Source organism: Lentzea rhizosphaerae (assembly GCF_042649515.1).
Taxonomy (GTDB): domain Bacteria; phylum Actinomycetota; class Actinomycetes; order Mycobacteriales; family Pseudonocardiaceae; genus Lentzea; species Lentzea aerocolonigenes.
On the sequence record NZ_JBHRZI010000010.1, the window covers coordinates 115,344 to 173,014 of the forward strand.

General features: G+C 70.5%; 27 protein-coding genes (2 of these 27 cut by a window edge). 9 read left to right on the plus strand and 18 right to left on the minus strand.

Features of this window, described 5'->3' with window-relative positions:
• The 4 genes in view from ACFOWZ_RS06875 to ACFOWZ_RS06890 are tightly spaced (at most 40 nt apart) and all read right to left on the minus strand, a layout consistent with a single transcriptional unit that may run on beyond the window.
• Positions 1–418, minus strand: the start of a protein-coding gene (locus ACFOWZ_RS06875; RefSeq protein WP_382370294.1) for a glutamate synthase-related protein. 848 nt of this gene lie to the left of the window's left edge; 418 of the gene's 1,266 nt are visible here — the first part of the coding sequence; it begins with the start codon at positions 416–418; its stop codon lies beyond the left edge, outside the window.
• On the minus strand, positions 415–1,431 hold the full coding sequence (locus ACFOWZ_RS06880) for an asparagine synthetase A (RefSeq protein WP_382370296.1): 1,017 nt from the start codon (positions 1,429–1,431) through the stop codon (positions 415–417). The genes ACFOWZ_RS06875 and ACFOWZ_RS06880 overlap by 4 nt, the downstream gene beginning before the upstream one ends.
• A 40-nt stretch (positions 1,432–1,471) precedes the next feature.
• Positions 1,472–2,545, minus strand: coding sequence for a branched-chain amino acid aminotransferase (locus ACFOWZ_RS06885; RefSeq protein ID WP_382370298.1), 1,074 nt, complete (start codon positions 2,543–2,545; stop codon positions 1,472–1,474).
• A complete protein-coding gene (locus ACFOWZ_RS06890) occupies positions 2,545–3,801 on the minus strand; it encodes an MFS transporter (protein ID WP_382370300.1) in 1,257 nt (418 codons plus the stop codon). Before ACFOWZ_RS06890 ends, ACFOWZ_RS06885 begins: the two co-directional genes overlap by 1 nt.
• A gap of 357 nt (positions 3,802–4,158) precedes the next feature.
• Here ACFOWZ_RS06890 and ACFOWZ_RS06895 point away from each other — a divergent pair, with 357 nt between their 5' ends.
• Positions 4,159–4,407 carry a hypothetical protein gene (locus tag ACFOWZ_RS06895; protein WP_382370302.1) on the plus strand — a complete coding sequence of 83 codons (249 nt, stop codon included), beginning with the start codon at positions 4,159–4,161 and terminating at the stop codon, positions 4,405–4,407.
• A 122-nt stretch (positions 4,408–4,529) separates the two neighbouring features.
• On the opposite strand, the gene ACFOWZ_RS06900 is transcribed toward ACFOWZ_RS06895, so the two are convergent.
• The gene (locus ACFOWZ_RS06900; RefSeq protein WP_382370304.1) at positions 4,530–7,490 is read right to left on the minus strand and encodes an AfsR/SARP family transcriptional regulator; all 2,961 of its coding nucleotides are present in this window, start codon (positions 7,488–7,490) and stop codon (positions 4,530–4,532) included.
• 213 nt (positions 7,491–7,703) lie between these two features.
• Between ACFOWZ_RS06900 and ACFOWZ_RS06905 the strand changes: the two genes are divergently transcribed.
• Positions 7,704–8,111 (plus strand): nuclear transport factor 2 family protein, encoded by a 408-nt coding sequence (locus ACFOWZ_RS06905; protein WP_382370306.1) that lies wholly within the window; start codon positions 7,704–7,706, stop codon positions 8,109–8,111.
• A 305-nt stretch (positions 8,112–8,416) separates the two neighbouring features.
• Here ACFOWZ_RS06905 and sbnA read toward each other — a convergent pair whose 3' ends face one another.
• Positions 8,417–9,355, minus strand: a complete 939-nt coding sequence (gene sbnA, locus ACFOWZ_RS06910; RefSeq protein WP_382370308.1) for a 2,3-diaminopropionate biosynthesis protein SbnA — start codon at positions 9,353–9,355, stop codon at positions 8,417–8,419.
• 168 nt (positions 9,356–9,523) lie between these two features.
• On the opposite strand from sbnA, the gene ACFOWZ_RS06915 reads away from it, so the two are divergent.
• The 7 genes from ACFOWZ_RS06915 to ACFOWZ_RS06945 are packed head-to-tail and all read left to right on the plus strand — an operon-like array spanning position 9,524 to position 24,665.
• The gene (locus ACFOWZ_RS06915; RefSeq protein WP_382370310.1) at positions 9,524–10,456 is read left to right on the plus strand and encodes a TauD/TfdA family dioxygenase; all 933 of its coding nucleotides are present in this window, start codon (positions 9,524–9,526) and stop codon (positions 10,454–10,456) included.
• Between the two features lie 10 nt (positions 10,457–10,466).
• Positions 10,467–10,958: a flavin reductase family protein gene (locus ACFOWZ_RS06920; protein WP_382370312.1), complete on the plus strand. Its 492-nt coding sequence runs from the start codon at positions 10,467–10,469 to the stop codon at positions 10,956–10,958.
• Positions 10,959–10,973: 15 nt separating this feature from the next.
• Positions 10,974–12,311, plus strand: a complete 1,338-nt coding sequence (locus tag ACFOWZ_RS06925; RefSeq protein ID WP_382370314.1) for a cation:proton antiporter — start codon at positions 10,974–10,976, stop codon at positions 12,309–12,311.
• Positions 12,312–12,326: 15 nt separating this feature from the next.
• Entirely contained in the window at positions 12,327–13,337 is a 1,011-nt protein-coding gene (sbnB, locus tag ACFOWZ_RS06930; RefSeq protein WP_382370468.1) for a 2,3-diaminopropionate biosynthesis protein SbnB, read from the plus strand.
• Positions 13,338–13,347: 10 nt separating this feature from the next.
• Entirely contained in the window at positions 13,348–18,696 is a 5,349-nt protein-coding gene (locus tag ACFOWZ_RS06935) for an amino acid adenylation domain-containing protein (RefSeq protein WP_382370315.1), read from the plus strand.
• Positions 18,697–18,705: 9 nt separating this feature from the next.
• The gene (locus ACFOWZ_RS06940) at positions 18,706–19,752 is read left to right on the plus strand and encodes a ketoacyl-ACP synthase III family protein (RefSeq protein WP_382370317.1); all 1,047 of its coding nucleotides are present in this window, start codon (positions 18,706–18,708) and stop codon (positions 19,750–19,752) included.
• A gap of 8 nt (positions 19,753–19,760) precedes the next feature.
• Positions 19,761–24,665: a type I polyketide synthase gene (locus ACFOWZ_RS06945; RefSeq protein ID WP_382370319.1), complete on the plus strand. Its 4,905-nt coding sequence runs from the start codon at positions 19,761–19,763 to the stop codon at positions 24,663–24,665.
• 113 nt (positions 24,666–24,778) lie between these two features.
• On the opposite strand, the gene ACFOWZ_RS06950 is transcribed toward ACFOWZ_RS06945, so the two are convergent.
• From ACFOWZ_RS06950 to ACFOWZ_RS07005, 12 genes are all read right to left on the minus strand, one after another.
• Positions 24,779–26,122 carry an NAD(P)/FAD-dependent oxidoreductase gene (locus ACFOWZ_RS06950; protein ID WP_382370321.1) on the minus strand — a complete coding sequence of 448 codons (1,344 nt, stop codon included), beginning with the start codon at positions 26,120–26,122 and terminating at the stop codon, positions 24,779–24,781.
• Positions 26,119–26,391: a phosphopantetheine-binding protein gene (locus tag ACFOWZ_RS06955; RefSeq protein ID WP_382370323.1), complete on the minus strand. Its 273-nt coding sequence runs from the start codon at positions 26,389–26,391 to the stop codon at positions 26,119–26,121. Before ACFOWZ_RS06955 ends, ACFOWZ_RS06950 begins: the two co-directional genes overlap by 4 nt.
• Entirely contained in the window at positions 26,388–31,154 is a 4,767-nt protein-coding gene (locus ACFOWZ_RS06960) for an amino acid adenylation domain-containing protein (RefSeq protein ID WP_382370325.1), read from the minus strand. Before ACFOWZ_RS06960 ends, ACFOWZ_RS06955 begins: the two co-directional genes overlap by 4 nt.
• Positions 31,155–31,386: 232 nt before the next feature.
• On the minus strand, positions 31,387–32,139 hold the full coding sequence (locus ACFOWZ_RS06965) for a thioesterase II family protein (protein ID WP_382370327.1): 753 nt from the start codon (positions 32,137–32,139) through the stop codon (positions 31,387–31,389).
• Entirely contained in the window at positions 32,136–33,338 is a 1,203-nt protein-coding gene (locus ACFOWZ_RS06970; RefSeq protein ID WP_382370329.1) for a cytochrome P450, read from the minus strand. The genes ACFOWZ_RS06965 and ACFOWZ_RS06970 overlap by 4 nt, the downstream gene beginning before the upstream one ends.
• Positions 33,335–34,564, minus strand: coding sequence for an MFS transporter (locus ACFOWZ_RS06975; RefSeq protein WP_382370331.1), 1,230 nt, complete (start codon positions 34,562–34,564; stop codon positions 33,335–33,337). The genes ACFOWZ_RS06970 and ACFOWZ_RS06975 overlap by 4 nt, the downstream gene beginning before the upstream one ends.
• Positions 34,561–54,186 (minus strand): amino acid adenylation domain-containing protein, encoded by a 19,626-nt coding sequence (locus ACFOWZ_RS06980; RefSeq protein WP_382370333.1) that lies wholly within the window; start codon positions 54,184–54,186, stop codon positions 34,561–34,563. The genes ACFOWZ_RS06975 and ACFOWZ_RS06980 overlap by 4 nt, the downstream gene beginning before the upstream one ends.
• A gap of 104 nt (positions 54,187–54,290) precedes the next feature.
• The gene (locus ACFOWZ_RS06985) at positions 54,291–54,509 is read right to left on the minus strand and encodes an MbtH family protein (protein ID WP_030469185.1); all 219 of its coding nucleotides are present in this window, start codon (positions 54,507–54,509) and stop codon (positions 54,291–54,293) included.
• 60 nt (positions 54,510–54,569) lie between these two features.
• Complete coding sequence (locus ACFOWZ_RS06990) at positions 54,570–56,717, minus strand: MMPL family transporter (RefSeq protein WP_382370335.1); 2,148 nt, start codon at positions 56,715–56,717, stop codon at positions 54,570–54,572.
• 106 nt (positions 56,718–56,823) lie between these two features.
• Positions 56,824–57,093: a hypothetical protein gene (locus tag ACFOWZ_RS06995; RefSeq protein WP_030469183.1), complete on the minus strand. Its 270-nt coding sequence runs from the start codon at positions 57,091–57,093 to the stop codon at positions 56,824–56,826.
• Positions 57,090–57,419, minus strand: a complete 330-nt coding sequence (locus tag ACFOWZ_RS07000) for an ArsR/SmtB family transcription factor (protein ID WP_382370337.1) — start codon at positions 57,417–57,419, stop codon at positions 57,090–57,092. The genes ACFOWZ_RS06995 and ACFOWZ_RS07000 overlap by 4 nt, the downstream gene beginning before the upstream one ends.
• A 38-nt stretch (positions 57,420–57,457) precedes the next feature.
• Positions 57,458–57,671: the 3' portion of an MAB_1171c family putative transporter gene (locus ACFOWZ_RS07005; RefSeq protein ID WP_382370339.1), read on the minus strand. The gene runs 980 nt beyond the window's last position; the window shows 214 of its 1,194 coding nt (coding positions 981–1,194); its start codon lies beyond the right edge, outside the window — the gene reads right to left on this strand; its stop codon occupies positions 57,458–57,460.

Below are 57,671 nucleotides of genomic sequence, written 5' to 3' on the forward strand. Positions count from 1 at the left end.
ACGGGTCGCGCCGGTACCCGGTGACGGGTACGACGTTCTCGCCGATCACCATCGGGATGCCCAGCGCACCCGCCTGCCTGCTCGCCGCGACCGACACCTCGGAGCTGCCGATCCGGGTGGACCCGAACGCGGACAGGAACACCGGCAGCGCCGAGGAGAACCCGCCGATCGTGGTCCTCAGGTCCACATCGGACTGCAGCGGCTCGCGGCCGAGGTCGATGAGCTTCTCCAGCCGCAGCGGCATGAACACCGGCGGCACCAGCCTGGCCGCGTCGAGCTCGTCTCCCCGCGGGTCCGGGCCGGAGGTGTCCTGGCCGAACACCTCGTGGCCGTAGGTCTCCACGGGCGGGAACGCCTCCGCGGCACCACCCAGTGCCCTCGCGCGCACCTGCTTCTCGGGGAAACCGCCCGCTCTCACGGCGCCACCTCGCCGGGCACCTTCGGGTAGGCGTTGACCTGCCACACCGCGTCCAGGCCGGTGAGGAAGCGGGTGAGCCGCTCGAGGCCCATGCCGAACCCGGCGCTGCGCGGCACGCCCTGGCGCATGACGTCGAGGTACCAGCGGTACTTCGCGGGGTTCTCCCCCGTCTCGCGCATCCGCGTCACGATCGTGGCGTAGTCGGACTCGCGCTCGCTGCCGCTCACCAGTTCGCCGTAGCCCTCGGGCGCGAGCAGGTCGAAGTTGCGCAGCCGGCCCGGTTCGGTGGTGCTCTCCCTGTCGTAGAACCCGCGAGAGCCCTTCGGGTAGTCGGTGACGAAGAACGGGCGATCCTTCTTGGAGGACAGCAGTTCCTCGCCCGTCCACTCGATCTCCGCGTCCGGGCTCTGCGCGTAGTCGAGCCCGTGCAGCGCGTCGACCGCCTCGCGGTGGGTCAGCACGTCGAACGGGCCGGACAGCAGCCAGGCGAACGCCAGCGGGTCCCGGGCGAGGAGCTCGAACTGCTCGGGCACCGCCGTCAGCGCGTGCCGCACGACGTGGGTCAGCAGCCGTTCCGCCACCCCCATCGCGTCGGCGCGGGTGCCGTGCGCGATCTCCACGTCGATCTGGTGGAACTCCGCGAGGTGGCGGCGGGTGTTGCAGGTCTCGACCGGTTCGGCGCGCACGTTCGGCGCGATGTAGAAGATCTTGTCGAACGCCAGCAGCGACGCCTGCTTGTACAGGATGCCGCTCGTCATGACCTTGTACTTGTGGCCGTAGTAGTCGACGTCGAGCTGCTTGGACCCCCGTGCGCCGGGGTCGGTCACCGGGCCGATCACGGGCGGCAGCAGTTCGACGAAACCCTCGCCGCGCAGGAAGGTCCGCGCGGCGCCGAGCACCTCCTGCTGGATGCGCATCGCGGCCCTGGTGGTGTCCGAGCTCAGGTGCTCGGACAGCGGGGGCGGCGTCCTGCGGGCGGCCTGCTCGATCACGACGCTCGTTGCGTGTTCCATGTTCTCTTTCCCACCCTTGGTCTTCGGTCGGTCGGGTCGGTCAGCGGCCGGACGCGGGGACGATCACGCGTCGCCAGCCGCCGGGGTCGGGCAGGACGCCGCGCTGGGTGTCGACCAGCGCCTGGCGCAGCTCGCGGGTGACCGGTCCGGCGGTGCCGTCGCCGATCACCCAGTCGCCGTCGCGGTCCTTCACGGTGCCGACGGGCGTGACCACGGCCGCCGTGCCGCAGGCGAAGACCTCGGTGATGAGCCCCGCCGCGCACTCCTCGCGCCACTGGTCGACGGAGATCCGCTCCTCGCGGGCCGTGTGACCGAGGCGGTCCGCCAGCACGAGCAGCGACTCGCGGGTGACGCCGGGCAGCAGCGTCCCGGTCAGTCCCGGCGTGACGACCTCGGTGCCGGAAGCCGTGCGGCGCACGAAGAACAGGTTCATGCCGCCCATCTCCTCGACCCAGCGGTGCTCGGCGGCGTCGAGCCACACGACCTGCTGACACCCGGCCTGGCGGGCGAGGTTCTGCGCGACGAACGACGGCCCGTAGTTCGCGGCGCACTTGACGTCGCCGGTGCCGCCGAGCACCGCGCGGCTGTGCTCGCGGCTGACCAGCACCGACACCGGCGCCAGTGCCTGGTCGCCGAAGAAGCCGCCGGCCACGAACGCCATCAGCAGGAACCGGTACTCGTCGGACGGGCGCAACATCAGGTTCGGGTCCGTCGCGAACATCAACGGCCGCAGGTAGAGGCTGATCGACGGGTCGTCCGGCAGCCCGGTGCCGTCGAGCAGCACCAGGTCGTCGATCGCGGACAGGAAGTCCTCGACCGGCAGCTCCGGCATCGCGAGCCTGCGGGCGGAGCTCTGGAACCGCAGGGCGTTGCGGTCGGGGCGGAACACCGACACCGAGCCGTCGGGGCCGCGGTGGGCCTTGAGGCCCTCGAAGATCACCTGGGCGTAGTGCAGGCCGATCGTCGCGGGGTGCAGCGGCAACGGCTCCAGCGGGCCGACGCGGCGGTCGTGCCAGCCGTCGACGGGGTTCCAGGAGAGGCTGACCATGTGGTCGGTGAAAGCGTCGCCGTGGCCGGGGTTGCCGGTGACGGGCGAGCTCAGCTGCGTGGTCATCAGGAGTTCCTTTCGTCCGGGATCCGCAGGTCCCGCACGTGTGGGCGGGAGATGGCGTAGAGCAGCAGGGCGAGGAAGCCGCCGGCGAAGAGCAGGGCGGCGGTGCCGAGGCCGAGAACCTGGGCCAGGAAGCCGAAACCGACCATCGTCACCGGTGTCAGCGCGTCGTCGGTGAGCGTGAGCACGGAGCCGACCCGGCCGATGTACTCCTCGTCGACCACGGCCTGGAACGCGCCGGAGAGCATCGGCGACGCCAGGCCCGCGACGATGCCGACCGCGGTCATCCCGCCGAGCGTCGCCGCGTAACCCGCGTTCCCGACGAGACCGAGCGACGCGGCCTGGACGAACAGCAGCAGCACGGCGGCGCGCAGCGGCCGTCCGGGGCGCCACTTCAACGCGATGAGGGTGCCTATCGCGGCACCACCGCCCATCGCAGCGGTCAGCCAGCCGAGCCCAACCCCGCCCCAGCCCCGTTGCACGGCGTGCAGGGCGAGCCCGACCGCGACCACCGGGCCGACGAAGACGTTGAGACCCGACAACGTGATCACGAGGTCCCGCACCTTCGGCGTGTGCCTCAGGTACGCCAGCCCGTCGCCGATGTCGGCGCGCACCGTGCCGCCGGTCGAGCGCGCCAGCGCCCACCGCGGCCGGACCGCGACCAGCACCACGAGCACGACCGCGAACGACACGAGGTCGAGCAGCATCGCGCCGCCCAGGCCCCACCCCACCAGCACGAGGCCGCCCAGCGGCGCGCCGAGCACCCCCGCGAGCCGGTCGAGCAGCTGCCGCAACGCCGACAGCCGCACCAGTTCGGTCCTGCGCACCAGCTGCCGGGGAAACGCCCCGGCCGCCGGCCCGTAGAACGCGTCCGCCACCCCGAACAGCAGACCCACGACCATCAGCAGGCCCGCGGAGACGCCGGTCGCGGCGAGCGCGGTCAACGCTCCGGCCAGCACGACGATCCTGGCCGCGTCGGCGCCGATCATCATGCGGCGCGCGTCGAAGCGGTCGGTGAGCGCGCCACCGACGATCGTCAGCAGGGCGCGCGGAATGGTGGCGCAGGCGAGGACCAGTCCGGCCAGTCCGGCGTTGCCGAGCTGCGCGGCGGTGAACGCGAGGGCGACGTACCAGATCTCGTCGCCGACCGACGAGACACCGGTGGCGAACGCCCAGCCCAGCGCGCGACGGTCGCGCCACAGGGTCTTCGGGGCCTCGGCCGGCGCGGCGGGGCCTTCCACCTGGGGCACCGCGGTCACCGGAGGGTCCCGGCGGGCACGGGCGGTCGACGACTGCTGGCGGACATCATTCCTCCGAGGCGGTTTTCCGGGCTGTCGTTGGCGGGACAGCACCAATCTCGGACAGGCCGCTATCTCGGCGGCATCCCAGAGCAATCCACTCGCAACATTGCGCCGGGAACGCGCTCGACCACCACGAATCGACCGTCATGACCTGCGGTTGTCTCGTCCGCTATCTCGGCGGGAGCGGAACCGGCGGCCGAGATAGCGGCGGGATTGTCAGCGGGATAGGGACGGGATTACCGCAGTCAATAGCGTTTTTCACATCAGCCGGAAACAGCCGCTGAAATCCCCGCCTCGAAGCGCAAGGAGATCGTCATGACGCACGCCGCACTCACCCGGATCGCCACCACCGTCGCCGGTACCGCCCTCGTGTTCGGACTGGGCGCGGCGGTCGCGCAGGCTGCTCCGGAGCGCGTCGTGGCGGACAGCAACCCGTGGAACTCGGTGCAGGTCGACAGCAACCCCTGGAACGGTGCCCAGGACGACAGCAACCCGTGGAACGGCACGCCCTCCGACAGCAACCCGTGGAACGGTGCCCCCGCCTCCAGCAACCCCTGGAACTGAGGGTGCGCCGAGGAACGACGTGGACGTTTCCGTGCTCAGGCTTGTCGATCTGCTGCGAGTCGAGCAGGCCCGCGCACGCGCGTGGTCACGGAGTTGTTGGTAGGTAAGGTGATCTGCGTGCCCTAACGCCCCGCCCCGAGACCTGTCAGCGTCTGCTCCGCCGCCACCCGCTCCCGCTCCATCCCGCGGTCGCCGAAGATCCGCGCCGCGTGCGACACGAGCTCCGACGCCCGGTTCGACTCGCCGAGACGGGCGAGCACCGGCGCCAGGTCCACCCGGATCGCCGCCGCGCCGACGTGGTCCATGATCCGTTCCCGTGCCGCCAGCGCCTGCTCGAAGTACACCCGCGCATCGCCGTCGTGGCCCAGCAGGGCGCTCACCTCGCCGAGGTTGCGCAGCAGGTGCCCCTCCCCGATCACGTCGCGGCTCTCCCGCACCATGCCGAGCACCCGCGTGAACGTGGCCAGCGCGTCGTCGTGCCGTCCCGCCCGCACCTGAACCTGGCCGATCCGCCGCAGTGCGTGCGGGATGCCGTTGCGGTAACCGACCCCCTCGAAGATCATGATCGCTTCCTGCAGCTGGGCCGTGGCCTCGTCGACGAGGCCGCGCCGGCACAGCACTTCGGTCTGGTGGGTCAGCACGATGCCCCTGCCGACGATGTCCTTGGCCCGGTCGAGGTCGCGCATCGCGGCGGCGTAGAGGGCGAGCGCCCCGTCGTCGTCGCCCTCCCAGCGCGCGAGCAGGCCGAGGTCGCGGCGGCAGAGCGCGAGGCCGCGGGGGTCGTCCAGTTCCTCGAACGTCGCCAGTGCCGCCGACAGCGCCTCGTGCGCGCGGCCGGTCTGGCCCCGGTTGATGTGCAACGTGCCCAGTGAGCTCAGCACCGCCGCCGTGCCGCGGACGTTCCCGGCGGCTTTGGTGGCCTGCAAGGCCTTTTCGTGCGTCTTCTCCCAGTCGTCCAGGTAGCCGTGCGACTCGAACAGCGTCACGGCGGTGACGGCCAGGTCCCAGCACGCCTCGTCGAACCCGGCCTCGGCGGCCTGGCTGATGGCCTCGCACAGGTTGGCCTGCTCGCCGTCGAGCCACTCCAGCGGGTCGGCCGCCACCTGCTCGACGTACGTCGACGGCGGCAGCCAGCGCAGCGCGGTGCCGTGCAGCACGGCGTAGTCACCGCCGTACACCGAGCGGTGGGCCAGCTCCGCGAGCGCCAGCCACCCACCGAGGACGCGTTCCACGGCACGCCGCCGCACGTTCGGCGGCACCTCCGCGTTCAGCTTCTCCAGCGCGAAGAGCCGCACGATGTCCTGGTAGCGGTAGCGGAACTCGCCGCTGCGCTCGACCGTGGTCACGTCGAGCATCTGCACGTCCACCAACGGTTCCAGCAGATCCGACGGGTAGCGGGAGTCGTCGTCGAGCACCGCGCCCGCGACCCAGCCCGGCAGGTCCGGGCCCTCGGCGAGGCCGAGCAGGCCGAAGAGGGTCCGCGACCGCTGGTCCATTCCGTTGTGGGTCAGCGAAAGGCTCGCGCGGATGGTCATCTCGCCGTGCGCGAGCTCGTCGAGCCGGTGCCGTTCGCTCGCGAGGCGGTGCACCATCGAGGCGAGCGACCAGTGCGGCCGCGCGGCGAGCCGGGCCGCGATGATGCGCAACGCCAGCGGCAGCCCGCCGACCGTGCGCACGAGCGCGACGGCCGCTTCGAGTTCACGCGACACCCGTTCCGCGCCGATGATCCGGCCCAGCAGGTCCAGTGACTGGCTCTGGTCGAACACCTCGACCTCGACCTGGCGCGCGCCCGGCACGCCCGTGAGCCGCGACCGGCTCGTCACCAGCACGGCGCACGTGTTGCTGCCCGGCAGCAACGGGATCACCTGGCTCTCGGTGGACGCGTCGTCGAGCACCACGAGCGTGCGCCGTTCGGCCATGAGCGTCCGGTACATCTCGACGCGTTCGTCCAGGCCCACCGGGATGACCGGGCCGGGGATGCCCAGTGCGAGCAGGAACCGCCCCAGCACGTCGGCCGCGGCGGTCGGTTCCTCGCGCGTGCCGCGCAGGTCGCAGTAGAGCTGGCCGTCGGGGAACCGGTCGGCGACGCGGTGGCCGATGTGGGCGGCGACGGTGGTCTTGCCGCTGCCCGGTCTGCCGATCATCACCACGACGCCCACGGCTCTTCGGTCGCCGCCGACCAGTACCGCCTCGGCGGTGCGGATCAGGGCCTCGTTGCCGATGAAGTCGGCGGTGTCGGCGGGCAGCTGGCGTGGACGTTCGAAGGTCGGCACGAGCGGGGCGGCCGACCGGCTCGGTTCGGCCTGCGCCAGGGCGACGTCGCCGGAGAGGATCGCCGATTCCAGCAGCCGCAACCGTTCCCCCGGTTCGAGACCGAGTTCCTCGACCAGCAGGTGCCGTCCCGTCCGGTACGCCTCCAGCGCCTCGGCCTGCCTGCCCGCGCGGTGCAGCGCGAGCATCAGCACGGCGCGCAACCGTTCGCGCATCGGGTGTTCGTGGACGAGGCGGGTGACCTCGCCGACGATCTGGTGGTGGCGGCCGAGTTCGAGCTCCAGCTCGAGGTAGTCCTCGGTGGCGGTCAGCAGGTCCTCGTCCAGCCGTGCCGCCCGGCTGCGCAACGCGGGGTTCGACAGCCCGCTCAGGCAGGGACCGCGCCACAGCGCGACGGCGGACCGCAGCAACGTCACCGCCTCGGCCGCGCGGCCCTCCTTGACGAGCACCCGGCCCTCGGCGAGCTTGCCGGAGAAGACGTGCATGTCGAGCGTGTTCTCGCCCAGCAACAGCTGGTAGCCCGGCATCCGAGTGACGATCGGCAGGTCCACGCCCGCGTCGGCCAGTTTCTTGCGCAGCCGGGACACGCAGATCTGAACCTGGGTGCGGGCGGTGTCCGGCGGGAGCTGGTGCCACAGCGTGTCGACGATCTGGTCCGTGCTGACGACCTGGTTGGCCTCCATCAGCAGCAGGGCGAGCACCACCTGCTGGCGGCCTGGGGTCACCCACACCGGCCCCGACGGCCCCTCTACCTCGATGGGCCCGAGAATCCGCAACACCGAATCACCGGACCTGCGCAGCACAGCACTCACGTCCGTCGCCCCTCCCTCAAGCATCCCCCAGCGACCGACGTCTTCAACCTATGCACGGCGGTATGTACTTGTACATCCGGCGGATGCTCGATCGTCCCGGCATTCGGAAGCACTGCCCGGCAGAACAGCGCCGTGAAAGCGCCGTGATAGGCGGAGGTTATCGGCAGCTGAAAGTCTGGGTATTGCATTCTGAGCACTCAGAAGGAGTTCGCCATGACGGGAGACGGCCGGCGCACGCCGCCCAGCGCGGCGGTACTGGCCGCCGGCGTGGACCACGTCCGCCTGTCCTACGCGTACCTGGACGAGGGCGACCTGGACGCCTACGCATCCCTGCTGCACGAGGACATGCAGGTCCGCACACCGGGCGGGCCACCGGCCCGCGGCAGGGACGACGCGCTGCGCCTCGCGGTCACCACCAGGGGCACGCACGAGCTGTTCAAGGTGATCGGCGACGGCCATTGCGTGGTGGCGGTCGGCCGCTACACCGCACCCCGCCACGAACTGGGCGAATTCGATTTCGCCGACTTCTTCACCCTCTCCGACGACTCGCTGCTGCTGAGCCGCCGGCGGTTCTACTACCTGCCGCCACCGGATTCCGACGCCGACACCGCGGACCCGTGATCACAGCACGCCCGCTGCTCTTCCGGCCCCGAACTGCCGGTGGCAGACCGCGGTCTCAACCACCTCAAGGGTCAGCGGGCACGGCGCGACGCCGCGCTCGGCGTGGACACGGGAGCACAAGATCTGCATGCAGGTCTGAACCTTCCCTGCGGGATCGCCGAGGGCGCGCCACACCCCGTGCGGAAAGAACTTCACGGGTGGTCGAAGACCGCGGCTGCCGGCGATTCCGAGCCCGCCGGCCTGATCAACGGGATCGTCCCGCCGTGCCGGTGGCCGGATCTTCTCCGCAAAAGGCGGAAAGGCCCTCAGTCCGCCACCGGAAAGGCGTTCTCCAACCACTCGTCGTGGTAGAGCGAGTCGAGGTAGTTGCTGCCGAGGTCGGGCGCGATCGCCACACACGTCAGGTCGTCGCCCGCCTCCGCGGACGAAAGCCACTGGAGGGCTCCGCTCACCACGGTGCCGGTCGACCCGCCGAACAGGTACCCGTGGCGCACCAACTGGTGGCACATCCGCACGGTGTCGCTCTCCTCGACGTGCACCACGTCGTCCACAAAGGACTCGTCCAGGATCTGCGGGCGGACGCTCGTGCCCAGGCCCGGGATGAGACGGGTGCGTGAGGGTGTGCCGAAGGTGACGGAACCGACGCTGTCGATCGCGACGATCCGCACGGAGGGCCGGTTCTCGCGGAAGTACCTCGCGCAGCCCATCAGCGTTCCCGTGGTGCCCGCGCCGACGAACAGCACGTCCAGCTCGGGGAAGGCCTTGTCGATCTCCGGGCCGGTCGAGCGGTAGTGGCCCGTCCAGTTGCCGGGGTTCGCGTACTGGTTGAGCCACACGAAGCCCGGGTTGGTGCGGCACAACGACTTCACGTGAGCAATCCGCGTGCCCAGGAAAGCGCCGGAGGAGTCCGGCGACGACACGACGTGCACCTCGCTGCCGAGCGTCTCCATCATCCGCCGGGCCGCACGGGTGCACCGGACGTCGGTGACGCAGATGAACCGGTATCCCTTGCTCGCCGCGACCATGCTGAGCGCGATGCCCATGTTGCCCGACGACGACTCGACGATGGTGGCACCGGGCACGAGCTCACCCGCGCGTTCCATCGCGTCGACCATCTCGGTGGCCGCCTTGAGCTTGATGGAACCCGCGAAGTTGAAGCCCTCGCACTTGAGCAGCAGCCGCCGTCCGACGATCTGCCGCAGATCCACGTACAAGTCCGAAACGTTGAATTCCAGAGGACTCACGATGACTGCTGCCACACCGAAATCCCATCTCGTCGCCGACCGGCCGCGCTCGAATCCTTTCCAGCGAGCCGATATTTCCGCTATATGGACGGCGATAGGCGGGATACCGACGAAATATAGGTGGCGTCCCCACGATCCGCATTACGACCCACCGGAGGGAGAAGGCGGATGGAACACTGGGCTCCACTCGAGCTCGACCCGGCCAGCGTCGGGGCAGAGCCAGGACCGCAGGGACTGATCGACCATCTGCGTGCCGCGACCGACCTCGGCGATCTCCTCGTCAAGCACAAGGCGTTGGTGTTCCGCGGTTTCCACGTCACCCCGGAGGAGCTGGGTGACGTGATGGACCTGCTGCTGCCCAACAGGCTGGCGTACGTGCACGGCAACTCACCGCGCACCAAGGTGGGCCAGAACGTCTACACCTCCACCGAGTACCCTCCGCAGTACGACATCTCGATGCACAACGAGATGTCGTACGCGCATCAGTGGCCCGCACGACTGCTGTTCTTCTGCGCCGTGGCACCGGAAACCGGCGGCGCGACGCCGGTCGTCGACGGTGTGCGCTGGCTCGACTCGCTCGATCCCGAGGTGCGCGAGGCGTTCCAGCAGGGTGTGCGCTACACGCAGAACCTGCACGGCGGCAGGGGTTTCGGCAAGAGCTGGCAGGACACGTTCGAGACCGCGGAACGCGACCAGGTCGAGGAGTTCCTGTCGAAGTCGGGCAGCGAGTTCACCTGGAAGCCCGACGGCGGGCTGCGGGTGAGCCAGGTGCGTCCCTCGACCACCCGCCACCCCGTGACCGGGGACGAGGTGTGGTTCAACCAGGCCGACCAGTGGCACGTGACCGGGCTCGGCGACGAGACCGCGGCGGCGCTGCACCAGATCATGCCCGAGGAGGACCTGCCCCAGTCCGTGACGTTCGCCGACGGCTCCCCCATTCCCGCCGAGCACGTCACGCAGATCCGGGACCGCGGCCTGTCCGAAGCGGTGAACGTCGACTGGCGCACCGGCGACCTGTTGCTGATCGACAACGTGGCGGTCGGGCACGGCAGGCGGTCGTTCACCGGGCCGCGCCGGATCCTGGTCGCGATGTCGGACTGAGGGATTCCTGGTGAGCGCCCAGATCCACGAACAGCACAGAGCGGACTCGTTGCGGCGCGCGGCGCGCCGGTTCGCGACAGGGGTCACGGTGGTCGCGGTGCGCCACGACGGCGGCGACCACGCGCTGACCGCCAACTCGTTCATCACGCTGTCGCTGCACCCGGCGTTGATCGGTGTGTCGGTGACGTCCGGTGGCCGGATGCGGCAGCTCGCCGAGAAGACCCGGTACTTCGGCATCAGCGTGCTCAACGCCGAGCAGGGGGACTACGCGCGGCACTACGCGAGCCGTGGCCGTGGCGGTGCCCCGCAGCACCTCGGACTGCACACCCCCGACACGCTGCCGGCGCCGATCGTGCCGGGCTGCGTCGCGTACTTCGTCTGCCGGTTCGAGCACACCCATCCCGTCGGAGACCACGATCTCATCGTCGGCTCGGTGGTGGAGAGCGAGGTGCTCAGCGAAGAGCACCCGCCACTGATCTTCCTCGACGGCAAGTTCAGCTGACAGGAGCTCCCAGCGATGACTTTCGCGTCAGGGCCGGTACCGCCCATCGGCGGGCACTCCCTGTTCCTCTTCCTGCTCCAGGTGGCGCTGTTGTTGTTGCTGGCACTGCTGATGGGCAGGCTCGCGGCACGGGTGTCGCTGCCGCCCATCGTCGGGGAGCTGCTCACCGGCATCGTGCTCGGCCCCTCACTGCTCGGCAACGTGGCACCGGACTGGTTCGTCTGGCTGTTCCCGCCCCAGACCGAGCAGTTCCACCTGCTCGACGCGTTCGGTCAGATCGGTGTGCTGCTCCTGGTCGGGATGACCGGGCTGTCGCTGGACCTCAAGCTGATCCGCAAACGCGGCGGCACGGCGGCGAAGGTCAGCCTGCCGGGGCTGGTCATCCCGCTCGCACTCGGCGTCGCCGCGGGTTTCCTGGTGCCACAGGCACTTCTGGCCGAAAACTCCCACCGCACGGTGTTCGCGGTCTTCCTCGGCATCGCGATGTGCGTCAGCGCCATCCCGGTGATCGCGAAGACCCTGATCGACCTGAAGCTGCTGCACCGCAACGTGGGTCAGCTCATCCTGATCTCCGGCACGGTCGACGACATCTTCGGCTGGCTGGGCCTGTCGATCGTGACCGCCATGGCCACGACCGGCGTGCAGGCGGGTGGCATCGCCCGTTCGGTCGGGTTCCTCGCGTTGTTCCTGGTGGTCGCGTTCGTGATCGGACGTCCCCTGGTGCGTGCGGCCGTCCGCGTCACCGCGAAGTCAGCGGAGTTCGGGCCGACCATTTCGGTGGCGGTGGTGATCGTGTTGCTGACCAGCGCCATCAGTCACCTGCTCGGGCTCGAGGCGGTGTTCGGCGCGCTGGTCGCGGGCATGCTGATCCGCAACGCCGGTCACGGCGTGTTGGAGCGGCTGACACCGTTGCGCACCCTGGTGATGACGGTGCTGGCGCCGGTGTTCTTCGCGATGGCCGGGCTACGCATGGACCTGTCCGCGCTCGCCCAGCCGACCGTGCTGCTCGCGGCGGTGGTGCTGCTGCTGATCGCGATCGTCGGCAAGTTCGCGGGAGCGTTCCTCGGCGCGTGGGCCAGCGGCCTGAACCGCTGGGAGGCGCTGGCGATCGGCGCAGGCATGAACGCGCGGGGCGTCGTCGAGGTGGTGGTCGCGATGGTCGGGCTGCGGCTCGGCGTGCTCAGCACCGAGATGTACACCATCGTCGTGCTGATCGCGATCGTCACGTCGCTGATGAGCCCTCCCATCCTGCGCATGGCGGCCGCACGCATCGAGGTGACCGCCGGCGAACGGCTCCGGCTGAGCGAGTACGAGTCCCCGTCGCGGCAGCAGCCCGCCGTCGACCACGCCTGAGGAAGGAATCCCGTGCTGCCTCCCCCTTTCACCGTCATCTCCGGCGCGCAGGTGCGCGAAGTCCTGCAAGGACAAGAAAAACAGGTCACCGAGGTGGTCGAGGCCGCGTACCGGCTGCACGGCGAAGGCCGGACGGTGAACCCGGACTCGTACTTCCTGCGGTTCCCCGACCTGCCGTCGTCGCGGATCATCGCGTTGCCCGCGTCGCTGGGCAGCGTGCACGGCCTGAAGTGGATCTCCAGCTTCCCGGAGAACGTCGCGGGCGGCATCCCCCGCGCCTCCGCGGTGCTGATCCTCAACGACGCCGAGACCGGCTTTCCGTTCGCCTGCGTGGAAGCGTCGATCATCAGCGCGGCTCGCACCGCCGCGTCCGCCGCGCTGGCGGCGGTGCAGCTGAGCACCCGGCGCGGCGTCCGGCCGTCCCGCGTCGGGTTCGTCGGCACGGGTCTGATCGCGCGGTACGTGCACACCTACCTGGCGGCCAACGGGTTCACGTTCGACGAGCTCGGCGTGTTCGACCTGGCACCGGCGCACGCCGAGGGGTTCACCGGCTACCTGGCGCGGACCGAGGCCGGCCGGATCACCGTGCACGACAACGCCGAAGACCTGATCCGCTCGTCCGACCTGGTCGTCTTCGCGACCGTCGCCGGTGAGCCGCACGTCCACGACCCGGCGTGGTTCTCGCACAACCCGTTGGTGCTGCACGTCTCGCTGCGCGATCTGTCCACCGACGTGATCCTGGCTTCCTGCAACGTGACCGACGACGTCGAGCACTGCATGAAGGCCAACACGTCGTTGCACCTGACCGAGCAGCTCACCGGCGGCAGGGACTTCGTGGCCGGCGACATGCGGGCGTTGCTGGCCGGCGAGATCGACGTGCCTTCCGACCGGCCGGTGGTCTTCTCACCGTTCGGTCTCGGCGTGCTGGACCTCGCGGTGGGAGCGCACGTCCACGAGCAGGTGACCCGCGACGGTGGCGGGCAGGTCGTCGAAGGCTTCTTCGACGAGCTGAAGCGCTACGGCTGAGGAGTCTGGCATGAGCAAGCGACTGTCCTTGTCCGCGGCGCAGCGGGGCGTCTGGTTCGCGCACCAGCTCGACCCGTCCGGGCAGAAGTTCAACTGCGCGGAGTACCTCGCCATCGACGGCCCGGTGGACGTGGACGTGTTCACGGCCGCGTGGAACAGGTTGCGCGGCGAGGCCGACGCCCTGCGGATCGACGCGCTCGAACGCGCCGACGGTGAGCTGTGGCAGGTCGTCGCGCCCGCCCGTGACGCAGAACTGCCGTTCCTCGACTACAGCGGGCACGCCGACCCCGAGGGCGACGCCCTGCGGTGGATGCGCGAGGACGTGGCCCGTCCGGTCGACCTCGCCGCACCACCGATCTCGGCGTTCGTGCTCTTCCGGGTGTCCACAGCGCGGTTCTTCTTCTACTACCGGATGCACCACGCCGTTGTCGACGGGTACGGGGTGCAGCTGATCGGCACCAGGCTCGCGGAGATCTACACGTCGCTGGTGTCCGATGTGGACGAAGGGGCGGCCTGCACGTCGTTCGAGTCGATCCTCGACGAGGATCTCGCCTATCGGTCGTCCGTGCGGTTCGAGCAGGACCGCGAGTACTGGATGAAGCGGTTCGGCGACCAGCCCGCGGTCATGCGGGTGCCGGGTGACGTGCCGCCGGACGCCGATCCCGCGTCGTTGCCGTTGCGCCTCAGCCGGGTGGCGGCCCTGGAACCCGGCGACGTGGCACGGCTGCAGCAGGCGGCGGCGACGACAGGATCGACCTGGCAGGTGGTGGTGCTGGCCGCCGTCGCGGCCTACGTGCACCGGGTGACCGATCGGCGCGACGTGATCATCGGAATGCCGGTCGCCGGACGCCGGAGCGTGGTGTCACGGCGTGCGCCGGGCATGGCGACCAACTCCGTGGCGCTGCGGATGGACGTCTCGGCGTCGGAGAGCCTGACGCACCTCGTTCCCCGGATGGGCGAGGAGGTGCGCGCGGCGCTGAAGCACGAGCGGTACCGCGCCGAGGACCTGCGCCGCGACCTCGGGCTGGAAGGCAGCGACCAGGCGTTCATCGGGCCGATGGTGAACTTCATGCCCTACGACAGGTCGCTGCGGTTCGGCACGGCGACAGCCACGACGCACAACCTCGCGTCCGGTCCGATCGTGGACCTCTCGCTGGGCGTGCGCGGCCAGACCAGCGGCGAGATGTCGCTCGTGCTGGAGGCGAACCCGGAGTACCACGGGCTCAGCGGCTTCCTGGCGCACCGCGACCGGCTGCTCGCGTTCCTCAAGGCGGTGGCGGCACAGCCGGAGCGGCCGATCGGCCAGTTCTCGCTTCTGTCCACTGTGGAGCAGCTGGACCTGCTGGTGGAGCGCAACGCCACCGCCAGGGACATGCCGGACGAGACGGTGCCCGAACTCCTCGCCCGGCAGGCCGCGCGCACACCGGACGCGACGGCGCTCGTGTCCGGCGGCCGTGCGCTCACCTACGCCGAGCTGGACGCGAGGGCGTCCGGGCTGGCCGCGGACCTCCTCGGACGCGGTCTGGGCGCGGAGGACTTCGTCGCGATCGCGCTCCCCCGCTCGCCGGAGCTGATCGTGTCGATGCTGGCCGTGCTCAAGGCCGGCGCGGCGTACGTCCCCGTCGATCCCGCCTATCCGGCCGAACGCGTCGCGTACATGCTCGACGACCTGGCGCCGCGGTACGTGCTGACGTCCGCGGACGTCGCGGCAGGACTGCCGTCCGGCACCCCCGTCCTGCTGGTGGACGACGCACGACCCGGCACGGTGGCACGCCGGGCGATCAACCCGGCGACCGCGGCGTACGTGATCTACACGTCCGGGTCGACCGGTGCGCCCAAGGGTGTCGTGGTACCGCACCACGCACTGCGCAACTTCGTGCTGGACCACGCCGACCGGTTCGGGATCTGCGCTCAGAGCAGGGTGCTGCAGTTCGTGTCGCCGAGCTTCGACGTGGCCACCGGGGACATCTGGCCGGTGCTCGTGTCCGGTGGACGGCTCGTGCTCGCCCCGGAGGACCAGCCCGTGCTGACGGACCTGCTGCGCTACGAACGGATCACGCACGCCGCGATTCCGCCGGTGATGCTGGCGCAGCTGGACTCCGAAGGACTGCCGGACCTGCGGTTGCTGATCACCGGTGGCGAGCCGCCACATCCCGACGTGGTGCGGCGATGGGCGCCCGGCCGCAGGATGGTGAACGTCTACGGCGTCACCGAGGCGGCCGTGGCGAGCACGACGAGCCCGCCGCTGACAGCGGGCGACGGCGTTCCCATCGGCAAGCCCATCGCCAACTCGCAGGTGTACGTGCTCGACTCACGGCTGGAGCCCGCGCTGCCGGGCGCGGTCGGTGAGCTGTTCATCGCGGGCGACGGGCTGGCCCGCGGGTACCTGCACCGGGCTGCGCTGACCGCCGAGCGGTTCGTGCCGTGCCCGTTCGGGACGCCGGGCGCGCGGATGTACCGCACCGGCGACCTCGTGCGGTGGCGGCCGGACGGCAACCTCGAGTACCGGGGACGGGCCGATGACCAGGTCAAGATCCGGGGGTTCCGGGTCGAGCTCGGTGAGCTCGAGACCGTGTTGCTCGGCCATCCCTCGGTGCGGTCCGCGGTGGCCGTGGCGCGCGAGGACGAGGGACGCAAGCGGCTCGTCGCGTACGTGGTGACGGACGGCCGGGTCACGCCCGCACAGCTGCGCAGGCACGCGGCTCGGGTGCTGCCGGACTTCGTGGTGCCCGCCGCCGTCGTGCTGCTGGACGAGCTGCCGGTGACGCCGAACGGCAAGGTCGACCGGCGGCTGCTGGTCGCACCGGACTTCTCCTCCTCGGACGACGACGCCGCACCCGAAGGCTCGCGGGAAGCGTTGCTGTGCAAGCTCTTCGCGGACGCGCTCGGTGTCGCGCGGATCGGCCCGCACGAATCGTTCTTCGATCTCGGCGGCGACAGCATCATGGTGTTCCCGCTCGTGTCGGGCGCTCTGGAAGCCGGGCTCGAGTTCACCGCACGGGAGGTGTTCCAGCACCCGACGGCGGCCCGGCTCGCGAAGGTCGCCAGGGACGTGTCGGACGCGCCGTCGGGCACCGGGCCGTTCCCGCCGACGCCCGAGCTCGCCCGCCTCGGGACCGCGCTGGACGGGCTGTACCAGTCCGTCGTCGTGCCGGTGCCGCTGGGCACGCGGATGAACACCGTCACCTCCGCGCTGGAAACCCTCGTCTCCCGCCACGAAGCGCTGCGCATGCGGGTGCTCGCGGACGGCACCTGGGAGGTCGTCGACGCGCTGGACGACCACGTGAGCCGGGTGCTGCTGGTCGGCGATCCCGCGCGAGAGGTGGTCGAGGCCGAACGGGAGGCCGCCGTGTCCCGCCTGTCCCCCGGCACCGGGCGGATGTTCCAGGCGGTGTTCTTCGACGCGGGCCCCTCCCATCCCGGACAGCTGCTGCTGGTCGTGCACCACCTCCTGGCAGACGGCGAGTCCTGGCGGATCCTGCTGGACGAGCTCTGGTCCGGCTCCACCGACCTGCCCGCCGTCGTTGCGCTGCGGGACAACGTGTTCGCCGCGGACGTCGTACCCGTGACGGTGTCCGGGACGGTGAGCACGATGGAGATCACGTTGCCGGAGCCCGACTGGGCCTCGCTGGCGCGGCGGTTCCGCGTGGACCGGACCGACGTCCTGCTCACCGGACTGGCGCTGGCGGTCGCCGAACCGTGCTTCGCCGAGGCGCCGCGGTCCGTGCGGACGGTCGGACGGATCTCACCGCGCGTCCCGGTGCACTGCGGCTGGGAGTCGGCCGCGAAGGCGCTGAAACGGGTGAAGGAACAACGCCGTGGCGCGGGGGCGGAAGCGTTCCCCCGCATCGCGTTCCGGGACCTCGGGGTGCTGCCGGACACCTTCTCCTGCACGCCCGATCCCGGGTACGCGCTCGCGTGCACCTCCAGGTCCTCAGACGGGGAACTGCGCGTGCAGATGGCGTGGAACCCGGCCGTGTTCTCGGCGGACGACGTACAGGAGTTCGCCGCCCAGTGGAGTGCGGCGCTGGCCGACCTGGACGAGCTCGGTGCCTCGCCCGGCCCTGTGGTGTTGACGCCGTCGGACGTGCCGCTGACCGGGCTCACCCAGGCCGAGATCGACACGTTGACCGCCGCGCACCCGGACCTGACCGACATCCTGCCGGTGTCGCCACTGCAGGAGGGTTTCCTGTTCCTGCACGCCATGTCCGGGCAGCACACCGACTCCTACGTCTCGCAGCTGCGGTTCGACCTCGAAGGACCGTTCGACGCAGCCCGGATGCGCACGGCCGCGGAGTCGTTGCTGCGCCACCCGAACCTGCGGGTGGCCTTCCACCACGACGAGCTCGCGCGGCCGGTGCAGGTGGTGTGTTCGGGCGCGAGGATGCCTTGGGAGGAAACGGATCTCACCGATCGTCCCGCGGACGCCGGACGCGTGGCGGCCGACGAACGGTCGCAGGGCTTCGACCTCACCGCGCCGCCGTTGATCCGGATGCACGTGCTGAAGCTCGGCGACGAGAGTCATCGCCTGCTCCTGACCGCGCACCACGTGCTGTGGGACGGGTGGTCGACCTCGCTGCTGGTCCGCGAGCTGTTCGCACGGTACACATCGGACGGTGAGCCGCCGGCCGGTCCTCCCTACTCGGACTACCTGCGCTGGCTGGCAGAGCAGGACCTCGACGCCTCCAGGGCCGCGTGGGCCGAGGCGATGGACGGGTTCGACACACCGACGCTCGTGGCACCCGGCGCTCGGGCCTCGGCCCGTCGGCAGGAACAGGTCAGGGTCGATCTCGACGCGGACCTGACCGCCGCACTCGACCGGATCCCCGGCGTCACGCTGAACACCGTCGTGCAGGCGGCGTGGGCGACCGTGCTGAGCCAGGTGACCGGGCGCGACGACGTGGCGTTCGGATGTTCCGTCTCGGGCAGGCCACCGCACCTGCCCGGCATCGAGCGCATGGTCGGGCTGCTGACGAACACGATCCCGGTGCGGGTCCGGTTGCGGGCGGGCGAGCCGGCGCCGGACCTGCTGGCACGGGTGCAGGCCGAACAGGCGGCGCTGATACCGCACCACCACGTCGGGCTGTCGGACGTCCAGCGCGGCCGCGAGCTCTTCGACACCGCGATCATGTTCGTCAACTACTCCTTCGACCGGGCCGAGTGGGCGGAGCTCCTGCCGGAGCTGCGGCTGACTGCGTTCGAGGTCGAGGACGAGACCCACTACCCCCTGCGACTGGCGGCCGTGCCCGGCGAACGGCTGCACCTGCGGCTCGGGTACCGGCCCGACCTGTTCCGCCCGGCCGAGGCACGACGGTTGCTCGACCGTCTGGTCCAGGTACTCGGCACCTTCGGCCACTGAGGAGGCATCGTGCGCACGCCAGACGTGTACGTCAAAGGACTCGGCGTCCACCTGCCCCCGGTGGTGAGCATCGAATCAGCTGTGGCACAAGGGCTCTACCCCGCTGAGGAAGTCGAGCTGCACCAGCTCGCGGGCGCGGCCGTCGCCGGGGACGTGCCCGCGCCGGAGATGGCGCTGCTGGCGGCTCAGCAGGCGTTCAAGCGCACCGGGCACAGCCCGGACGACGTGGACGTCCTGCTGTACGCGGACTCCTGGCACCAGGGACCGGACGGCTGGCAGCCGCAGTACTACCTGCAGCGGCACCTGCTGGGCGGGGACGTGCTGGCGGTCGAGGTGCGTCAGGGCTGCAACGGCATGTTCGGCGCGCTGGAGCTCGGCGCCGGCTACCTGTCGTCCGGTGGCAGGCGAAGCGCGCTGCTGGTGGCGTCCGACAACTTCGGCACGCCCATGATGGACCGCTGGCGCATGGGGCCGGGTTATGTCGCCGGGGACGCCGCCTCCGCCGTGATCCTGTCTACCGAGCCCGGCTTCGCGCGGCTGCTCGCCGTGCGTTCGGTGGCCGTTCCCGAAGCGGAGCAGATGCACCGCGGTGACGAGCCGTTGTTCCCGCCGGGCCCGACGGTCGGGCGAGCGCTGGACTTCGTCTCGCGCAACGCCGCGTTCAAGAAGCAGGTGACCGGGTCCGGCGAGGGCACCGGCGCGCTGATCCGCATTCACCAGCAAACCTTGTCCATTGTGGAGCGTGTGCTGGACGAGGCGGGCATCGGCCTCGGCGACGTCACGCGCGTCGCGTACATGAACTACTCGCGGGAGATCGTCGAGCAACGCTGCATGGCCGCGCTCGGACTGGGAATGTCGCGCTCCACCTGGGAGTTCGGGCGCACCGTCGGCCACCTCGGCGCGAGCGACCAGATCGTCTCGCTCGACCACCTGGTGTCCACGGGTGAGCTGGGGCCCGGCGACCACCTGCTGATGCTCGGCGTCGGACCGGGAGTGACGCTGTCCGCCGCCGTGGTCCAGATCCTGCACCCCGCACCCTGGCAGAGCTCGAGTTGAGGAGAGAGATGAACACACCACCGGTGGCGGTCATCGGCGTCGGCTGCAGGTTCGCGGGCGGCGCCGACACCCCGGCCGCGTTCTGGGACATGCTGGTGTCCGGCCGTGACGGCATCGGCGACCTGCCGGAAGGCCGGTGGCGCGCCTACGACGGATCGTTCCCCGCCGAGCTGCGTCGCGCGGCGGCGGTGCCCGGCGGTTTCCTCGGCGACATCGAGGGTTTCGACTCCGCGTTCTTCGGGCTCACCCCGCGCGAGGCCGAGCTGATGGACCCGCAGCAACGGTTGTTGCTGGAGGTCGCGTGGGAGGCCCTGGAGCACGCCGGGATCGCACCCCGGTCCCTGGCGGGCGGCGACACCGGTGTGTTCGTCGGTGTCGGGTCCGACGACTACGGGCGGCGGATGCTCGAGGACCTGCCGACGATCGAGGCGTGGACCGGGATCGGCAGCGCCCTGTGCGCCGCCGCCAACCGGATCTCCTACGCGCTCGACCTGCACGGCCCGAGCATGGCCGTGGACACGGCCTGTTCGGCCTCGCTCGTCGCGACCCACCTGGCGTGCCAGGCGCTGGCGGCCGCGGAGTGCGGCATCGCGCTGGTCGGCGGCGTGAACCTGATCATCGGACCGGGACTGACGCTGACGCTCGACGCCGCCGGTGCGACCGCCCCGGACGGCCGGTGCAAGCCGTTCGACGCCGACGCCGACGGGTACGGGCGCGGCGAGGGCGGCGGGGTGCTGGTGCTGAAGCTCCTCGAGCACGCGCAGCGCGACGGCGACCGGATCCTCTCGGTGATCCGCGGTTCGGCCGTGCACCAGGACGGCCGCACGAACGGGATCATGGCGCCTTCCGGTGCCGCACAGCAGTCCCTGCTCGCCGAGGCCTGCTCGCGCGCGGGCATCGAACCATCCACTGTGGACTACCTCGAGGCCCACGGCACCGGCACGCGCCTGGGTGATCCGCTCGAAGCGGGCGCGATGAGCGCCGTGTACGGAGCGGGCAGGGACGAGCCGTGCCTGATCGGGTCGGTCAAGCCGAACATCGGGCACCTCGAGGCGGGGGCCGGGGTGGCCAGCCTGATCAAGGCCTCGCTGGCACTGCACCACGGCGAGATTCCGCCGAGCCTCAACTGCCACAAGCCCAACCCGGCGATCGACTGGGCAGGTTCCGGCCTGCGGGTCGCCACCTCCCGGACGCCGTGGCCCCGTGGCGAACGCGTCCGGCGGGCCGGTGTGTCCGGGTTCGGCTACGGCGGAACGATCGGGCACGTGGTCCTGGAGGAGGCTCCCGCCACCGTTCCCGTGGCGGCGAGCGGATACGGCCCGCGGTTGTTCCCGGTGACGGCGGCGTCGGAGACGGCGTTGCGCGCGTCCGCGGAAAGCCTTGCCTCGGACCAGGTCCCGGACCTCGATGCGGTGGGGCACACGCTCGCGTCCCGGCGCTCGCACCTCGCGCACCGGGCGGCGGTGATCGCGTCGGACGCCGGCGGCCTGGCGGACGGACTCCGGCTGGTGGCCTCGGGCGGGCAGTCGCAGGAGATCGTGACCGGTGCGGTGCCGTCGAACCCCGGCACCGGGCTGGTGTGGGTGTTCTCCGGGCACGGCGCCCAGTGGCACGGCATGGGCAGGGAACTGCTCGACAGCGAGCCCGCGTTCGCCGCGGCGGTCGCCGAGCTGGAACCCGTGTTCGCGGAGGAGATCGGCTTCTCCCCCACGCAGGTCCTGCGCGACGGTGACTTCGACACCATCGACCGCATCCAGACGATGATCTTCGTGGTGCAGGTCGGGCTGGCAGCGACGTGGCGCTCGTACGGCGTCGTGCCGGACGCCGTGATCGGTCACTCCGTCGGCGAGATCGCCGCCGCCGTCGCGTGCGGTGCGCTGAGCCCGCAGGACGGCGCCCGGCTGAGCTGCCGCCGGTCGGCGTTGCTGCGGCGCGTCGCGGGACAGGGCGCGATGGCCATGACCAGTCTGTCGTTCGCCGAGGCGGGCGAACGGCTGGCCGGGCGCACGGACGTGGTGCCCGGCATCTCCGCGTCCCCCGGTTCGACGGTGATCTCCGGGTCCCCCGAGGCGATCGACGCGCTGGTCGAGGAGTGGGGCGCACAGGACGTCCAGGTGCGGCGGGTGGCGTCCGACGTGGCGTTCCACAGCCCGCAGATGGACGCGCTCACCGCCGACCTCGCGGAGGCCGCCGGTGATCTGACGCCACGCGTGCCCGAGATTCCGATGTACTCCACGGCATCCTCCGACCCGCGGTCGGCCGAGCCCCTCGACGGCAAGTACTGGGCGGGCAACCTGCGCAACCCCGTGCGGCTCGCGTCCGCCACGCAGGCGGCCGCCGAGGACGGCTACCGGCGGTTCCTGGAGATCTCCGCCCACCCGGTCGTCGCGCACTCGATCACCGAGACGCTGACCGACCAGGGCATCGAGGACGCGTTCGTCGGGATCACGTTGCGGCGCAACAAGCCCGAGGCGATCTCCGTGCTGACCGCGCTCGGGACCGCGTTCTGCGCGGGCATCGACGTCGACTGGACGCGGCTGCAGCCCGTCCGGCGGCTCGCCGACCTGCCCGCGGTCGCGTGGCAACGCACACCGCACTGGCACGAGTCGTCGGTCAGCGGCGCCCCCGCGCAGCACGACCCGGCGTCGCACACGCTCCTCGGCGCCGAGGTCGAGGTGGCCGGGCAGGCCGGGATGACGTTGTGGCGCACCACGCTCGACGACTCGAACCGGCCGTATCCCGGCAGCCACACCATTCACGGGACCGAGATCGTGCCGGCGGCGGTGCTCGTCAACACGTTCTTCGGCGCCGCGGGGGTGTCCGCACTCACCGACGTGGACCTGCGGCTGCCGGTCGTCACCGGCGAGATCCAGGTCGTGCGGGACGGCGCGGCGCTGAGGATCTCGACGAAGGCGACGGACACCTGGCTGACCAACACCACCGCCACCACCGCGGAGCCCACCGCTCTTCCGCCGAAGCTGCCGAAGCTGCCAACCGGTGCGAAACCAGCCTCCCCAGGCCACGTCCGCGACCACCTCCGCGAGGTCGGCGTCCCGGACATGGCGTTCGAGTGGACCGTCGAGGAACTGCTCCGCACCGAGACCACGCTCAGGGCCCGCGTGCTCGTCTCCGACGGCTGGCCGGGTGTGCTCGACGCCGCGCTGTCCATCGCGCCTGCCGCGTTCCCCGGGCCGGCCACACTGCGCATGGTCGCGCACATCGGCTCGGTCGAGGTGCACGGAGAAGCGCCGTCCACTGTGGACGTTCAGGTGACGGTCACGTCCGACGACACGGTGGACGTCCTGGTCGCGGACACCTCGGGAACCGTGCAGGCGAGGCTCGGGAGCCTGCGGTACGGCGGGATGACGTCCCAGGCGACACCTGCGGACCTGGTGCACGACATCGTGTGGCGTCCGCTGGAACTGACCCCGTCCGGCACGACGAGGAACATCGTGCGAGCCGGCGAGGACCTCAGCACCGCGACGGACGTGCTCGTCATGGCGCCGGAACCGTCCGGCGACGTCCCGGACTCCGCGGCCGCGGCCTCCTCGTCGCTGCTGAGCACCGCGCAGCAGCTGTCCATGATGGACAATCCGCCCAAGCTGTGGTGCGTGACGCGGGGCGTGCGGGAAAGCGAGACACCGCAAGCGCTTGCGCAGTCGTCGCTGTGGGGTCTGGGCAGGGTGCTGGCCGGTGAGTACGAGGAGTTCTGGGGAGGGATCGTCGACCTGCCCGCCGACGGACGGACCGACCGGCTCGCCGACGTGATCGGTGCCGCTCCGGCACAGGACGTGATCGCGATCCGCGACCAGGTCGAGGCCGCCAGGCTGGTCAGGACCACGAAGAACGTTACGCACCAGCCCGTGACGTGCCGTCCCGACAGCACGTACCTCATCACGGGCGGCCTCGGCGTGCTCGGCCTCGAGGTCGCGCAGTGGCTCGCCGAACGCGGTGCCAGGAGGCTCGTGCTGGCCGGGCGGCGACCGTTCCCCGCACGCGCGGACTGGGACACGCACCCCGACCAGCGGCAGATCGAGGGCATCCGCAAGCTGGAGGAGGCGGGCGTGACGGTCCGCACCGTCGCTCTCGACATCACCGACCTCTCCGACGCGGCCCAGCTCACGAACCTCGACCTGCCACCCGTCAGGGGCGTCGTGCACGCCGCCGGTGTGCTCGACAACCGGCTGGCAGCCAACGTGGACGAGGCTTCGTTGCACGCGGTGCTGGCCCCGAAGGTGCGGGGCGCGTGGAACCTCCACACCCTCTTCCCGCCCGGCAGCCTCGACTTCTTCGTGCTCTTCTCGTCGTGCGGCCAGCTGCTCGGCCTGCCCGGCCAGGCGACCTACGGTGCCGCGAACGCGTTCCTCGACGCGCTCGCCTCCCACCGCGACGACGTCACGAGCTTCGGCTGGACGTCGTGGCGCGGCCAGGGCATGGCGGTCAACGACACCGTCGACCGGCAGCTCAGCGCACGGGGCGTCACGGACATCTCGGCCGCGGAAGCGTTCCGGGCGTGGGACTTCGCCGCTGTCCGGGGTCCGGGCCACTACCCCGTGCTGCGCACCGTCTCCGCGCAGGACGTGGAACGCCCGCCGTTGCTGAGCGAGCTGACCGACGTCGTCGAGTCCGCTCCCGCCGCCACCGAGGACGACTTCGGCGGCCTCCCGCACGACCAGCTGAAGGCTCAGCTGGTCGAGATCGTCGGTGCGCAGATCGCGGGCGAGATGCGACTGCCCGCCACCGACCTGGACGTGCGCAAGTCGTTGGTGGAACAGGGACTCGACTCGGTGATGACCATCGCCGTGCGGCGGCGCCTGGAGAAGCGGTTCGGCCGCAAGCTGCCGTCCACGCTGCTGTGGCACCAGCCCAGCGTCTCCGCCATCGCCGACCACCTGGCCGACGAGCTCGTCTGACACCGCACTGAGGGGGAGCTTTCCCAGCGCTGGGAAAGCTCCCCCTTTTTTTGCTGCGTGGTGCACAAAAGCGGGCCGGCTCCCGGAGGAGCCGGCCCGCTTTCGGTCCGGTGTCAGAAGCCGGGCGCCGAGGTAGGAGCCCGAAGCGTGCCGAGGTAGGGGTGCCAGAGGTGGTCGGGGTTGGCCTCCACGGCGGCGACGACCTCCTTCATCGCCTTGAGCGCCTTGGGTTCCTCCCCGTCGTAGACGTCGCCCTGGAGCATCTTGAGCACGTCCACCCGGTAGCGGTGGTCCTGCACGAACGCGGTGAAGAGCACGTTGAGCCGGTAGTAGATGGAGATGAACTCGTACCAGTACTTCACCGCGCGCCGCAGCTTGTTCTCGTACGTGGCGAAGCGATCCTTGTCGTAGGAGCCCGCCGCGTGCGCGGCGATGATGTCCTGGGAGGCGATGCGGGCGCTGTTCAACGCGACGCTCACACCGCTCGAGAAGATCGGGTCGACGAACCGCGCCGCGTCGCCGATCAGGATGAACCGGTCGCCGCAGATCTGCTTCATCGCGTAGCTGTAGTCGCCCTCGACCTTGAACCGACGCAGCCGCTGCGAGTTCTTGAGCGCGTCGAACAGCTCCGGGCGGCTCGATACGAAGTCCCAGAAGAACTCCTCGCGGTCGCCGGAGCCTTCGCGGAACCGCTTCTTCTGCGTCACCACGCCGATCGACGTGATCGTGTCGGTGATCGGGATCTGCCAGACCCAGGTGTCCTTGATGGGCAGGAAGTGCACGAAGATGTGGTCGGCCTGCGAGGAGTCGCCCGCGAACGCCTCCCTGTCGAGCCCTTCGAACCAGGTGTGCACCGCGTACTGGTCGAACACCGGGTCGTTGACCTTCACCTTGAGCTGCTTGCCGAGCAAGGTCTGCCGGCCGGACGCGTCGACCACCATGCGTGCGGTGAACGGGACGTCACGAGGCCCGAACCGGCACGTCAGCCGCACCAGTTCCGGGTCGGAGAAGTCGACGTCGCGCACCCGCACGCCGTTGAACACGGTGGCACCCTGCTCCTGCGCGTGCTTGAGCAGGATCGCGTCGAACCGGCCCCGGTCGACGTGGAACGTGTAGTCGCGGTCGACGCCGGGCTGGTTGCGTTCCACGAACGCGATGTCCGCGGTCCAGCCGTGGCTCAGGCCGCTGTACCCCATCTTCGGGATGTCCCGCGACTCGGCGGAGGTCCAGGAGGCGCCGTACTTCTTCGGGAAGTTCGCCTCGTCGATCTTCTCCAGCGCGCCGATCTCGGCGAGCACCGGCGTCGTGGCGGGCACGAGCGACTCGCCGACGTGCTCGCGCGGGAACGTCTCGCTCTCGAAGACCACCACGGACATGCCGGCCCTGGCCAGGTAGGACGCCATCGTGGAACCGGCGGGGCCGCCGCCGATGATCGCGACGTCGTAGTCGGGGCTCATGCGCGACCCGCCTCGACGACGGATTCCTCGTGCAGCATCGCGGCGATCGTGCGGATGTCCGCGAAGTTCTTCGCGTCGATCTTGGCCAGCGGCACCTGCACGGCGAGCTCATCGCGGATGAACGCCATCAGCACCGCGATCCGCAGCGAGTCGAGGATGCCAGACTCGATCAACGGCGTCGTGGCCGTGAGCGCCTCGTCGCCGCTGTCCGCCAGGAACTCCCGCCTCACGAAGGCGAGGAGCGCGGACGTGTAGTTTTCCTCGGTCATCCCATCCCACTTTCGTCCAGCAGCAGTGATTCCGCGGCCAGTTCTTCGTCGGACATCTGGTCGAGTTCGGCCCGCACCTGCTCCTCGACCACCTCGGCGAGGTCGGCGACGGTGCCGCCCTCGAAGACCGCGCGCATCGGCACGGTCACCTCGAACTCGGACTGGATCGTCGCGATCAGCTGGATCGCGAGGATCGAGTTGCCACCGCTCGAGAAGAAGTGGCTGAGGGCACCCGCGGGCACACCGAGCAGGTCGGTGAAGATCTCCGCGACGCGTTCCTCGACGACGCCGCGCGGTGCCACGAGGCCCTCGTCGGCCACGTCGGTGACGGGGAGTGCGGCGTGGTCGAGCTTTCCGTTGGCGTTCAACGGGAACGCGTCGAGCGCGGTGAACGTGCCCGGCACCATGTACGCGGGCAGCTTCTCCTCGCACCAGCCGGTCAGCGGCACATCACCCGCGACCGGGACGTAGTACGCGGCCAGCACGCCGTCCCGTGCCACCACGACGGCGTCGCGCACGTCGGGGTGTTCGCTGATCACGGCGGCGATCTCGCCGAGCTCGATCCGGTAGCCCCGGATCTTGACCTGGTGGTCGCGCCTGCCGAGGAAGTCCACGTCACCGCTCGGCAGCAACCGCGCCAGGTCACCGGTCCGGTAGAGCCGCGCACCGGGTGGCCCGTACGGGTCTGGCAGGAAGCGCTCCGCCGTCAGGCCCGGCCGGTTCGCGTAGCCACGGGCGAGACCGGCGCCACCCACGAACACCTCGCCGACCACGCCGACCGGCACGGGCCGCAGCAGGTCGTCGAGCACGTGCATCGTCACGCCCGGCAGCGGTTTCCCGATCGGCACGGAGTCACCGATCGGCTCGCGCACCGGATGGACGCACGTGCCGACCGAGGCCTCGGTCGGGCCGTACTCGTTGACCAGGTCGCAGTGCACCCACTGCTGCGCGAGCCTGGGCGGCAACGCCTCGCCCGCGACGACGATCACGTCGGCCAGTCCCGCCCGCTCCTCGGGCGTCAGCTGATGCGACAGCACGTCGAGGTGGCCAGGCGTGAGCTTGATGAACCCGAACGGCGCGGCCTCGCGCAGCTTCGAGCCGAGTTCGGAGAGGTCGAGGTCCTGCGGCAGCAGGTGCGTCGTGTGGCCGGCCAGCAGCGGCGCCCACACGTTCGGCACGACGAGGTCGAACGCGACCGACGAGAACACCGGTGCACCACCGGTCTTCGCGAGCTTCTCCACCGCCCAGCGGACGTGGTTCGCGAGGCCGCGGTGCGGCACCTGCACGCCCTTGGGCCTGCCGGTCGAGCCGGACGTGTAGATCACGTAGGCGAGGGAGTCCAGGTCGGTTCGCCGGGGCAACGGACTCGCGTCGCCCTCGTCGACGGCCGCCAGGACCACCCGTCCGCCGAACCGGTCGCGGTAGGCCTCCGCGGTGATCAGGACGTCCGCCTTCGCGTCCGCCAGCACGTACCCGACGCGGTCGGCGGGGAAGTCCGGATCGAGCGGCACGTAGGCGGCGCCCGCCTTCCACACCGCGAGGAACGCGGCGGGAAGATCGGCACCGCGATCGAGCAGCACACCGACCACGGACTCGGGACCGACACCGGCGTTCCTCAACCGGTGCGCGAGACGGTTGGCGTGCGCGTCGAGCCCGGCGTACGTCACGCTCGTGCCCTCCGCCACCAGCGCGACCGCGTCCGGGGTCGCGGCGGCCTGCCGTTCGAACTCGTCGAGCACCGACGTGACGACCGGTTCGACCGGGTTGCTGTTCCACTCCCGCACGACCTGCCGCTCTTCGGCGGTCAGCAGGTCCACTGTGTCCAATCGCGCGCGCGGGCTCACCGCCAGAGACCGGAGCATGTGCTGGAAGTGCCGCGACATCCGTTCGATCGTCGAGTGGTCGAACAACGCGGTCGCGTACTCCAGCATGCCGGTCATCGACCCGTCGGACTGCTTGCGCAGGTACAGCGTCAGGTCCGTCTTCGCGACCCGCGAGGCAGCGACCAAAGTGGACAGTTCCTCGTCGTCCTCCGGCGCGCCGGTCAGCTCGTCGCCGTGGAAGTCGAACGCGACCTGGTAGAGCGGCGTGCGGGACAGGTCCCGTTCGGGCGCCAGCTCGGCGACGAGCTGCTCGAACGGGAGCTCCTGGTGCGCGAACGCCTCCTTGCACGTGTTGCGCACGGTCTCGAGCGCCTGCTCGAACGTCATGTTCCCGGCGAGCCGGCACCGCAGCACCAGGCTGTTGAGGAAGAACCCGACGACGTTCTCGACCTCGGGCCGGTCCCGTCCCGCGACCGGCGTACCGACCACCACGTCCCACTGCGCGGTGTAGCGGGCGAGCACGGTCGCGTACGCGGTGAGCATCGTCATGAACGGCGTGGCGTCGCTGCGCCTGCCCAGCTCGGCCAGCGCTTCGGTGACCTGCGCCGGGATCGTGAAGCTCACCACCGCACCCCGTGCGTCGCGGGCGGCGGGCCTCGGCCGGTCGGTGCGCAGAGCCAGCGGGGCCGCCCCCTCCAGCACCTGCCGCCAATGCGTCAGCTCGCCCTCCAGCACGTCGTCGGTGAGCCGTTCCCGTTGCCACACCGCGTAGTCGGCGTACTGGACGTCCGCCGCGGGAAGCTCGCGACCTGCCAGCAGCTCGTGGAACTCCCGCTCGAGCACGGCGGACGACCAGCCGTCGCACACGATGTGATGCATCAGCACGACCAGCCGCTGCAGTTCCGGGAAGAGCAACGCCCGCACGACCGGGCCGCCGGCGAGGTCGAAGCCGCGGCGGGCGCCCTCGTCGAGGATCTCGGCGACCTCGTCCGGCGTGGTGCCGGTAATGACCCGCAACTCCATCGAATGAGGCGGATCGATCAGCTGCCTGGGTTCGTCGGCGTCGAACCGCGTGCGCAACGACTCGTGCCGTGCCACGAGCGCGTCCAGTGCCCGCTGGACGTCGGCCTGGCCGGCGCCGGTCCGCAGGAAGAGCCCGGACACCCACTCGCGCGAGCGGGGATGGATCCGGTCGAGCAGCCAGAGCCGCTGCTGGCCGAAGGACAAGGGCAACGCACCGGTGCGCGGCACCCGCGTGACCGGTACCGACGAGGCCGGCCCGGGGTCGATCAGCCGCGCCTGCGCGGTGACCGTGGTCGCGGTCAGCAGCGCCGCCAGCGGAATCTCGACACCCGTGGCCGCGCGCAGTTTGTTGCCGAGCCTGGTCAGCTGCAGCGACGAGCCGCCGAGCCGGAAGAAGTCGTCGTGCGCGCCGACCTGGCCGACGTTCAACAGCTCCCGCCACACACCGGCGACGAGCTGTTCGGCCTCGGTGCTGACAGCGGCGCCGGTGGTGGCGCCCGGCACCGGCAGGGCGAGCCGGTCCACCTTGCCGCTCGACGTCCTGGGGAACTCGTCGAGCTCCACGAACGCGGCGGGCACGTGGGTTTCCGGCAACCGCGCAGCGAGGTATGCCGCCAGATCCGTTTTCTCGCGCAGCCGCACGTACGTGGCGAGGCGGGTCGCACCGTTGGCAGCGCTGAACGGCGCGACCACGGCCTGCAGCACCGCCGGGTGCGCGGCCAGCACCGTCTCGATCTCACCCGGTTCGATCCGCACGCCGTTGACCTTGACCTGGTGGTCGATCCGGCCGAGGTACTCGAAGGACCCGTCGGCGCGCATCCGCGCGAGATCGCCGCTGCGGTACAACCGGGAGCCGGGCGGCCCGTCGGGATCGGGCACGAACCGTTCCGCCGTCAGCGCGGGGCTGCCGAGATATCCGTGCGCCACACCGGGTCCGCCGATGAGCAGCTCACCGTCCGGGTCGATCACCACACGCATGCCGTCGATCGGGACCCCGATCGGCACCGGCCCCGACCGCTGCAGCGAGTCGACCTCGTGCGCGGTCGTGTCGATCGAGCATTCCGTTGGCCCGTAGGTGTTCCAGACCGTGACGTCACAGTTCACCGCGGCGTTCAGGAACCGCTGCACGAGCTCCGCGTGCAGCTGCTCGCCGCCGGACGACAACACCCGCAACGTCGTGCAGTCCGCCCAGCCCGGTTCTTCGACGAGGGCGCGCAACACCGAGGGCACCACCTGCAGCACGGTGATCCCGTGCTCGACAACCGCCCGCGTGAGGGCGGCCGCGTCCCGTTCCGCACCGACCGGCGCGAGCACGACGGTCGCCCCGCTGATCAGCGGCGCCCAGATCTCCCAACCTGCGGCGTCGAACGTGAGCGCGGTCTTCTGCAGCACCCGGTCCCCCGCTGCGAGACCGTGCGTGCGAGCGAGCCACCTCAGCTGGTTGCCGATGCCGGCGTGACTGATGAGCACGCCCTTGGGCGTTCCGGTGGACCCGGAGGTGTAGAGCACGTACGCCGGGTGATCGCCGGACACCGGCACGTCCGGCGCACTGACGTCTCCCGCCGCTTCAGCCACGACGTCCGCGTCGATCACCAGACGCGGCCGGGCATCCGCGAGCACGGTCGCGATTCGTTCGGCGGGATGTGCGGGGTCGAGCGGCACGTAGGCCGCGCCCGCCTTCCACACGGCGAGCAGCGCGACGACGAGGTCCACACCGCGCGGCAGCCGGACCGCGACCCGGTCCGCGGGACGGACTCCCTTGGCCAGCACCAGGTGTGCGAGCTGGTTCGCCAGCCGGTCGAGCTCCCGATAGGACACTTCGCGGGTGCCGTCGACCAGCGCGACCGCGTCCGGTGACGACGCCGCCCGCCGCGCGATCAGTTCGTGGGACACGGTCGAATGCGCTACGCCGTTCATTTGAAGTCCTCCGAGGAAACCCCGTCCTTCGGCGCGGGGAGGAACCGGACCCTTGCGGGGCAGGGCAGGAACAGTTGTGTCGCCCCGGGGGCGACACGGCGTCCACAGGCCACGCCGCACCAGCGGTGCCGGTCTGTGGAGCCGGTGCAAGACCTCAACGGACCCTCCGGGCGGGCAGTCGCAGGTGGACGGGTTGCCACGCTCGAACTTCCCGGCGTCCCCGATACTCGACCTATACTTCGACTATCCGAGCGGGAACGGGCCAGCGGGAGTCGTCGCGGAAGAGCTCGGCCAGCCCTGCGGCCGAGTCGTCGAAGTAGAAGTGGCCGCCGGGTTGGACGACCGCGTCGAACGGGCCGATGGTGAGCTCCTGCCACCGCTGGACGTCGGCGAGCGACACCGAGGCGTCGGTGTCCCCGGCGATCGCGGTGACCGGACAGGTCAGCGGTGCGGCGGCGAGGTACCGGTAGGTCTCGATCATCCGGAAGTCGTTGCGCAGTGCCGGAAGCGAGAGTTGCCACAGGTCGTCGTCCTCCAGGAGCGCCGCGCCGGCGCCACCGAGGGAACGGACGTAGTCGCGGATCTCCTCGTCGGCGAAGTCGGTGGTGCGCCTGTGGTGTGCCGGTGGTGCGTCGCAGGCCGAGACGTACAGCCTCGCCAGCCGGGACGGGAACCTGGGCTGAAGACGTCTGGCCACCTCGAACGCCACGGTGGCACCCATGCTGTGCCCGAAGAACGCGGTCGGCCGGATCAGCCGAGGTTCGATCTCGTCCGCGATCCACCTGGCGAGCGAGGGGATGTTCTCCGGCAGCGGGTCGCCGAACCGGTCCTGACGTCCCGGGTACTGCACGGCCACGACCTCGGTGGTGGGGCCGACGAGCTCGGCCCAGCCGCGGAACGCACTCGCCGCGCCGCCCGCGTGGGGGAAGCACACCAGCTGGCGTGGTGCCTGCGGCCGGGGCAGGAAGGAGCGGAAGGACTTCACTGCTCCTCCACGGTGATGGGCAGGCGCTTGAGGAACCGGAAGTTGATGCTCTCCAGCCACGCGGGTGAGGAGTCCACCAGCGTCAGCGAAGAGAACCGTTGCAACAGACGGGAGATCGCGATCTCGATCTCGGCCAGGGCGAGCGAAGCACCGAGGCAGTAGTGGATGCCGTGCCCGAACGACAGGTGGTCGTGTGCTTTCCGGGTCACGTCCAGCAGGTCGGGAGACTCGTACCGCAGCGGGTCGCGGTTGCCGGCGCCGAGCACCAGCGCGACGGACTGGTCGCGTTCGATCCGGTGCCCGGCGATCTCGACGTCCTCCAGGGCGACGCGGCTGGTGAACTGCACGGAGCTGTCGTAGCGCATGAACTCGTGCGCGGCGTTGGCGGCGAGCGACGGCTGGTCGCGCAACAGGGTCTGCTGGTCCGGGTGCTCGACCAGGGCGAGCACGGCGTTGCCGATCAGGTGTGTGGTCGTCGCCTGGCCCGCGTCGATGAGCAGCAGGAAGTTCGCGAAGATCTCGTCCTCCGTGTACTCGTCGCGTGCGAGCTGACCGGAGACCATCTTCGTGAACAGGTCGGTGCCGGTGCCGTCGCGGCGGGCTTGGGCGCCCTCGTCGAACAGCCCGCGCAGTGCGGCGATCCGCGGCACCTCCCTGCGGGACTGGGTGAAGAACTCGTGCAGCAGTCCCTGCCAGCTCTCCAGCAGGTGCGCGCCGCGTTCGGGAACGCCCGCGAGCTGGGTGATCACGTCACGGGTCAGCGGTTCGGAGAAGTCCGCGATCACGTCCATCCCGCCGCGCTCCGCGGCCTCGTCGAGCAGCTCGTCGACCCGCGCGGTGATCACGGAGCGGATCTCCTTGATGAACCGCGGTGTCAGGCCGGGACGCAACAGCTGCCGCAGCCGGGTGTGCCGGGGCGGTTCGTTGAACAGCATCATGGGCGCCAGGGCGTCCTTCAGCGTCGCCAGCCCGGTGCGGGCGCTGGCGGGGAGCTGCTCGTAGAACGACTCGATCCGCGCACCGGACAGCCGCGGGTCCTTGGACAGCTGGGTGATCTCCTGGTGGCCCAGCACGATCCAGGTGCGCATCCACTCGTCCCAGTGCACCGGACCGAGCTCGCGCAGCCGCCGGTAGAGCGGGTACGGGTCGGTTTGCCCGTACTGGCTGAACAGGCTCGGCGTCTCGATCGACTTCGTCACGTGCTCACTCCTTCGCGGTACTGCGTGGTGCGGATGACGGGCGTGAGCCAGGCGGTCACGGCCAACAGGGCCATCACGGCGCTCACACCGAGCACGGTGCTGCCGACGCTCAGCGAGGCCAGCAGGAATCCGGCGGTCAGCGCGCCGAACGAGTTCGCGCCCGAGCTGAGCAGTCCGGCCACGCTGCCGACCCTGCCCTGCATCTCGTCGGGGGTGACCTGCACCTGGTACACGCCCGCCATCACGTTGATCAGCGCACCGGCGAACGACATTCCCGCGAACACCGCGCCGAGCAGCACCGGGTTCGCGGTCAGCGCGATCAACGGCATGAACGCCGCCCACACGGCGAACACGACGATGATCACCACGCCGGGCCGGAGCCTGCGCACGAACCAGGACCCGCTCATCGCGCCGAGCACGCCACCGACACCGGACGCCGCGCCGATGACACCGATCACGGCGGGAGAGCCGCCGTGGTTCTTGATCGTCACGGCGAGGCTCAGCGACAGGATCTGGAACAGGATGTTGGTGCAGCCCACCAGCAGCACGGCGGACCGCAGGAACCGTTGCCGCAGCAGCCATCCGACGCCCTCGGCGATCTCGGCCCGCACATCGCGCCGCCCGCTCTCGCGCGTGGTCTGGAACTCCTTGCGGATCAACAGCAAGGTGACCAACGCGATGAGGTGACCGATCGCGGTGAAGACGAACGGTGCCCAGCGCACCAACGCGAACAGCGCACTGCCGAGCGGCTGGCCGAGCAGGCCCGCGGCACGGCTGCGTGCCTCGTTCTGGGACAGCGCGGCCGGCAGGTGCTCGGGACGCACGACGTTGCGCACCGCCGCGCGTTCGGAGAGGCGGTAGAAGATCTGCGCGCTGCCCTCCAGGAACGCGACGACGAGCAGGTGCGGCAACCACAACGTCCCGAACAGCAACGAGATCGCCACGCTGCCGATCGACACGAACGACACGGCGTCGCAGACGATCATCACGCGGCGCCGGTCCCAGCGGTCGACGAACACCCCGGCGGGCAGCTGGAGCAGCAGCATCGGCAGCAGCGCCGCGAAGCCGACGAGCCCGGCCTGGACGGGCGATCCGCCGTACCAGATCATCAGCAACGGATACGTGACGCTGGTGATCGTGCCGCCCAGCGCGGAGATCCCCGCGCCCGCCCACAGCAGCCGGAAGTCCCGGTTGTGCCGCAGCGGCCGCGTCTCCGTGACGCTCACAGATCACCGTCGAGCAGCGAGGTGTACTTCTTGATCACGCTCGCACCCGCGTCCGAGTTCGTCAGCGCCACGAAGCCGGTGCCCTGACCGATGCGGCACATGGCCATCGCGTGGTAGCCGCCGCCCGTGCCACCGTGCCCGAACTGGACGTCCGTGCCGAAGTCGTCGACGACGACACCGAGGCCGTAAGCGGTGTGCCTGTGTTGCGGCGTCAGCATCTCCCGGGCCAGCTCCCGTGGCAGCAATCCGCCTGGTTCGCCGAGGTACGACTTCCGGATCTCCAGCAGGAACACGGCCAGATCGGTCGAGGTCGTCCAGAGACCGGCCGCGGCCTCGTCGGGCCACAACAGCCAGCCGCCGTCGATCGGGCGGCCTTCCTCGTCGTGTCCGGGCGCCACGTCCCTGCCGTCCGGGAACGTGTGGCCGAACCCGCTGTTCGTCATGCCGAGCGGGGTGAACACCAGGTCGCGCATCAGCTCGGCGAACGATCGCCCGGTGACGTCGACGAGCAGTTGCTGCACCACCGAGTAGTGGATGTTGGCCTTGCGGAACAGGGTTCCCGGTGGCACCCCCAGCCTGGTCGCCGCCAGCAACTCGACGAGCGCCGGCACCTCCTTGCCACGGGGATGTCCGGTACTCGGTGTCGGCTCCAGCCCGGACATGTGGCTGAGCAGGTGCCGCAACGTCATGGACGCGGGCGCGGACCACCCGGTCAGGTAGCCGTTGACGTCCTCGTCGAGGTCAAGAACTCCCTGCTCCACCAGGCGCAACACGGCGAACGCGGTCACCGGCTTGCTCAGCGAACCGACCTGGAAGATCGTGTCCGTGGTCACCTCGCCCCTGATCCGCACCTCGGCCAGCGCACCGTTCCTGATGACCGCGATGCTCGCACCGGGCACATCGCCCGGTACCTCGATCCGGGCGGGCCTGGCGCGGTCGATCGCGGACGCCACGGCGGCGAGGCTGTCGTCCTGGTACATCGTCAGCAGCGACAACGTCCTGCCCGTGCGCCGGGCGGCGGCGATCACCCCGAACACCAGGATCGAATGCCCGCCCAACTCGAAGAACCGGTCCAGGCCACCGACCCGTTCGACGCCGAGCAGCTCGCTCCAGAGGTCCGCCAGCCACTGCTCGGTGTCCGTGATCGGTTCCTGGTAGGGCCGCAGCGCGAACGACTCGCCGTCCGGTGCGGGCAACGCGCGCCGATCGAGCTTTCCGTTGGCGGTCAGCGGGATCTGGTCGATCCACACGAACGCGGCCGGGACCATGTGCGCGGGCAGCCGTTCGGACGACCACCCGCGCAGCTCCTGCTGTTCGCCCACGACGTAGGCGATCAGCCGTTGCCCGTCGAGGACGACGCGCACGTCGTCGACCCGCTGGGCGAGCAGTGCCTCGATCTCGCCGAGCTCCACCCGGAACCCGCGGATCTTCACCTGCCCGTCGCCGCGGCCCAGGAAGTCGAGATCGCCGGACGGCAGCACCCGCGCCAGGTCACCGGTGCGGTACAGCCGGGAGCCGGGAGCACCGAAGGGATCCGGGACGAACCGATCGGCCGTCATCTCCGGCTGACCCAGATAACCGCGGGCCACACCGGTTCCACCGACGTACAGCTCACCCGGCACGCCGGGAAGCACCGGCTCCAGCCAGGAATCCAGCACGTAGCTGGTCACGCCGGGCAACGGCGTGCCGATCGGCACCACGCCGCCGTCGTGGCCGGGCGGAACCGTGAACTCGTTGGACGTCACCGTGATCTCGGTGGGCCCGTAGGAGTTCACCACCCGGCCGTCGACCAGCGCGCGGGCCTCGGCGACCACGTGACCGGAAACGGCCTCGCCACCGACCACCAGGTCCCTCGCCAGCACGCCGCTCACCTGACCGGTGACCAGCTCGAGGTGGCTGCGCGTCAGCTCGATGAAGTCGAACGGTCCGTGCTCCGCGAGCCACGAGCCCAGCGCGTCGAGGTCCAGGTCCCGTGGTGCCACGGACAACGGCAGCCCCGAGGTCAGCGGTCCGTACACATTGGACACGACCATGTCGTACGCGATCGAGGCGAACAGCGGTGCGCCCCGGTCGACCAGGTACTCCGAACCCACGTACGACAGGAAGTTGGCCAGGCCCCGGTGCGTGACCTGCACGCCCTTGGGACGGCCGGTCGACCCGGACGTGTAGATGACGTACGCCAGCCGGTCGAGGTCGGTGCTGCGCACGGGTGCGTCGGCCGGGAGGTCGTCGAGCGGCTCGACGTCGACCACCAGCCGGTGTCCGCCGAAGTCCACCGCCCACACCGACTCGGTGACCAGCGCGGCGCAGTCGCGCAGCATCTCGGTCAGCCGCACCGGCGGGAACGAAGGGTCGAGCGGGACGTAGGCCGCGCCCGTCTTCCACACCCCCAGCAGCGACGCCACGAGATCCACGCCCCTGCCGACGAGCACGCCGACGACCGACTCTGTGCCCACTCCCGCCGCGCGCAACCGGTGCGCGATGCGGTTCGCCCGCGCATCGAGCGCCGCGTAGGACACCGCGGTGCCGTCGTAGATCACCGCCGGCGCATCTGGCGTGGCAGCAACGTGTTCCTCGAACCTGTCGAGAGCGCAGCTGGTCATCGACGAGGCCGGTCCGGCCGGCAGCGCGAGTGAACCGGCGGGCAGGAGCGCCTGTCGCGCGTCGCCGTCGACGTCCGCGACGATCGCCTCCAGCACCGCCCGGTACATCTCCGCCAGCCGTTCGCCGTTCGCCCTGCTGACGAAGGCCGAGTCGCAGGCGAGGAACAGGCAGGCGTCGGACGCGGTGACGGCCAGTGGGAACTCGTCGCGGCTGAAGCCCTCGGTCGGGTCACCCGCGACGTCGAGCGTGCCGAAGTCCTCGTAGCTGAAGTACACCTGCACGAGACGGCCACCGCCGGCGAGGTCGTGCTGGATCGCGGGCATCGGGAAGTGCCGGTGCGGCCACGCTTCCAGTTCACGGTCGAACACCTGCCGGACGAGACCGGCCCACGTGGGCGCGGACAGCTCCACCGGGAACGGCACGGTGTTGAGGTGGGTGCCGTACACCCGGTCGCCGCCGTCGGGACGGCAGTGGGTCACGAGCCCCGAGCAGAACCGCCGCGCGGACGTCAGTCGGCTCAGCACCTTGAGGTGCGCGGCCAGCAACACGCTCTTGACCGACACACCGATCCTGGACGCGGCCTCCCTGACGGGCAGGTCGTCGAGCGGCACCCGGAGCTGGTAGCCGTCTCCGGCCTCACCCCAGCCGTCCGGCAGCGTGAACCGCTCGTACCCGTCGACGACGCCCCGCCAGTACGCACGGTCCTCAGTGGACTCCAGAGCGCGCAGCTCGGCGGCGACGGTGTCGGCGTACCGCAGCACCGGAGGGGTGAAGGCGGGCAGGTCGGCACCGTCGCGCAACGCTCGGTAGGTCTCCAGCAGTTCGGAGCGCAGCGTGTTGAACGTCCAGCCGTCGATGACCACGTGCGACTGGGTGATCGTGAGCTGCCACTCCCCACCCGCCAGCCGGTGCACGCACACCCTCAGCAAAGGCGCCTGGGCGTGTGGGATCAGGGTCTCGCTCTCGGCACGCAACGCCGCGCGGACAACGGCGTCCGCATCAGCGGCCGTGGTCAGGTCGACGACCTTCAACGGCACCTCGGCGGATGCGTGCACGAGCTGCATCGGCACGGAGAACCGTTCGGTGTCCACCGACGTCCGCAGCGCGTCGTGCCGTGCGACCAGGATTTCCAGCGTCCGGTGCAGCGCGTCCCGCGAGAACGGCTCCTCCGCGCCGATCCGCACCGACGCCACCCGGTGGTAGCTGCGCGGGCCGTCCCCGGACAGCATCTCGGCGAGCATGCCGGTCTGCGTCTGGGTCAACGGGTAGGCGTCGACGAGACCGGACGGCACCAGCTCGCGGTCGGCGGCGGACAGCAGTGAGAACGGCGCAACCGGCTCCACCGCGGCGGTTCCGGACGAGCGGGCGAGCAGCGCCGAGATCGTCTGGTGCCGCAACACGTCGAGCGCGGTCACCAGCACACCGGCCGCCCGCATGTCGCCCACGATCATCACCGCGCGGATCGAGTCGCCGCCGAGGTCGAAGAACCCGTCGGCCAGACCGACCCGGTCGACCCCGAGCACCTGGCGCCAGATCGCGGCGACCCGTTCCTCGAGCGGTGTCACGGGAGCGACGAAGTCCGCGCCCGCGAACGCGCCCCGGTCAGGAGCCGGCAACGCCCGCTTGTCCAGCTTCCCGTTGGGCGTGAGCGGAATGCGGTCGATCACGGGGTACGCGGCGGGGATCATGTAGTCGGGCAACGACTGCCCGAGCCACGCCCGCAGCTCGCCGGGATCCAGCTCACCGGCGGGGACGACGTAGCCGACGAGGCTCTCGTCCCGCAGGACGACCACCGCCTCACGCACACTCGGGTGCCCGAGCAGCGCCGTCTCGATCTCACCCAGCTCGACCCGGTAACCGCGGATCTTGATCTGGTCGTCGGCACGCCCGGCGAACTCCAGGCTGCCGTCCGGCCGGCGCACGGCCAGGTCACCGCTGCGGTACAGGCGGGAACCGGGCGCGCCGAAGGGATCCGGCACGAACCGTTCGGCCGTGAGCTCCGGCCGGTTCAGGTAACCCCGTGCCACACCGGGACCGCCGACGTGGATCTCGCCGCGCGTCCCGACCGGCACGAGGTTGCCGTACGCGTCCAGCAGGTGCACGGTCAGGTCGCTCAACGGCCTGCCGATCGGGTTCCCCGCGCCGGGCACGGTGTCGCGCTTGGCCAGCCGGTGGTACGTGGTGTGCACCGTCGTCTCGGTGATGCCGTACATGTTGACCAGCGCGACCCTGCCGAGACCGACGCGCTCGATCCACGGTCGCAGCTCGGCGATCTCGAGCTTCTCACCGGCGAAGACCACGGCCCGCAGGGCCAGCCTGCCGATGCGCTCGTCACCGTCGGCGGCGGCCGCCACGATCGAGCGGAACGCCGAGGGAGTCTGGCTGAGCACGGTGACCCTGTTGTCCACCAACAGGTCGAGGAAGTCTTCGGGCGAGCGGGTGACCTCCCGTGGCACCACCACGAGCGTTCCGCCGTGCAGCAGAGCGCCCCACATCTCGAACACCGACACGTCGAACGCGTACGAGTGGAACATCGACCACACGTCGGACTCGTCGAACGCGTAGTGCTCCTGCGCGGTCTCCATCAACCGCACGACGTTGGCGTGCGTGAGGCACACGCCCTTGGGTTTGCCCGTCGACCCGGACGTGTAGATCGTGTAGATGAGGTTGTCCGGCACCGACACGCGAACAGGATTGGTCTCTGGCCCGTCGGGCAGCTCGCTCAACATCGACGAGGTCACGACGACGGAGACTCCGGCATCGTCCTGCACGTACCGCAACCGCTCCGGCGGGTTCACCGGATCCAACGGCAGGTAACCCGCACCGGACTTCAACACGCCCAGCAGCGCCGGCAACAGATCCGGACCACGCTCCAGGCACACACCGACCAGCTGCTCCGGGCCGGCACCGAGCCCGCGCAGATGATGCGCCAACCGGTTCGCCCGCGCGTTCAGCTCCGCGTACGTCAGCGACACGTCACCCGCGACGACCGCGACCGCGTCCGGAGTGCGCTCGACCTGCGCCTCGAACAGCTCGTGCACGCAGGACGTGACGAGCCCGGCGGACGCCGTGCCCCTCGTCGCCTGCTCCAGCAACCGCTCGCGCTCTCCGTGCGGCAGGTGCACCGCGCGGGCGTCACCGTCCACATCGGACGCCATGGCCTCCAGCACCGAGCGGTACATCCCGGCGAGGCGTTCGGTGTTGGCGCGGCTGAGGACCCGCTCGTGCGAGTTCACCCAGAGCCGGTCGCCCCGGTTGAAGATCGACAGGTCGAACTCGTTGGGACCGATGTTCATCCGCGTCCCGGTGGCCACCCTGTCGGTGTCGACCTGGTGGAAGTCGAGGTAGTTGAACAGCACGTTGATCAGGCGTCCGCCGCCCCACTCGTGCTGCACCGCGGGCATCGGGTAACGCCGGTGCGCCCACAGTTCGACCTCACGCGAGAACACCTGCGTGACGAGCTCGCGCCACGTCCGCGCGCTGCGGTCGACACCCATCGGCAACGTGTTGAGGTACATGCCGGGCACCCGGTCCGCACCGACCGTCTCCGGACGCACGTCGCACACCAGGCCCGTGTGGTACGCGGGTTCGTCGGTGACCTGCCCCATCACCTTCAGGTGCGCGGCCAGCAGCACGCTCTTCATCGACACGCCGGCCGTTGCCGCGAGCGATCGCAGCGACTCGCCGAGGTCCTCGAACGGCACCTCGACGTACACGCGCTCGTCGGAGTCGCCCGCCCACTCCGGCGGCATCGAAACCGGGACCTGCGAGGTCGTGACGTCCCGCCAGTACGCGCGGTCGGCGTCGGACCGCAGCGCGGCCAGCTCTCCCGCGATGGTGTCGGCGAAGCGCACCCGCGGCCGGTCGTACGGCGCGGGTTCCTGGCCGTCGCGGATCGCCCGGTAGACGTCCAGCAGCTCCATCAGGAGCAGGTGGTAGCTCCAGCCCTCGGTGATCGCGTGCGACTGGGTGAACGTCACCCACCACGCGTCGTCGCTCTCGACGTGCGCGATGATCCGCATGAGCGGCGCCCGTGCCACGTCGAACAGGGCGGCACGCTGTTCCGCGGCGAGCTCCTGCCGGACGCGGCCCAGGTCCTCTTCGGACAGTCCGCGCACGTCCCTGAGCTCGACGGGGAGGTCCACCGCCCGGTGCACCAGCTGCAGCGGCACGGAGAAACCCGTGAGCCGGAACGACGTCCGCAGCACCTCGTGCCGGTCGGCGAGAACCCGGGCCGCCGCCTCCAGCGCGGCGGGCACGAGCGGCTCGGGTTCGGTGACCCGGAACGTGTTGATGATGTGGTACGGGTGGCGGCCGTCGTCGGCCAGCATCTCGATGATCATGCCGAGCTGCGTGCGGCCCACCGGGTAGGCGTCCACCACGTCCTCGGGCAACGCGGCCCGGTCGTCGGCGGAGATCAGCTCGAACGGTGCGACGAACACGTCCTCGCTCGCCACGTCACGGCCGGAGATCATCCGGCACAGGCTCTCCACCGTGCGTGCCTCGAAGACGTCGCGCACGGCGACGTCGAACCCGTCCGCACGCAACGCGCCGACCAGTGCGACGGCACGGATCGAGTCACCGCCGAGGTCGAAGAACCCGTCTCGCACGCCGACCCGTTCCAGCCCGAGCGACGTGCGCCAGATCTCGGCGACGCGCGCCTCCACCGGTGTGCGCGGCGCGAGGTACTCACCACGGGCGAACGCGTCGTCACCGGGAGCGGGCAGCGCCTTGCGGTCCTGCTTCCCGTTGGGCGTCAACGGGAACTCGTCCATCAGCACGAACGCCGCGGGCACCATGTAGTCGGGCAGCGTGGCGGCGAGCCGGTCGCGCAGCGTCTCGCGGGACACCTCGGCGACCGCCGTGTAGTAGGCGACGAGCCGGTCGTCGCGCACCATCACCAGCGCCTGTCCGACCTCGTCGGCCGCGGCCAGTTCGGCCTCGATCTCGCCGAGCTCGATCCGGTGCCCGCGCACCTTGACCTGGTCGTCGATCCTGCCGAGGAAGTCCAGCGCACCGTCGGGCCGCCAGCTCACCAGGTCGCCGGTGCGGTAGAGCCGCGTTCCCGCAGGCCCGAAGGGGTCCGGGACGAACCGCTCTGCCGTGAGGCCGGGCCGGTTCAGGTAGCCGCGACCGACACCGAGGCCGCCGACGAACAGCTCACCGGCGACACCGGCCGGCACCGGCTCCAGCCGGGCGTCCAGCACGTACAGCCGGGTGTTGCGGATGGACTCGCCGATCGGGACCCTGTGCCCGCGCAGCTCACCGGACAGGAACGCGTGCGTCACGTCGTCCGAGCACTCGGTCGGGCCGTAGGCGTTGACCAGCGGGATGCGCGGGAACCTCTCGAACCACTGCGTGCACAGCTCCCGCGGCAGCGCCTCGCCGGTGACCATCAGCCACCGCAGGTGCGGCAGGGCGGGCGTGGACCTGGCCTGCAAAGCGGTGCGCAGCAGGGACGGCACGACCTCCAGCACAGAGATCCGCTCGCGCGCGGTCACGCCGAACAGCGCGTCCGGGTCGAGCGCGGTGTGCGCGTCGACCACCCGCACCACGCCACCGACGACCAGCGGCGCCAGCATCTGCCACACCGAGATGTCGAACGTGGGCGAGGCGTTCTGCACCACGCTGTCGGCCGCGGTGAGACCGAGGTCCTCGATCTTGGCGAGCAGGTGGTTGCCCATCCCGCCGCGCCGGACCATCACGCCCTTGGGACGGCCGGTCGAGCCGGACGTGTAGATGACGTACGCCAGGTTGTCCGGCGTCGCCCGCGCGACCGGGTTGTCCGAGGACTGGGCAGACCACTCCCCTGCCTCGTCGACCAGCACCGTGCGCTCGTGCGACACGGTGTCCAGCAACGGCTTCCGCGTGATCAGCAGCCTCGCGTCCGCGTCGGCGAGCATGAAACCCAGTCGCGCGGACGGGGTCTCCGGGTCGAGCGGCAGGTAGGCGCCGCCCGCCTTGAGCACGGCGAGCACGGCGGTGATCAGCTCGGGGGACCGTTCGAGGCAGATCCCGACCAGCACCTCGGGGCCCACGCCCAGTTCGGTGAGGTGCCGGGACAGCCGGTTCACCTCGGCGTTGAGGTCGCCGTAGGTCGTGGCGCGGTCGTCGGCGGTCAGGGCGATCTCGTCCGGGGTGAGCGCGGCCCAGCGTTCGAACTCGTGCGTCACGCACAGGTCCACCGGTTCGCGCTCGGTCGAGGACGCCTCGATGAGCAACCGCCTCCGCTCACCGGAGGGCAGGTAGGTCACGCGGGCGTCGCCGTCGGGGTCGGCGACCATCGCGTCGAGCACCGCCCGGTACATCTCGGCGAGCCGCTGACCGTCCTCACGGGACAGCACCTGCGTGTTCGTGGTCAGGTTCAACCGGTTCGGACGGCAGTGCAGCGTCAGGTCGAACTCGGTCTGCGACAACGTGTACCGGGACTCGACGTCCGGTCCCGCCGACTCCTCCTTCTGCAGGTCCACGTAGTTGAACGCCACGTCCACCAGCCGTCCGCCACGCCACTCGCGCTGGATCGCGGGCATCGGGTACCGGCGGTGCGGCCACAGTCCCACCTCGCGGTCGAACACCCCCAGCACGAGCTCGCGCCACGTCCGCGCGGAGCGGTCCGCCGCGAACGGCACGGTGTTGAGGTGCATGCCGTACACCCGGTCCGCACCGAGCAGCTCAGGCCGCGCGTCGCACACCAGACCGACGTGGTACGCCGGCGCCTCCGTCAGCTGGCCCATCACCTTGACGTGCGCCGCCAGCAGGATGCTCTTCACCGAGACGTGCAGCTCGGTCGCCAGGGCGGTGAGGCAGGCCTCGATGTCGTCGAGCGGCACGCGCACGTCGTAGCTCTCGCCCGGTTCCTCGCCACGCCACGACTCGGGCAGCGACACCGGGGTGTGCGTGTTCACGACGTCACGCCAGTAGGAGATGTCCTCTTCGGACTCCAGTGACGCCAGCTCGGCGGCGATGTAGTCGGCGTACCGGACCTCGGGCGCGGTGTACGGCGCGGGCGCGACACCCGAACGCAGCCGCCGGTAGCAGTCGATCAGCTCGGCCAGCAGCCAGTTGTGGCTCCAGCCCTCGGTGACCGCGTGCGGGCGGCAGAGCGACAGCCACCAGCCCTCGTCGTCCGTGACGTGGGCGGCGACCCGCAGCAGCGGCGCCCTGTCCAGCTCGAAGCGCGAGTTCCGTTGCTGGACCAGCGATTCCATCAACGCGTCGTCGTCGCGGCCGTGCAGGTCGTGGACCGTCACCGGGACGTCCACGACGCCACGCACGACCTGCATCGGCACCGAGTACGTGTACAGGTCGAACGACGTCCGCAGCATGTCGTGCCGTGACACGACGATCCGCGTCGCTTCCCGCAGCGCGTCCGCGGAGAACGGCCCGTCGTCGGTGATCCGGTACGACACGAAGCTGCGGTAGGTGTCGACGCCGGTCAGCATCTCGACCACCATGCCGGTCTGCACCAGCGACATCGGGTAGGCGTCGACGACACCGTCCGGCAGCTTCTCCCGGTCCGCGGCACCGATCAGCTCGAACGGCTCGACCGGACCGCGCGTGCCGGTGAGACCGTCCCTGCCGGCCAGCACCGCAGCCAGGCCGCTCACCGTGCGGTGTTCGAAGACCTCGGGCACCGAGACGTCCAGGCCGCCCGCCCGCAGTGCGCCGACCAGCCGCACCGCACGGATCGAGTCGCCGCCCAGCTCGAAGAAGCCGTCGTGCACACCCACCCGGTCCACGCCGAGCACGTCACGCCAGACCGAGCTGATCCGCTCCTCGACGGGGTTGCGCGGTGCCACGTAGTCCGTGCGGGCGAACGCGTCCTGGTCGGGGTCGGGCAACGCGCGCTGGTCGAGCTTCCCGTTGGCGGTCAGCGGAATCGACTCGATCGCGACGAACGCCGACGGCACCATGTAGTCCGGCAGGGCGCTGGCGAGCGTCTCACGCAGGTCGTCCGGAGCCTCGGGCACCACGTACGCGACGAGCCGTTCGTCGCGGGCGATCACCACCGCGTCCCGGACACCGGGGTGCGCGGCGAGCGCGACCTCGATCTCCCCCAACTCGATCCGGTAGCCGCGGATCTTCACCTGGTGGTCGAGGCGGCCGAGGAAGTCGAGGCTGCCGTCCGCCCGGCGGCGAGCCAGGTCACCGCTGCGGTACAGACGGGAACCCGGCGCGCCGAACGGATCCGGCACGAACCGTTCGGCCGTCAGCTCCGGCCGGTTCAGGTACCCACGCGCCACACCCGGACCACCGACGTGGATCTCGCCCGGCACACCGATCGGCACGAGATGACCGGAACTGTCGAGCAGGTGCACCGACAGGTCGTGCAACGGCCTGCCGATCGCGTTGCCCGACACCAGATCCGCCTCGGTGACCCGGTGGTAGGTCGTGTGCACCGTGGTCTCGGTGATGCCGTACATGTTGACCAGCGCGACCCGTTCGAGTCCCACGCGGTCGATCCACGGCCGCAGCTCGGCCATCTCGAGCTTCTCACCCGCGAAGATCACCGCCCGCACCGCGAGCCGGTCGATCCTCGGGTCGTCCGCGTTGGTGACGATCGAGCGGAACGCCGACGGAGTCTGGCTGAGCACGGTGACCCCGTTGTCCACCAACAGGTCGAGGAAGTCCTCCGGCGAGCGGGTGACCTCCCGTGGCACCACCACGAGCGTTCCGCCGTGCAGCAACGCGCCCCACATCTCGAACACCGACACGTCGAACGCGTACGAGTGGAACATCGACCACACGTCCGACTCGTCGAACGCGTAGTGCTCCTGCGCGGTCTCCATCAACCGCACGACGTTGGCGTGCGTGAGGCACACACCCTTGGGTTTGCCCGTCGACCCGGACGTGTAGATCGTGTAGATGGCGTTGTCCGGCACGGAGATCCGCGACGGGTTCGTGTCCGGTCCCTCGGACAGTTCGCTCAACGTGGACGACGTCACGACGACGGAAACTCCGGCATCGTCCTGCACGTACCGCAACCGCTCCGGCGGGTTCACCGGATCCAACGGCACGTAGCCCGCACCGGACTTCAGCACGCCCAGCAGCGCCGGCAGCAGGTCGGGGCCGCGTTCCAGGGACACACCGACCAGTGACTCGGGACCGACACCGAGCCCGCGCAGGTGATGCGCCAACCGGTTCGCCCGCGCGTTCAGCTCCGCGTACGTCAGCGACACGTCACCCGCGACGACCGCGACCGCGTCCGGAGTGCGCTCGACCTGCGCCTCGAACAGCTCGTGCACACACGCCGTCACGGGCACCGGGCTCGTCTCGCCCAGTTCACGCAGCCACGTCCGTTCGGCCGCGGGCAGGTAGACCTCCAGCGCATCACCGTCCACATCGGACGCCATGGCCTCCAGCACCACCCGGAACATCGTGGCGACGCGGTCGGCGTTGGCCTGGCTGAGCACGTGCGAGTTGGTGCTGATGCTCAGCAGGCCGCCCAGCGAGGTGATGGCCAGCGCGAACTCGTTGGGGGCGTCGTTGAAGCCCCAGCCGTCCTCGGCGACGCCGGAGTCGAGCCGGTGGAAGTCGAGGAACCCGAAGAACACGTCGACGAGCCGGTCGGCACCCCTGCGGATGGCGGGCATCGGGTAGTGCCGGTGCGCCCAGGCCTCGATCTCGCGATCGGACACCTGACGCACGAGCTCCCGCCACGTGCGCGCCGTGCGATCCGCGGGGAACGGCAGCGTGTTGAGGAAGTTGCCGTACAACCGGTCGGCGCCGGACGCCTCCGGCCGGGAGTGCGTGACCAGCCCGACGTGGAACGCGGGCTCGTCGGTCAGCTGGCTCATCACCTTGAGGTACGCGGCCACCAGCACGCTCTTCATCGACACCTTGGCCGAGGCGGCCAGCGTGCGCAGCCCGTCCGCGAGGTCGCCGAAGTCGATTCCGGCACGCACGGTCTCGCGCGGCTGCGTCAGGTCGCCGTGCCAGCCGGCCGGAATCGTGAACTTGGCGTGCTCGTCGACCAACTGCCGCCAGTACGCACCGTCCTCTTCGGACTCCAGCGCGGCCAGCTCGGCTGCGACGAAGTCCGCGTACCGCACGGGCACGGGCTCGTGGCGTTCGGCGTCCAGGTCGTCCCGCACGCGGCGGTAGCACTCCACCAGCTCCATCAGGAAGAGCTGGTTGCTCCAGCCGTCCATCACCGCGTGGTTCTGGGTGAACGAGCACAGCCACTCGTCGTCGGCCATGACGTGCGCGAAGACCCGCAGCAGCGGTGATCCGGCGGACAGGTCGAACACGTCGGCCCGCTCGGCGGCCACGAAGTCCGACACCTCTGCCCGGCGTTGCCGCACCTCCAGCGAGCGCAGGTCGCGCCAGCCCGTCGGCGTCGCGGCGCCGGCGTGCACGAGCTGCATCGGCACCGAGAAGTCGGTGAGGTGCACCGAGGTGCGCAACACGTCGTGCCGGGCGACGACGATCTCCACGGCCCGTTCGAACGCCGAGAAGTCGAACGGCCGGTCGTCGTGCACCACGTACACGTTGACGTTGTGGTAGTTGCTGCGGCCGGTGTCGGCCAGCATCTCGACCAGCATGCCGGTCTGCACCTGCGACAGGGGGTACGCGTCGGTGGTTCCGGCGGGCAGGGCGGCCCGGTCGGTGTCCGAGATCAGGGCGTACGGCGGGACGAACTCCTCCGCCGCGGCCGCGTCCCGTCCGGACAGCTGTGCGCACAGCGCGGCGATCGTGCGGTGTTCGAAGACGTCCTTCACCGACACGTCGAGGCCGGCCCCGCGCAGGGCACCGATCAACGCCACGGCGCGGATCGAGTCGCCGCCGAGCTCGAAGAAGTCGTCGTGCACGCCCAGGACGTCCGATCCCAGGACGTCGGACCACACCGCCGCGACCCGCTCCTCGAGCGGAGTGCGCGGCGCCACGACGGTGGCTCGCGCGAACGCGTCCTCACCTGGCGCGGGCAGTGCGGTGCGGTCGAGCTTTCCGTTGGCGTTCAACGGGATGGCGTCGAGCGGCACGAAGGCGGACGGCACCATGTACGCGGGCAGCACGGGCTCGAGCCGGGCCCGCAGCTCGACGGGGTCGGGAGTCTGCTCGGCGACCAGGTAGGCGACGAGCTGCTTCTCGCCGGGGTTGTCCTCGCGCAGCACGACCCGCACGTCCGTGATGCGCGGGTCCTCGGCGATCCTGGCCTCGATCTCGCCGAGCTCGACCCGGTAGCCGCGAATCTTGACCTGGCCGTCGCCGCGACCGAGGAAGTCGACGTCACCGGACGGCAGCACCCGCACGACGTCACCGCTGCGGTACAGCCGCGCACCGGGAGGACCGTAGGGGTCGGGCAGGAAGCGCTCGGCGGTGAGCTCCGGCCGGTCGGCGTACCCGCGCGCGACACCGGCGCCACCGACGTACAGCTCACCCGGCACACCGACCGGTACCGGCTCCAGCCGCCGGTCCAGCACGTACATCGTCACGTTCGGCAGAGGCCGCCCGATGGGCTGGATCTCCGCGGTGACCGGCCCTTCGACCGGGTGGATGCACGTGCCGACCGACGTCTCGGTGGGCCCGTACTCGTTGACCAGCCGGACGTCCGGGGCGAGCTCCTGCCACGCCGTCACCACGCGGCGCGTCAACGCCTCGCCCGCGACGACCAGCACGGAGGCGAGCCCGTTCGCCTGCTCCGGTGTGAGCTGGTGCGTCAGCACCTCCAGGTGAGCGGGCGTGAGCTTGATGAAGCTGTACGGCACGGTTCGCGCCAGGTACGCGCCCAACGCCCCGAGGTCGGTGTCCTGCGGCACCATGTGCACCGCCTGCCCCGCGAGAACCGGAGCCCACAGGTTCGGCACCACCAGGTCGAACGCGATGGACGAGAACAGCGGCGCGCCACCGGTTCCCTGCGACGCGAGCTCTTCCACGGCCCAGCGCACGTGGTTCACCAGGCCGCGGTGCGGCACCTGGACGCCCTTGGGCCGCCCGGTCGAGCCGGACGTGTAGATCACGTACGCGAGCCGGTCGAGGTCCGCGACCCGCTCGGGCGGGCTCGTCGGCAGGTCCGAGACGTCGTCGACGTCCACGACCAGTGTCCGGCCGTCGAAGTCGCCGAGGTGCGCCGACTGCGTGACGAGCACGGCGGCATCGGCGTCGGCGAGCATGCCGGTGACGCGACCGGACGGGAACGACGGGTCCATCGGCAGGTACGCGCCACCCGCCTTCCACACGCCCAGCAGGCACGCGAGCAGCTCGACCCCGCGGTCGAGCAGGACACCGACGACCGACTCCGTGCCGACGCCCATCGCCCGCAGCTGGTGCGCGTACTGGTTGGCCAGCACGTCCAGCTCCACGTAGGTCAGCCGCCGGTCGCCTGCGACGACCGCGATCGCGTCCGGCGTGCGGACGACCTGCTGTTCGAAGAGCTCGTAGGTGCACAGCTGCACCGGCGGCACCGGGTTCACCGCCCACTCGCCGAGCGTCAGCGCGCGTTCCTCGTCGCCGATGAACGTCTTCTGCGCGTCCCGCAACGGATCGGCGGCCATGTCCGCGAGCACCGCCCGGAACATCGCCGCGATGCGCTCGGTGTTCGCGAGGCTCAGCGACAGCGAGCTCGCGGTGAGGAAGATGTGCTTGTTGCGCGAGGAGATCGTGAGGGGGAACTCGGTGGGGCTGTCGTCGATGCCGACGGCCGCGTCCACGAGGTCCGTGTCGACCTGGCGGAAGTCCTGGTAGTTGAAGAAGACGTCGATCAGGCGTTGCGCGTCACCGAGCTCGCGTTGCACCGCCGGCAAGGGGTACCTGCGGTGTGCCCACGACTCGACCTCCTGCGCGAACACCTGCCGCACCAGGTCGAGCCACGTGCTCGCACCGCGGTCGAACGGCAGCGGGAGCGTGTTGAGGTACATGCCGAACACCCGGTCCGCGCCGAGCACCTCCGGCCGCACGTCGTAGACCAGCCCGCCGTGGAACGACGGTGCGTCGGTCAGCTGGCTCATCACCTTCAGGTAGGCCGACAGCATGACGCTCTTCAGCGAGGCCTTGGCGGTCGCGGCGAGCGAGCGCAGCCCGGTCTCCAGGTCGTCCCACGGGATCCGCACGTGGTGAGTGGTGCGCGGGGTGTCCGGGTCGTCGCCCCAGCCGGTGGGCAGCGTGACCTTCGGGTACCGGGTGACGACGTCACGCCAGTAGGCACCGTCCACACCGGACGCGAGCGACTCCAGCTCGGCGGCGACGGAGTCGGCGAACCGGACGTCCGGCCGGTCGTACGGCTCGGGTTCGACGCCGTCGCGCAGGGCGCGGTAGAGCCGGAGCAGCTCCATCAGCAACGAGTGGTAGCTCCACCCCTCCATCACCGGGTGGCACTCGGTGATGGAGATCCACCAGTTGTCGGTGCCGGTGAGGTGCGCGTGGAAGCGCATCAGCGTCGGTGCGGTGAGGTCGAACGGCGTGGCCCGTTGTTCCCGCACGAAGTCCTGCAACGACGCCATCTGCCCGTCGGCGTCGAGGTGGCTGATGTCGCGCTGCCCGACCGGCATCGTCGCGGTGGCGTGCACCAGCTGCAGCGGCACCGAGTAGTCGGTGAGGTGCACCGAGGTGCGCAGCATGTCGTGCCGCTGCACGACGATCTCGGCGGCGCGCTCGAACGCCTCCCAGGAGAACGGCCTGTCGTCGAGGATCCGGAAGCACGAGCAGTTGTGGTAGTTGTTCGAGGTGTCGTCGGCCAGCATCTCGATGACCATGCCGGTCTGGATCTGCGACAACGGGTACGCGTCGACGACACCGTCCGGCAGTGCCGCGCGGTCGGACTCGGAGATCAGCGAGAACGGCTGCACCAGGGCCTGGTCCGCGGCGGACAACGCCGTACGTCCGGTGATCAGCTCGCACAGCTCGGCCACGGTCCGGCGGTCGAACACGTCGCGCACCGCGAGGTCGAAACCCTCCGCCCGCAGCGCACCCACGAGCGCGACGGCGCGGATCGAGTCGCCGCCGAGGTCGAAGAAGCTGTCGTGCACGCCGACCCGTTCGACCTCCAGCGCGGTGGCCCACACCCCGGCGACCTGTTCCTCGACGGGTGTCCGCGGCGCGACGTACTCCGCGCGGGCGAACGCGTCGAGGTCCGGCGAGGGCAGGGCACGCCGGTCCAGCTTTCCGTTGGGCGTCAGGGGAAACGCGCCGAGCGTGACGAACGCGGCCGGCACCATGTACTCCGGCAGGTCGCGTCCCAGCACCTCACGCAGGTCGGCAGGAGTCTCGTCACCGGACGGCACCACGTACGCGACGAGCCGTTCGTCACGGGCGATCACGACCGCGTCCCGGACACCGGGGTGCGCGGCGAGCGCGACCTCGATCTCCCCCAGCTCGATCCGGTAGCCGCGGATCTTCACCTGGTGGTCGAGGCGGCCGAGGAAGTCGAGGCTGCCGTCCGCCCGGCGGCGAGCCAGGTCACCACTGCGGTAGAGGCGAGAACCCGGCGCGCCGAACGGGTCCGGCACGAACCGTTCGGCCGTGAGCTGCGGCCGGTTCAGGTACCCACGCGCCACACCCGGACCACCGACGTGGATCTCGCCCGGCACACCGATCGGCACGGGGTTGCCGAACGGGTCGAGCAGGTGGACGCGCAGGTCGCTGAGCGGCCGCCCGACGGGGTTGCCCGCCGAGACCGCGAGGTCGCCCTCCTGGACCTCGTAGTACGTCGTGTGCACGGTGGTCTCGGTGATGCCGTACATGTTGGCGAGCACGGGACTCCGCAGACCGCGGCGGGCCACCCACGGCCGCAGCTCCGGCATCTCCAGCTTCTCGCCGGCGAAGATGACCACCTGCACCGCGAGCCGGTCGATCCGCTCGTCACCGTCGGCGGCGGCGGAGACCAGCGAGCGGAACGCCGAGGGCGTCTGGCTCAGCACGGTGACCTCGTTGTCCACCAACAGGTCCAGGAAGTCCTCCGGCGAGCGGGTCACCTCGCGCGGCACCACCACCAGCGTTCCGCCGAACAGCAGCGCGCCCCACATCTCGAACACCGAAACGTCGAACGCGTACGAGTGGAACATCGACCACACGTCGGACTCGCTGAACTCGTAGTGCTCCTGAGCGGTGCGCATGAGGCGCACGACGTTCGCGTGGGTCAGCACGCAGCCCTTGGGCTTGCCCGTCGACCCGGACGTGTAGATCACGTAGATGACGCTGTCCGAAGTGGACGACGACTCGGGGTTCGTCACCGGGCACGACGCCGTCGAGTCCAGGTCGACCAGCACGCCGTCGTGCACGCCTTCGACCAGAGAGCGCGACGACGCGTCGGTCACCACGATCCGCACACCGGCGTCGGCGAGCACGTAGCCCAGCCGGTCAGCCGGGTTCACCGGGTCCAGCGGCACGTAGCCCGCACCGGACTTCAGCACGCCCAGCAGTGCGGGCAGCAGGTCCGCGCCGCGTTCCAGGCAGACACCGACGAGCGACTCCGGACCGACGCCCAGTCCCTGCAGGTGGTGCGCGAGACGGTTGGCGCGCGCGTTGAGCTCCGCGTAGGTCAGCGACACGCCGCCGGCGACGACGGCGACCGCGTCCGGGGTCCGCTCGACCTGCGCCTCGAACAACGCGTGCACGCGGTCGGTCACGGGCTCCACCGCACCCGAGCCGATGACGAACGCGAGCTCGTCGGCGTCGAGGATCTCCAAGCGGGACAACGGAGTCGTGTCGTCGGCCAGCGCGGACTCCAGCAGCCGCACCAGATGGCCCGCCATGCGCCGGACGGTCTCCTCGCCGAACAACGACGTCGCGTACACGAACTGACCGGCGAACGAGCCGTCCGGGAGGTCGTTGACCTGCAGCTCGAGGTCGCACTTCGCGACACGGCCGGTTGCCTCGCGCGGTTCCACCGAGAGGCCGGGCATCGCGAACGGCGCGCCCGCGCGCTCGTGCATGGTGAACGCGATCTGGTACAGCGGGGTGCGGGACATGTCCCGTTCGGGCCGCAGGTCGTCGACCAGCCGGGCGAACGGGACGGCCTGGTGGTCGTAGGCGTCGACGAGCGTGCCGCGGACCTGCTCCACCAGGTCGCCGAACGCCGGGTCGCCGTCCCAGCGCGTGCGCAGCACGAGGTTGTTGATGCCGTACCCGATGAGACCCTGCAACTCCGGGCGCGTCCTGCCGGAGACCGTCGTGCCGACCGGCACGTCCGTCTGCCCGGTGTAGCGGGCGACGAGGGCTTGGAACGCGGCGAGCAGCACGACGAACGGCGTCGCGTCGTGACGCCGGCCCACCTCCCTGATCCGCACGGCCAGGTCGGCGGGCAGCTCGAACGAGACCGCGTCACCCGACGAGTCGCGCACCGGGGGACGTGCGAAGTCGGCGGGCAGGTCCGTGGGCTCCACACCGGCGAGCTGCCGGTGCCAGTAGCCGAGTTGCCGGGACAACGCGGCATCGTCGCGTTGCCACGCCGCGTAGTCCGCGTACTGCGACGACAACGGGGGCAACGGCGACGGTTCCCCGTCCAGGAAAGCCGTGTACAGCGCACTGAGCTCGTCCCCGACGATCCGGGTGGACCAGGCGTCGAACGCGACGTGGTGGAACACGAGGGTCAGGACGTGGTCGTCGTCGGCGAGCCGCAACAACCTCGCGCGGACCGGCCAGTCGTGCTCCAGGTCGAACGGCGTGGTCGCCTCGCCGGCGACGACGGCGTCGGCAGCGTCCACACCGGACACTTCGACCACCGGCAGCCCCAGCGGCACCGGCGGGTCGATCACCTGGACGGGTTCGGTGCCGTCGAGCACGTACCGGGTGCGCAGGATCTCGTGCCGGGCGACGAGATCGGACCACGCCCGCTCGAGCGACCAGGCGTCCAGGGTCCCGCGCAGGCGGAACGCCAACGGCACCAGGTACTCGGCGCTGTCGGGTTCCAGCCGGTTGAGGAACCACATCTGCTGCTGCCCGTGGGACAGCGGCAGCGGCAGGGACCGGTCGGCTCGACCGATGCCCTGCCGCCTGCCGCGCACCCCACCGCTGAGCCGGCGGCGCAGGAGTTCGTCCCTGAGGGCGGCGGTGCCAGTCTGCTCGATCTCGCCGGTGCTCATCTGCCTCGTTCCTCCCGTGCCCGGACGTGCCCAAGATGTCGACGCCGCAGCGAAAGGCGCACTCGGGTACATCCCCGAACGCCGTGTTCGCTGCCGTGAGCGCGTTACTCCGCCGCTGCTTCCGCCATGCGGCGGCGCAGGCTGAGCGGGCGCATGTCCGTCCACACCTCACCGATGTGCGCGAGGCAGTCGGCCCGAGTCCCCTCGGTGCCGTCCGCACGCCATCCGGCGGGCAGGTCCCGGTCGGCAGGCCAGATCGAGTACTGCTCCTCGTCGTTCACGACGACGAGGTAGGTCTGCTTGTCGTCCTGTTCCTCTGCCACGAGAACTCCTCACGCGATCGGTTGGTCGCCTGAAGAGTTCTCGTGGGGCCAATACTGGGTCTATACCCGAACTATCCGCTGGCCGGGCGCGCTTTCCCGGTCGGAAAGCCGTGGCACGTGTGAGAACCGGCCGAGGCCTCCTGGCAGCACCCAGGCCCGTTCACCCAGCAACGCCATGGCGGCGGGCAACAGCACACCGCGCACGATCGTCGCGTCGATCATGATCGCCACGGCCATGCCGACCCCGAGCATCTTGTACTCGATGGCGCTGAGCGTGACGAACACGGCGAACACCGCCGTCATGATCACCGCAGCGCTGGTGACGACGCCCGCGCTGCTGCCGACGCCGCCCACGATCGCGGACCGGGCGTCCGCGCCGCCGGACCAGCGTTCCCTGATCCGGCTGAGGATGAAGATGTGGTAGTCCATGCTCAGGCCGAAGAGCAGCACGAACATGAACAACGGCAACCAGCCGACCACGCCGCCGTAGGACGTGAAGCCCAGCGGTGCGCTCAGGTGCCCGTCCTGGAACACCCAGGTGAGCACGCCGTACGCCGCGCCGATCGACAACAGGTTGAGACCGATCGAGATCAGCGGGATCGCGAGCGCCCGGAACGCCACGACGAGCAGCACGAACGCCAGCGCCAGGACGAAGGCGAACACGATCGGCGTCGTCCTGCGCACCTGGTCGGTGAAGTCGTGGGCGAACGCCGTCTTGCCCGCGACCGCGAACTCGACACCGTCGACGTGTCCGAACGCCGCCGGCAACGCCGTGGTCCTCAGGTGTTCCAACGCCCGGTTGGACTCCTCGTCGGTGCCCGATCCGGCCAGCGGCACCCGGATCACCAGCGCGTCGTCCACCTGTGCCGTGGACATCGGCTCGTGCAACAGGCCACCGCTGGCGGCGATCTGCTGGTGCAGGCCGTCGGCCGCCGCCCGCGCCCCGTCCACGTCGCCCCACACCACGACCTGTGCGGGAGTGGGTGCACCGGGGAACGCCTGCTGCATCCGGATCGCGCCGTCGACGGCCGCCACTGACCTGGGCAGGCTGTTCACCGCCGCGGCGTCCTGCAGCCGCATGTCCACCGCGGGCAAGGCCATCACCACGAGCCCGAGCGCGGCGAGACCACCCCACAACCACGGTCGCCGCACCACCACACGGGCCACCGCCGACCACACCCGCGACTCTCGCACCGTCGTCCGGTGACGGCTCACCCGCAGCTTGTCGATCCACGGCCCCAGCAGGGACAGCAGCGCGGGCAGCGCGGTCACCGAACCGAGCACGGCGAGCCCGACGATCAGGACCGTGCCGACCGTGAGCCCGCGGAAGTTGTCCAGCCCGGTGAACAGCAGCCCCGCCACGCAGAGGATCACCGTCAGCCCGGACACCGCGACGACCCGTCCGGACGTGCGCGCGGTGATCCGCAACGCCTCCGCCACGGTCCTGCCGGCGGCGCGCTCCTCGCGTTCGCGGCGCAGGTAGAACAGCGCGTAGTCGATCCCGACCGCGATCCCGATGAGCAGGATCATCGACGACGTCGCGCTGTTGACCGGGATCCAGTCGCCGATCAGCGCGATGAGGCCGAACGCGGCGGCCACCGTGGTTCCGGCCAGCAGCAACGGAACCGAGGCCGCGACCAGCGAACCGAACACCACCAGCAGGATCAGCGCGGTGATCGGCAGCGAGATGAGCTCCGAGCGCTGGAAGTCGTCCTTCACCGCCTGGTCGACGGCCTTCGCGAGGCTCCGGTCCCCTGCCTGCGCGAGCCGCGCGCCGGGATGACGGGCCGAGGTGTCCGACACCGTCCGCACGACGGTGTCGTAGTGCGCCTTGATCTGCTCGTTCGGCCCGGCGACGTGGAACGTGACGAGCACGGAGCTCCCCGACACCCGCCGGCTCAGGTCGGTGACGGCGTTCGTGCCGCGCAACGCCGACACGAGGTCGTCGGTCGCCGCCTCCCGTGCGGCTCCCTCGACCAGCACGTTCTCCCGCACCGGCGCGTAAGTCCGTTGCCGGTCCAGCACTTCGGTCGCCCGGCCGGTCTCACCGGGATCTCGCGCCGACGCCCCGTCCCCTCCCAGCGCACCGGCCAGCACCGCCACCAGCACCAACATCAACCATCCGGTCACCGCCAGGACGCGGTGCCGGACCGACCACCCGGCCACCCGCTCCACCAGAGCGGCATTCGACCTGCGTGCGCGCAGCATCGACTAAGGTCCTTCCTCGAAGGAGTTTCCTGCAGAGAACTCGCCCTCGGGCGAGAGGTACTTCTTCGCTGGGCCGCCGAGTTGCCGCTCGTCGGCCCAGCACTTGCTACTCGACCTCTTTGAGAATCCTTTCGACGGACTGCATCCGGGCCTGCATCTCCGCGAACCGCTCCCCCAGCTCGCCGAGCCTGCGTTCGGCACCTTCCTGCGCCGCGACGGCCCGCTCGGCCAGCGCGCGGTACTCGCTCTCCCTGGTCAGCGCAGCCTTCGCCCGCCACGTCGCGGCGAGCTGCCAGATGCTGACCGTGGCGACGGATGTGATCAGGACGAACACCCCGACGACGCCGATGATCTCCTGCCAGCCGTAGGGGCTCATGCCTGCGATCCCTTCTCCGTACTGATTTCCGTGCTCGTGAGGGTCTGCACGGCGTCGGCCACCGACTCCGGCGACAGCTCGACGGCGAACGGTTCGATCTCGTAGAACTTCATCGCCTTGCCGTCCTCGGACAGCTCGAGGTGCGCGCGCACCAGTCCCGCCGCCTCGAGCTTGCGCAGATGAACCTGCAGCAACGCACGGCTGATCCCCAGCTCGCGAGCAAGCGCGCTCACGTAGTTGCGCTCTCGCGTGAGCGCTGCCAACACCCGCAACCGGTGTGGGTTGGCCAGCGTCGCGAGGATGCGCACCAGCTCATCCCCGGTCACAACTGAACCCTGCACATGCCAACAAATGTTAGCAGGTGCTAGGCGAGCCGCTCAACGTTGTCCGACCGGGAGACCCTGCGGTACGCACGCGCCACGTCGGTGAGAAACGCCGTGTCACTGCCCATGTCGCCGCCACCGGGCACACCGACGGGCGCGTCCGGCGCGGGAGTCCGCACCCCAAGCGAGCGAGCCCGCAGCGCGTCGGCCAGCACGGTCGCCTCGACGAACGCGTCCAGTTCCTGGCCGCTCAAC

Excerpts from the sequence above, each read along its gene's own strand:
- ACFOWZ_RS06995 (WP_030469183.1), bottom strand. The coding sequence starts at position 57,093 with ATGAGCCCCTACGGCTGGCAGGAGATCATCGGCGTCGTCGGGGTGTTC.
- ACFOWZ_RS06880 (WP_382370296.1), bottom strand. The coding sequence starts at position 1,431 with ATGGAACACGCAACGAGCGTCGTGATCGAGCAGGCCGCCCGCAGGACG.
- ACFOWZ_RS06960 (WP_382370325.1), bottom strand. The coding sequence starts at position 31,154 with ATGAACGGCGTAGCGCATTCGACCGTGTCCCACGAACTGATCGCGCGG.
- ACFOWZ_RS06925 (WP_382370314.1), top strand. The coding sequence starts at position 10,974 with ATGACTTTCGCGTCAGGGCCGGTACCGCCCATCGGCGGGCACTCCCTG.
- ACFOWZ_RS06915 (WP_382370310.1), top strand. The coding sequence starts at position 9,524 with ATGGAACACTGGGCTCCACTCGAGCTCGACCCGGCCAGCGTCGGGGCA.
- ACFOWZ_RS06895 (WP_382370302.1), top strand. The coding sequence starts at position 4,159 with ATGACGCACGCCGCACTCACCCGGATCGCCACCACCGTCGCCGGTACC.
- ACFOWZ_RS06885 (WP_382370298.1), bottom strand. The coding sequence starts at position 2,545 with ATGACCACGCAGCTGAGCTCGCCCGTCACCGGCAACCCCGGCCACGGC.
- ACFOWZ_RS06990 (WP_382370335.1), bottom strand. The coding sequence starts at position 56,717 with ATGCTGCGCGCACGCAGGTCGAATGCCGCTCTGGTGGAGCGGGTGGCC.
- ACFOWZ_RS06980 (WP_382370333.1), bottom strand. The coding sequence starts at position 54,186 with ATGAGCACCGGCGAGATCGAGCAGACTGGCACCGCCGCCCTCAGGGAC.
- ACFOWZ_RS06955 (WP_382370323.1), bottom strand. The coding sequence starts at position 26,391 with ATGACCGAGGAAAACTACACGTCCGCGCTCCTCGCCTTCGTGAGGCGG.
- ACFOWZ_RS06935 (WP_382370315.1), top strand. The coding sequence starts at position 13,348 with ATGAGCAAGCGACTGTCCTTGTCCGCGGCGCAGCGGGGCGTCTGGTTC.
- ACFOWZ_RS06950 (WP_382370321.1), bottom strand. The coding sequence starts at position 26,122 with ATGAGCCCCGACTACGACGTCGCGATCATCGGCGGCGGCCCCGCCGGT.
- ACFOWZ_RS06905 (WP_382370306.1), top strand. The coding sequence starts at position 7,704 with ATGACGGGAGACGGCCGGCGCACGCCGCCCAGCGCGGCGGTACTGGCC.
- ACFOWZ_RS06945 (WP_382370319.1), top strand. The coding sequence starts at position 19,761 with ATGAACACACCACCGGTGGCGGTCATCGGCGTCGGCTGCAGGTTCGCG.